Genomic DNA, 43758 nt, shown 5'->3' on the forward strand with positions numbered 1-43758 from the left:
ACTCAAGCGGCCGTCGGCTGAAAACAGAACGACCAAATGCAACAAACCCCGGAAAACCGGGGTTTGTCAGCAGTCTGAGCGATCCAATGGATCGCTCTTTTTACAGGCTACCGGCGTGCAACTCAGATCAATCGACGTTCAACGCTTGCTCTGACACGACGATGCCATTGTTGTCGGCGTAGATATAGTGACCGGGGTGGAAGGTCACGCCGCCAAAGGTCACCGGCACATTGAGATCGCCAATACCGCGTTTGTCGGTCTTGCGGGGGTGGGTGCCCAAAGCCTGAACGCCCAACTGGGTCTCACCGATCACATCGACATCACGGATACAGCCGTAGATCACCAGCCCGGCCCAGCCGTTGCTTGCAGCCTTCTCCGCCAGCATATCTCCCAGTAGCGCGTTGCGCTTGGAGCCACCACCGTCAACAACCATCACCCGGCCATTGCCAGGCAGACCGACCTGCTCCTTGACCACCGAGTTGTCTTCAAAGCATTTGACGGTAACGATTTCGCCACCAAAGGCGGAAACGCCACCAAAGTTCCGGAACCCAGGCTCGACGACCTGAATCTCCGGGTAATCATCACAAAGATCGGGTGTTACGATTGGCACCGTTTATCTCTCCTTCTAACTCTGCGTATAGACGATTCAAAGCCGCCCCAGCCATCGACATGATTGCCCGTCGACATGTGACCAGGGCGGCTCCTGAAGGTCGTTATATGCCGGGGTTCTGGTGCCCCGGTCAGTCAATCTTCTCATCAGCGAGGAAGAACCAGGTATCCAGCACCGAATCCGGGTTCAGGGAAACGGTATCGATGCCCTGATCCATCAGCCACTTGGCCAGGTCTGGATGATCCGAGGGACCCTGACCACAGATGCCCACGTACTTGCCAGCCTTGCGGCAGGCCTGAATGGCATTGGACAGCAGCGCCTTGACGGCGTCGTTGCGCTCATCAAACAGGTGCGCCACGATACCGGAATCCCGATCCAGCCCCAGTGTCAGCTGGGTCAGGTCGTTGGAACCGATGGAGAAACCATCGAAGTGCTCGAGGAACTGATCTGCCAGCAGCGCATTGGCGGGAAGCTCACACATCATGATCACCCGCAGCCCATTCTCGCCACGCTTGAGGCCATTTTGCGACAGCAGCTCAACCACCTGCTGGGCTTCGCCAACGGTGCGCACGAACGGCACCATGATCTCGACGTTGGTGAACCCCATTTCGTCACGGACTTTTTTCAGCGCCCGGCATTCCAGCTCAAAGCAGTCGCGGAAGTTCTCTGAGATGTAACGGGATGCGCCCCGGAAGCCCAGCATCGGGTTCTCTTCATCCGGCTCGTACAGCGTGCCGCCGATAAGGTTGGCGTACTCATTGGACTTGAAGTCTGACAGGCGCACGATCACCTTTTTCGGCGCAAAGGCTGCCGCCAGGGTGGAGATCCCCTCAACCAGTTTGTCGACGTAAAAATCCACCGGGGAGGTGTAACCGGAGATGCGCTTCTCGACCGTCTGGTGAATGTCCCGCGGCAGGCTGTCGAAGTTCAGCAGTGCCTTGGGATGTACCCCAATCATCCGGTTGATGATGAATTCCAGACGGGCAAGGCCAACACCCTCGTTTGGCAGCGCCTGGAAGTCGAAGGCACGATCCGGGTTACCCACGTTCATCATGATCTTGAACGGGATGTTCGGCATGGAATCGACAGTGTTCTCGCGCAGCTCAAAGTCCAGGCTGCCCTCGTAGATCATGCCGGTATCGCCCTCGGCGCAGGACACCGTGACTTCCTGATCTTCCTTCAACACTTCAGTGGCGTCGCCACAACCCACAACCGCCGGAATACCCAGCTCGCGGGCAATGATGGCGGCGTGACAGGTACGGCCACCACGATCCGTCACGATCGCGGATGCACGCTTCATCACCGGCTCCCAATCCGGGTCGGTCATGTCCGTCACCAGCACATCGCCAGCCTGAACCCGATCCATCTCGTTGATGCTGGTGATGACCTTGACCGGACCGCTGCCGATCTTGTGGCCGATGCTGCGCCCCTCAACCAGAACCTTGCCCTGCTCTTTCAGCAGGTAACGTTCCATAACGTTGGCCGCCGCACGACTCTTAACGGTCTCCGGACGGGCCTGAACAATATAGATGCGGCCATCGTCACCGTCTTTGGCCCACTCGATATCCATCGGACGCTGGTAGTGTCGTTCGATGATCATGGCCTGCTTGGCCAGCTCGGACACTTCCTCGTCGGTGATGCAGAACAGGCCTCGCTGTTCCTGCTCGACTTTCACGGTATCCACGAAATGGTCGGAATCCGGGCCGGCGTAGACCATCTTGATGGCTTTGCTGCCTAGATTACGACGCAGTACCGCAGGCCGGCCGGCCTCAAGGGTGGGCTTGTGGACATAGAATTCATCCGGGTTGACCGCACCCTGAACCACCGTTTCACCGAGACCGTAGGAGCCGGTCACAAACACCACGTCACGGAAACCGGATTCGGTGTCCAGGGTGAACATCACCCCCGCGGCGGCCGTTTCACTGCGAACCATCTTCTGGATGCCTGCCGACAGCGCAACAAGCTTGTGATCAAAGCCGTGATGTACCCGATAGGAGATCGCGCGGTCGTTGAACAGCGAGGCGAACACTTCCTTAACCGACGTTTTGACCTTGTCGAGGCCAACCACGTTGAGGAAGGTTTCCTGCTGACCGGCAAAGGAAGCGTCCGGCAGGTCTTCTGCCGTGGCCGAGGAACGCACCGCAACAGCCAGATTGTCGTTGCCGTTTCGCAGCTGGTCGTAGGCCGTTTCCAGGGCTTCTTCCAGTTGCGCCGGGAACGGCGTATCAATAACCCACTGTCGAATCTCGGCACCGACACGGGCGAGTTCATTCACGTCATTGATATCGAGGGCATCCAGCGCGTTATCGATACGGTCCTTGAGACCGTCTTTGGCCAGAAATTCACGATAGGCATGGGCCGTGGTGGCAAATCCACCCGGAACGGTAACACCAGCGTTGGCGAGATTACTGATCATTTCACCGAGGGATGCATTCTTGCCCCCGACCCGGTCAACATCGGACATTCCCAGGTTTTCAAACCAGATAATGTAATCTTCCAAAACGCGTCTCCCATGAGTCTGAAAAGCAAAGAGCGCTGTCAGTCAGAACCGGGTCGCTCGTGGACTGTTACCCTGTAAGGCTCATCCAAGCGCTCGAACTTGCGGTGTATCATACTGTAACCTGAAGCGTTTACCTAGGGAGCTTCTTAAAAACTCCGTGTGGCGTCCACGATGGGCTGAGCCGCGCAGAGGCGATACGGAGTGAATCAGAGGCTCACTGGAGCATCAGCCATCCGCTGCCCGACAGAAAGTGGCTGCAGCCGCCCGCCTCCCAGCAAGACAGCCTGGTCGGCCAGGTGCCGCACAACACGCTGATCATGCGTAAAAACGACGATCGCAACCTTCCCGAACCGCTTCAATTCATCCAACAGCATCAGGACCTGCTGGCATGATGCCATATCCAGCGCGGACGTGGGTTCATCGGCTACAAGGCAGCATGGATTACCGACAAGGGCCCGCGCAATCACCAGACGCTGGGCTTCGCCACCGGACAGTGCGGCGGTCTTGCGTTGCAGGAACGCTTTTGCCGTTGGCAACCCTACCCGATCAAGAAGAGAGATCATTCGCTCAATACCGACGCCGGCACTTTTTGCCCGCAGAGAACCGCGCTTGTTATTTTCCAGCTGGAACGCCTCTGCAAGGACATCGCAAACACTGAAATGAGGCGCCAACGCCCTGTGAGAGTGCTGAGAGATCAACACCGGACGCAAGCTGCTCCGGCCAGCACCTTCCGGATGCAAAGGACTGCGCCAGGTGACTTTCCCTCTCCGAACCGGCTCAAACCCCGCCAGCAAGCGGGCCAAGGTCGATTTTCCGGAGCCACTTTCCCCTGTGACGACAAGACATGTACCGATCGGGACAAACAGGGAGATATCCTCGAGCACCGGCTGACCGGCGTACTCGTGGGATAGACCCAGGATCTCCAGACCTTCAACAAGACGGCACGGTTCTTTTGATGAGTCAGGCCCTGGCGAGACACCGTCACGGACCAACTGACGGCAAGCCCGCCCCTTACCGGGCTCCGGAATAGCGGCCTGCGCACGTCCACCACACCAAGGGCCGGAATACGTTGCTTCATGCCGGATGCTCAGGAGCTTACGGGTATAGTCATGCTCGGGACAGCCGAACACGGTTGCAACCGGCCCGACCTCAACCAGCCGGCCATTCCGGAGCACGCCAATGCGATCAGCGATCCTCCGGGCCAGATCCAGGTCATGGGTTATCAGCAGTTGGCATCGTTCTTCGCGGCCTTTGCCGAACGACTCGATGACACGCTCGCGATTGCCGTGATCCAACGACGCCGTCGGCTCATCAAGGATGAGATAGCGCGGGTTGTTCGCCATTGCCAATGCGGCTAACAAGCGCTGAATTTCTCCGCCGCTCAGTCCTGACGGGTAGCGATGATGCAGGTCGACGGGAATATGGTGTGCGACACACAATCCATGTGCATCAGCGCACGTGCGACCACCGGCCTCCAGCAACTCCTGAACGTGCTGGATGACGGTAAGGTTCGGGTTCAGGGCATCTGACAGTGCCTGGGGGAGCCAGCCGAGTTCACGGACGCGGAACGCCTGTACCTGCCGGGGGCGGGCTCTCAGAATCTCAAAACCATCGAACCAGACCGTGCCTGACCAGCGGAAGCGGCCACGCGCCCTGACACAACCACGCGGCTGGCGGCACGGCTGACCGTGAAGCAGACCGGCCATCAGGCGTGCCAGACTGGTCTTGCCACCGCCGGACTCGCCCACCAAAGCCAGTGTTTCACCACGGTCAACCTGAAACGAGATATCCCTCAACACAAGGTTGTCGAACACCCGGAGGCAAAGACGCTCAACCCGAATCATGGGCCCACCGATGACCGCGCCATGGATTGCCGCTCTGCAATTTTGCCGAGGGACAGAACCAGATACAGAAACATGGCCAGACACACAGCCGGCGGAACAAGCAACCAACGCCATGCATCGCCGTAAAGATGATCCATCGCACCCTGCATCATGCCGCCCCAGGTCAGGAGGCGCGGGTCCGTCAGGCCCAGGAACGCCAGGCCCGCCGTTTTCATGACGGCATGGCGCGTTGCCTGAAGATACAGACTGACAAGCAATGGCCAAACAGCGGGAATCAGATGGTGGATGGCACAGTAGAGCCAGCTCCCACCCTGATGCCTGACATACTGGACATTCTCCCGCGTCGACTCGCGCAGCACAGCAGCCCGGATAACGCGCACATCGTCCTGCCACGCGCTCAACCCGATGATCAGCACAATTCCCAGCATGCCCGGCTGCACCCAGGCGGCCACAAGCAGAAGGAAGAGTATCGCCGGGATGGTCTGAAACATGTCGACCGTTCGCAGTATCCCTGCCCTCACCAGTGGTACTCCGACCGCGCTTGCCATTGCAAAGAACACGGCGATGGCCAAAGCCAGAAAAGCGGAGGTAAACGCAATGACAACCGTATTTGGCGCCGCCAAGAGCAACCCGGTCCACACATCCTGACCAACAGCATTGGTGCCAAGCCAATGCTGTGTGGACGGCGGCATCAACACATCGGTACTCGTCCGGTAAGGCTCGGAAGTGAACAGACCTGCGAACGTGACGGCCGACAGTAGTGCAATCAGCGCCGCCCACCATCTCCAATCGCCCTTCCGGTGACCGGCCTCCGACGCTCTAAAAGCCATGCATTACCCCCTGCGCGCGAGTACGCTGACGACGGCATCCAGCAACCAGTTCATCAGCAGCACGAAAGCGGCGAGCCACAGCACCGCTCCCTGTAGCAGGACATAGTCTCGATCCCCGATGGCGTCATAGATCAATCCACCGAGCCCGGGATAGGAAAACACGATTTCAACAAACACCACGGTACCAACCAGGCCAGTGACAGAGTCACTCAAACGCGCAAGCACAGCAGGCAGCAGGTTGCGACCGTAATAGTGGATGCGCTCGCGCAGGCCACCAAGACCGCGCGCCCGGGCATTGACGATAAACGGGCGCGACGACAGGCCAACGGCCTCACCGCGGCACAGAAAATAGAATCTGGCCACTTCATGCAACGCGAGGGACAGCATCGGCAAGACAGCATGCCAGGCAATGTCGATGGCTCGCTGCACCGCACCGTGTGGAGGCATGACAGACTGGGCGCCGGCCGGCGGCAATATCGGCCACATCACGCCGAATACCAGCACAAGCAGAATCGCCCAGGCAAAGGGAGGGACGCTCGACAGGCAGGTCATCAGGCCAGTTGCGATCAGGTCGAACGGACCGTGGGGACAGCGCCCGGCTTCGATGCCGGCGGTTACTCCGATGAGCAGGGCAATGGGCATCGCGCCCAGGATCAACAGCCCAGTCCACGGCAACGCATGTGCCAGCAACTGCGATACCGCCGCGCCATGTTGAATCGAATATCCCAGATTACCCTGCAGGACGGCCGCCATATAACCCGCAAACTGATCAAGCCAGCTCCCTTCCAGGCCCATTGAGCGATAGAGCTGCTGTTCTTCGGCTGCGGTGAGTTCTCTCATCAGGTCGGATGAATGCAACAGTTCCACCGGGTCACCCGGCAACAGCCGGGGCAATGCAAAGGTCAGCGCCAGCAACAGTAAGAAAACCGCCAGTCGCGTCGCAAACCCGCGCAGCAGTTCGGGTATCTGAGCATGCCCGCCTGCTTTTGGCACGGCGGTTAACAGACCAAACGACACGCTATTGTCCCGCGAGAGGAGGCGAAGCCAGAAAGACTGACTTGGGCAACGCCAGCGGTATGCCGATGGCGACGCCGTCTGGCAGGTAGTAAGGATGAACCCGATTGCTATAGGCGGTCGCCAGGTAGGGGTTGGTGAGCATGTAGGCGGGCAGTTCTTCTGCATAGAGCGTCTGAAATCTCGCCAGAATGGCTTTTCGTTCCACCGCATCCAACGCTCTCGCCTGGGCATCCAGAACGGCCCCGATGTCGCCCTGGTGGTCGGCATAACGGTCGCTTCGCCAATTGTCACCAAGAACCCGGTCCCGTAACCCGTTTGGATCACCCATGGCACTGCTGGAAGAGAGTCGCAGATCGTAATCACCGCTGGCGATTCGCTCTTGCAGCGCACCGCGCTCGAGAACGCGGAGAGCAATACCAATGCCAAGCCTTTCCAATTGGTCGGCGATGACCGTCGCCATCTGGGCATGTCGTTTGTCAGTGATCAGGCGCAACTGAACAGGACGTCCGCCCGCCTGCCAGACGCCGTCGTCGGATTGCCAGCCCGACGTTTCGAAAAGCACGGCTGCTTCCTCAGGGTCATAGGCGTAATTGCGAGGGTGGCTTTGCACCGAAAACCACGGCGAACCTCGCTGCAAGTACCCTGTTTCTGCGATCACCGCATCACCACGGTGTACGATCTTCACCAGTGCCTGCCGATCAATGCCATAGGCGATCCCCCGGCGCAGGTTTCTGTCACTTAACGAACCACCGCTGTTGAATACCAGGCGTACGGGGTGATTTCCCAGCGCCGTTACCACGTTCAACCCCTGCTTTTTGGCATACTCGACCCGGTCCATGGGCAAGTCTGAAACGATGTCCACCTCGTCGGCCCGCATTGCCTCAATCGCGCGATCCGGAGCCATGCGAACCAGAGCCAGTTGCTCATACCGAGGAGCGCCATCGTAGTAATCCCTGTTGCGCTGAAGCAGGTAACGGCCTTGCACCTTGTCATAACTGATCAGACTGTAAGGCCCGCTTCCGGTCGCGGCGTCTAATCCGGTGAAGCGCTCGGGCCTCGCCTGATCGGCGTAAACGTGTTCAGGCAGTATCGGTAAGGCCATCAGTGTATGGGACAGAAAGCTCGCGTCCCGCTGCTTCAGCGTCAGATGAATCTGCGTGTCAGAGATCACGGTAACCGATGCAATCCCCTCTACAGTCGCAAACGGGTATGGGTGGGATGACAGGTAGGAAAATGTGAAAGCCACATCGGCCGCCGTCACCGGCACGCCATCATGCCACTGTGCGTTCTGCCGCAGTCTGATGTCGTAGGCGAGGCCACCATCCAGTTCCTGCCAGGATTCAGCCAGTGCCGGAGCGACCTTGCCATGGGCATCTTGCCCCACCAGGCTGTCAAACACATAGCTGGTGTAGAGATAGCCGAGACCATTACGACGATGCGCAAAAGGCGCAAGCAACCCCTGATCGCCATCCGCTTGGGTGATCACGAGCACATGTTCCCCAGCAGAGGCCTGTGTTGCGTCAGGCTGATCAGCCAACATAACGACCATGGCAACAACAAGGCCTCCCAGACCACCAATACCAAGGAGCGCGTTCCGGCCCTTCGACATTACTGCTCAACCTCCTCGTTACAAAGACAGGTCGAGACACAGCCCCCTTCCCAGCCGATGCGCGCATCGTCAATACGATCGTCAGACGGTACATAGGGCTTGAGGTCCAGGAGCAATGTGCCGTCGAGGCAATCAAGCCCACTGACCCGCAAGCGGTTGCCATCCCGCTCCAGCAACCTGACGATACTGAGCGCCACCGGGTTGGGACGATTCGGCGAGCGACTTGCAAATACGCCCCGGCGCAGGGACTCGCCAGGCCTAACCGTACGCATCAGCGCAGTCCGGTCCGCCTGTTCGAACCAGTAAAGTACGATCAAGTGCGTTGCGAGCTGGATGTTTGTCAGGGCCTCTTCCAACTCTGGCCTTACTTCAATCAGGCTCTCATCACTGTTGAGTCGGCTTGAGGCCACACACTCACTGAGCGCATCGGCGTTCGTGCTGATTTTACCGATCGCAGTCAGTTTGATGACGGTATCTTGGCTGTTGGCAGACATAGCGGGTTCTCCTGGATGTGGTCATAAATACGTTTAATGGTCAGCAGATTGCCGGAATATCAGGGACAGGATTCGAAGTTACTCAGAGGCTCTCCTAGAACCTCAGCAGCGCAGTTAAACGGGCGCTGCGCCCCATTTCATAGAGATTGGTCGTGCCTCCGGGCACGTTATAGGGCGTTCCGTGTGCCACATAGGCTTCATCCAGCAGGTTCGTGACAGCAACGCTGAACTCCTGTCGCGCCTGCGGCCGCCAGAACAGGGAAACGTCATGAACGTGGTAACCAGACAATTTGTCTGCCGACGTGAAGCTTTCCGGCAGGTCGCGCTCGGCAAACACGAACACGCTGTTCCATTCCAGGTACAGGTCTGCAGGACGGAACTGATACCCCACGGCGACCGCGAGTTTATCGCCCTGCGGCGCGAACCCGTCGTACCAGTCATCCGGGCTGACCGGGCGCCCACCCAACGTCGTTTCGGTCTGCGTGTACGACGCCTGGGTAACCCAGTTGTGCCAGTGATAGCCAAGGTTTGCGGTTATCCCGGAGATTTCCGCTTTGCCGCCATTGCTGCGGGAAAACGGTGCGCCGCCACGGCCGCCAAAAAGAACGACATCCTCAATGTCGGTTTGAAATGCGGTGACGCCGGCTACAAACTCACGCCAGACATAGTCAACACCCAGTTCGAACGCTCTTGAGACTTCGCCCTCCAACGAGGTATCAGTGGCTCCAGCATCAATGCCCGCCATGAGATTCAGCCCCGGTGCGGGTTGAACACCACGAAACGCCTCCGCCCAAGATGCCGAGAACGTCAGTCCGCCAATGGGCGCGAACGTCAGACCGACGTTCGGGCTGACGTTCGCGCCGTCATAATCGTTTCCCGCGAGGTCTGTCAGGGCGCCGTTGTCGTAGCGCAAGCCAGCACTGAGTTGCCACTGCTCCGACAGACTGTAGTCCAACTGAAGGAAGGCGCCGATGTTCCTGGCCGTTTCCGATTCATCAACCGTCGCAGCAACCACTCCGCGGGACCGTTCTGACAAATAGTCAACGCCATAGACAACGTAAAACTGTCCGATCGTCGACCGGTTCTGGATGTTTGCCCCGCGGCTTCGCCATGACGCCGTCTGGTTACTGGCCCGCAATCGCCTCAATTCGGTTTCATTCTCCTGAATGGAGGCGACCAGATTCACATAGGGGCTGCTGGCTGGGGCGTACTCATAGGACACGGTACTGGTGCGCTGTATGTGCTCCTGATCTTCCGCTGTGGCGCGAGGGTGCGAGGGATCAACACCGAAATTCACCTGGGCGGCGCGCAGGCCATTGTCCTCTCGATAGATCGAACTCAAGTTGATGGCATGGGCTTCCGCGGGTTGATACTGCAGTTTGGCGAAGAGGTTAAGCGGTTCGTTATCGGTGTAGGTGACATCCTCGCCGTTACCGGCGCGGTAGTTATCGGCGTTGTCTTTGGAACCGTAGAACACAAACCCGATGCGGTCGTCGGGCATGCCATAGACCGCCGCGCCAGGAGACAGCCGCTCGCCATTGGTTTGGCCAGACAACCGCACAGCAGCACCAAACCGTTCATCGGGTAACAGGAAGTCCTCAACCGCCTTGGTTTCGTAGGCGATCAATCCGCCCAGCGCAGACGGACCGGACAGCGCAGAGCCAGGGCCCGCATCAACCGTCACGCGCTTGAGAATAAACGGATCAATGCCATTGTTGCCGTTATGCGGGGAGAGCGTTCCAGACGTCTTGGCCCCGTCAATGGTGACGTTGAGCCGAGTGTCTTCGAGACCACGCACGTAGACTTTTTGCGCGGTCGTGCGGTTCCCACCGCTCACCGAAACATCGCTGCTTCTAAAGAACAGCTCATTGAGCGTCGTCGGTTGCTGCAGCCTGATCTTCCCTTCGTCGATGACATTAGGCGAGGCATCCTCAAGCGGTGTGCCTTTAACAACGATGGGCTCAAGGTTGACCGTAACCGGTTGTTGCGCCTGAGCAATTCCAGGGGCAGCCAACACACCAACCCAGCACAGGACCGCCGTCGGCAACGGCTGGTCACGAGCGGCCTGTGAAGCACGTCCATGGCAGAGAACAGCAGAAATATCCAACATAGATTGTTACCAGCATGAATAATGGGAACGAGTTGCATTCGCTATTCTGTCTGATAGATTCCTTGCCCGAGTAACCGTATATGGACTAAAAATATTGAAAAGTGGCCAGCATGAACGACTCCAACAACGTCCATGACAATGAGTTCAGCGAATGGCTGGGTGGTCCGCCGCTGATCTCACGATGGTGGAAGGACAACTCGAGTGATTCGCAACGACCGGGTGAACGGTCATACAACTGGCACCGTCATCGACGGGGACAGATGTTCAGCGTCGAATCGGGCCTTATTCACGTCGAGACCCAAGAGGGCTCCTGGATACTGCCACCCCACCGTGCCGGATGGATTCCACCGGAAGCCATGCACGTCATCAGATTCAGCAGCGCACCCAATGGCTGGATGCTGATGCTGACGCCGGAGGTGTGCGAGGATTTGCCCGGCAAACCCTGTGTGATTGGCGTAAGCGAGTTGCTGGAGGCACTGGTAACCAGGACCATAGGCTGGAGCAAACTTGATCCATTGGTTGCGGACCAGGAGCGTATTCTCAGCGTTATCATCGACGAAATTGGCCGGACACCGCACGAATCCCTACATCTCCCGATCCCCAAAGAAGCCCGTCTGGCGTCGTTGACCCGGATGATCCTCGAAGACCCAGCGAAATACCGTACGATCGAGCAGTGGGCTGCCACTAGTGCAATGTCTGCACGTACCTTGCGCCGGCTCATCCGTGAGGAAACCGGCATGAGCTTCGGGCAATGGCGACAGCAAGCCCAGTTGATCCATGCGCTTGAAATGCTCGCCCGCGGGGCAACAGTTGCGGATGTAGCGCACGCTCTTGGCTATGCATCGCCAAGCAACTTCATCGTCATGTTTCGCCGTGCTCTGGGGGATTCCCCCGCCCACTACTTCGCCAATGCCCCTTTCGGTGAAGGCGCCTCTGATTGACTCTGGATCATCTTGGGCCTTCCAAGCGGTCCACACCCAAGGCGCGGCTTTGCAGGACGGCTCCAACGCAAAGGTTCCCTCCCCCCTTTTGATTCGGTAAGTTAGAGCTTTCGCGTCGATGGAAGCTCCGATAACGTTATGAAACGCACAGCCTTCTTTATCTCCGATGGCACAGGCCTCACCGCCGAAGGCCTGGGAAACAGCCTGCTGGCCCAGTTTGAAAAGATTGAGTTCGAGCGGGTCACGGTGCCCTACGTCGATGACACAGGCAAAGCCACCGAGCTGGTGGAGAGGATCAATCAGGCAGCGGAGCTGGACGGCAGCAAGCCCCTGGTGTTCGACACCATCGTCAACAACGACATCCGCGCCATCATCAGCCAGGCCAATGGCTTTATGGTGGATATCTTTGGCACCTTCCTGCAGCCGTTGGAAACCGAACTGCAGTCATCGTCGTCCTACACCGTGGGTAAATCCCACGCCATCAGCAACGAGAGCAACTACGAACGGCGCATTCACGCTGTCAACTTTGCCCTCGATAATGACGACGGTGCCCGCACCCGGCAGTACACTGAGGCCGACCTGATCCTGGTCGGGGCATCCCGCAGTGGCAAAACGCCTACCTGCCTCTACCTTGCACTGCAATATGGCGTCAAGGCAGCGAACTATCCCATCACCGAAGAAGATCTGATGGACGAGCAGCTGCCCGAGGCTCTCCGCCCCCACAAGGGCAAGATTTTTGGCCTGACCATCGAGCCGGAACGGCTGGCGGTCATCCGCAACGAGCGGCGGCCGAATTCAAGGTACTCATCGCTGAAGCAGTGCATGCACGAGATCGAAGAGATTGAACTGATGTACCGGCGGGAGCGGATTCCGTTCATGAACACCACCGCCTATTCGGTGGAAGAGATTTCTACCCGGATCATGGTCACCACCGGCCTGCGGCGAAACCGCTGAGGCGTAGACCGGGAAAAAGCAGAACCAGTCGGCAAGGGCGCACCGCTGGCGATGTGAGAGTACGCCCGCCTCCGGAGAGAGTGCCTCACCAGAGACGGGCGCTGACCGCGTTACAGCTCTTCGATGTTCAGTCCGAGTGCTTCCGCCTCGGCCCGGCGATCCGCACTGGTCACCACGGCAATGCTTGCCTTCTCAGGTGTCAGCCAGGTGCTGGCCACTCGCTTCAGATCGTCCATCGTCACCGCAAGAACCCGCTCGCGAAACCGCGCCTGCTGCTCGGGCGTGCGGCCAAACAGGCGGTTCTGGAAGGCATGACGCGCCTCGCCAGCCGGTGAGCGCGGCTTATCGAGCTGCCCGATCACACCGAGAATGGATTCTTCCAGCGCCTGGGGATCGTGATCCTCCGTCTGCAACCAGTCCAGAGCCTGATCGAAATCGGCCAGGGTTTCGCCCAGCCGGGGGTCGCGGTAGGAGAAGAAGCGGAAGGTGCCATTGATGCTGTCCTGACCAGCACCGCCACCGTAGGCGCCTCCCTTCTCACGGATCGCCCGGTGCAGGTAGCCGTTGCGCAGGAAACCGCCCAGCACAGTCAGGGCCGCCGCATCCGGGTGATCCACCGCTACGGTCGGGTATGCCTTGGCGCAGAAGCTCACCTGAGTGGAGGTAAGCCAGGCCTGACGGGTCTGGTAGTCCACCGGCGCCAGTGACCACTGGCTGCCGGTACCGCTGTCAGGCTGCGACCAGCGCTGACGCAAGTGATCCACCATCGGCGACAGCTGTTCATCTTCCCCAATCACCAGGAACTGCCGATCCTGCTGGCGCAGGCGCTCATGAAGGTCTGCCAGACGCTGGCACAACGCCTTCAGTTCATCCGCACTTTCCAGCGCCCGATCCAACGCCTTGATTTCACGAATGGCCGCCAGACCGCCAAGACGATAGGCCAGCCAGCCGCCCGAGCTGAGCCCCTGGGAAGCAGCGCCCATCGCCAGGGCGTGGCCGCTACCGGTCACGGATTGCTCGCGACGAGCCCGAACCTGGGCGATCAGTTCCCGGATGCGTTCCTGTTCGTCGAACCGGGCATGAACAGCGAGATCCGCCAGTAGATCACCGAGCGCTTCGCGATTGCGGGCCAGGGCCTTGCCGTTGAACACCAGATAACCGGACAGGTCCTGAACATCGTCAATCCGCCCACGGGCCGAGGTGAAGGCACCCACACCACCGGATTCGGCAGAAATGCGGTCCTGCATCTGCAGGTAATCCAGCTCGCCACAGCCCACCTCGGTCACACAGGTGGTGTACAGCGGCAACAACAACAGCTCGTCTTCACTCAGTTCCGGCAGCGGTACGATGATCTGCTGGTACACCAGGCCGTTGGTGCCACGGGCATACAGCGTTGCCGGGAAGCCTTCGACGGCCCGGGATTGCGGCTCCGGCGTCTGCAGCGGAACATCGCTCAGATCCACCTTGGGCAGGATGGTGTCGTCGTCCTTGCGGTGCTGACGGGCCTCCAGCGCCTCCGCCCTGTCGATGATCTGGCGTTTGTCGTCGTCGCTGAGTTCGGCCTTGCGTTGCGCCAACGCCTGCTGGATGGCGGCCTGACGACGGTGTTCCAGGGACTGGTCCGGGCGCAGGGTCAGCGTTACCCGATGGGGATTGTCCAGCAGCAGCCGCCGGACCAGGTTGGGCACGTAATCCGGCTCCCGGATCTTCTCCCGCAACTGGGCCAGAACGGGCTCCAGATCCAGCAGCGCCACCGGATCACCACCGTGCACCATCGGCGAGATGGCGCTCATAATCAGCTGCAGGCCGTAAGGGAACTGGTCTCCGGCAATCTCGCGCTGGTGCAGTTCAAGCTGATGCAGAATCGCCTCCAGCCGCTCCTGACTGACGCCCTGCTCGGCAACATCGCTGAGCACCTTTTCAATCAGTTGCTCCAATTCGCCATCGCGACCCGGCTCACTACCCTCGATTCCGCAGACAAAGGTCATCTCCCGGTTGGAGTCCTCCAGTCCGCACAGCGGTGACGGCGACTGGCCGATCTCCGACGTTTCCAGCGCCCGCATCAGCGGCGAAGCGCTGTTCTCAAGCAGTACGTTGGCCAGCAGGTGGGCCTCCAGGTTCTGCTGCAGATCAAAACTGTGCCCCAGCAGCCAGCCCATCACGATGTGGGTTTTGTTGTCGGCGGATTCGTCTTCGCCGATGGCGTAGCCCTGCTCCACATTCAGCGGCGCATACATCCGTTTCTCGTCGCGTACCGGCAACTCCACGTGCTGGTGATCGAAGCGGCTCAGCGCCAGCTCCTCAAAGCGTTCGTGGTGCTCGTGGGCGGGAATGTTGCCATAGGTGGCAAACAGCGCGTTACTGGGGTGGTAATGGTGACGGTAGAACCGAATCAGCTCGTCGTAGGACAGGTCCACGATGTGGTCCGGCTCGCCGCCGCTGTTGTAGTGGTAGGTGGTGGTCGGGAACAGATAGCTGGAGAGGTTCTGCCACAACTGGGATGTCGGCGCACTCATCGCCCCTTTCATCTCGTTGTAGACCACCCCACGGTAAACCAGCGGTGTCTCCGGATCATCCGGTGTCTCAAACTCCAGTCGGTGGCCTTCCTGGGAGAAGTCCATCTCGTCCAGTTTGGAGAAGAACACCGAATCCAGATACACCGACAGCAGGTTGTCGAAATCCTTGCGGTTCTTGCTGGCAAACGGATAGGCGGTCCAGTCACTGCTGGTGAACGCGTTCATGAACGTGTTCAGCGACCGACGGATCATCATGAAGAAAGGGTCACGAACCGGGTACTTCTCGCTGCCACACAGGGCGGTATGCTCCAGGATATGGGCGACGCCAGTGGAATCCATCGGAAAGGTCCGCAGCGCCACGAAGAACACATTCTCGTCGTTGTCCGCAGCCATATGCAGGTGACGGGCTCCCGTCTTGCGGTGGCGGTACTCCTCGACGGTCAGGTTGAGGGTGTCAATCCGGTGACTCCTGAGCTGTTCGAATGCCGGATGTACCGGGTGTTCACTGACTGCTGTCATGCAACTATCCTGTCTCTGGTATATTTTGGCCAGGTACCGGTGCCGATTGTCGGCACCAGGGCAGCCCCTGAAATTCGGGTCGGGCTGGTGGCGTTGTCTGCGGGCTCCCTGTAGGGTAACACGTCGCATCGCGTCGCTCCGTATCGACGGTAAGCCCCTGACACAGCATGTTGGTGACTGACACTGGAACAATCAACCACTATGAGCACAGAGAACACAGGCAGTTCCTCCCCAACGTCCGACTTTGACGACTCCGACGCGCCGCTGCCACCACAGCCGGCCCAGGCTCCGACGCCCCAGGCGACCGATGTAGCTGCCTACTGGGCGGAACGTCGGCTGTACCTTGAGCGCATCCGCAAGGTTCCGGAAATGCGTCAGCGCTATTGGCGGGCCATGGCCATATACCTGCTCCGGCGGGTGATGTGGTCATTTGGTTTTTTCCCGATTTTCCTCGCCTTCTGGCTGCCACTGGTACTCGCCAGCTTCAACCCGGTGGTGATGGTTGGCGACCTGCTGCCGTTATTGCACCAGTTTGTCGACTCCAACCCGGAAGTCCAGGCCAACACCCTGAGCACCCTGACCATCGCCTGGTTCTCGGTCGGCTTCTTCTTCCTGGTGTTTGATTTCGTGCTGACGCCCTTCAAATCACCCTACCAGTACGAAGCAGACGTCTACATGCGAGCGTGGGAACAGCTCAACCATGACCAGCTTCCGGACAAAGTGTGAATTGTCCAGCAATCTCACAAACTCCCGTCACCATTCGTTACATAAACTTACGTTGAACCGCTAGTATGGATTGACGTGGTTCAGCGCAGGCTCCGCCGCTCCCAACCAACACAGCAAAAGCAACTGCAGGAGAGCGGAACGGAGCCTGATCGCATCGCAGGAAAGCTGTAACTCAGGAGTAGAGGTTGTCATGGTCGATTTCAGGCCGCTTTTGTTTCTTAACGCACTCGCCATCATGTTGCTGGTGACCGCCGGTTTCGCCTCCATCCGGGATCAACAACTGATGACGGAGTCGACACCGGTGCAGGCATCCACGGAACCGGCGACACAAACAGCTAGCACAGCACCGGACGCTCAGGCGCCAGACACGCAGGCCCCAGCTTCCGTCACCGGGGAAGACACCGCCAGCAACAACGTCACCACCGGAGCCCCCGGGCAAGCTCAGCAACCCTCGACACCAGAGCCCGCCCCCAGCACCGAGGCCGCAGCCATCGCGGAAGTCACAGCCTCGACGGTGAATCCGGAGCCACAACCGGAGCTGACGGCGTCGCCGGACTTTGTAACCGCCGCCGAACTTGAGCCGACGCCAGAGACCCGCGCAGCCACCGCCTCGCCCGAACCCGAGCCGGAACCTACCCCGGTCGCCATCTCGGAACCGCCCCCCCGCCCAACGACCGGGCACCTGACCCTGCGCTCGAACGTTCACGGCGATGCGGTTGCCATCAATGGCGAGTTCTACGGCGCCACCCGACTGGATCTGACCCTGGACCCCGGCGAGTACGACATTGAAATCAGTAAGGACGGCTACCAGCCCTGGTCCCGTCGTGTTGACCTCGACGCCGGCGACCGCCTGACCCTGATCGGCAAACTGGAGAAGTACACCCGGGTGGAGTTCCGCGACGGCCAGTGGCAAGGCAACGTCCGCACCGGCGACGGCAGCTACCAGGATGCGTCCGGTCTGAGGTATGAGGGCCACTTTGTCGATGGTCTGTTCCATGGCAAGGGCACCGCCTGGTATCCCGATGGCAGCCGCTATGAAGGCGACTGGGCCCACGGCAAGCGTGAAGGTGAAGGCGAATACCGGGCCGCGGACGACAGCCGCTACACCGGCCAGTTCGCCAATGACCGTTTCCAGGGCCAGGGCACTCTGCACCGGGCCAACGGTGACATCCTGACCGGGCAATGGCAGGACAACCGTCTCAACGGCCATGGCTCCCTGACAACCGCGGACGGCATGCTGTATGTCGGCGGCTTCAAGAACGACCAGTTTCACGGTGAAGGCACCCTGACCTACCCGGATGGCCGCCACTACGAGGGCGGCTTTTCAAACGGCGACTTCCACGGCAGTGGTGACGAGGTCTTTGCCAATGGCAAGAAGTACCAGGGACAATACATTGACGGCAAGTTCCACGGTGAAGGGCTGCTGCTGAACCCCAATGGCAGCTCGATCGAAGCAACCTTCCGCCATGGCGAGCCCTACGGCAAGGTCACCCTGACCACCTCCGCCGGCGAGGTCTTCACCGCCCGCACTTCAGAGCCGGGGGTGTGCTACCGGGAGAAAAGCTATCGGGCCACCCAGTGCCCGGAACTTGAAGGCTGGTAAAATCAATAACAGGCAGGGAGGCCAGGTCCGCAAGGAGCGCATGGATACACCTGCACTAATGACGAATGCTGTAACAGGTTGAGGTTTAAACATGGCGATCAAGAATGCACTTCTGGTGGACGATTCCAAGGTCGCGCGCTTTGCGCTCAGTAAATTGCTGGAAAGCCGCGAAATGAAGGTCAACATGGCGGGGTCGGCCGAGGAAGCCCTGGACTACCTCAATCACAGTGAGCGCCCGGATGTGATCTTTATGGATCACCTGATGCCGGGCATGAACGGCGTCGAAGCCATTAAGGCCATCAAGGGCAACCCGGACACCGCGGGTATCCCGATTATCATGTGCACGTCCAAGAAATCCCAGTCGTTCATGGATGAGGCCCGTAATTTCGGGGTCTACAACATCCTCACCAAACCGCCCCAGGACGACGGCCTGGCGCTGGTGCTTGATCAACTGGACAGCGACGTTACCGCAGGCACGTTGCCCGAGCCGCCCCAGCCCACGCCAGAAGAGCCAGCACTGGACGAAGCGGCAGCCGAGGACAGCATTGAACTGCCGCAAGACGCCACTGTTGAACTGGCTCCGAAATCCGACACCACCGTCAACGGTCACGACTCCGAAGCCCAAGTGGTGCCGCTGACCAGCGAATTGATCGAACAGATCGCTCGCTCGGCGGTCAAGACCCACATCAACAACCGGCTGCATGAGCTGCTGAGCTCACTGTTCGACGAACAGTTTGATCACCTCAAACGGGCCCTGGACGAGGCCGACAAACGCCAGCAGGCAGCCCTGAACGAACGCCTCGACGCCCTTTCCCAGCGCGTTGAGGACCAGACCCGTAACCTGCGCGACGAGGTGGCAGCCGAGGTCAACCTCAACCTGGGCCGGGAACTCTCGGAGCTCAAGAAGGAACTGGCCAGCAGTGGCGGCTTCACCGGCGAGCACATGGCCGAGCTTAAGGACCACATCACCAGCGTCCAGACCATCGACACGGAGTTCTGGCAGACGCTGCAATCCGAAGCGATCCAGCAGGCCCATGAAATCTCACGGGAAACCGCAGAGGACATCGCCCAGCGCACCATTGACCTCTACGTCTCCCAACAGCGGGCGGCCAGCTCCAAGATCTACACCGTCGGGCTGGCGGTCAGCCTGAGCGTTTTTGCCCTGGGTATCGCCTGGCTGACCAACCTGATCGGCTGACAAACCACCAGCCTGGGAGCGCCAGTGTCCCGTCCGGGGCACTGGCAGGCCATCGGGGGCGCGACGTCGTGGGGATTTTTGCTAGAATTCGCAGGTCTCTCACGTACACCCCTCGATCGGACCCTGCTGATGAACCATCTTTTTGTAGACAACCTGACCGTTATCGATTTTGCGTATCTGGACCCGGTCCGGGGCCTGGTGGGCGAAAGCTGGATTGCGGATGTGGTGCTTGGCGGTGAGCTTGACGATCAGGGCATGCTGTTCGACTTCAGCAACGTCAAACGCACCATTAAACGGGTTATCGACGAGCGGGTAGATCACCGCCTGGTGGTTCCCCGGGACCATCCCGGCCTGGTGCCGGATGCGGATGATCCCCACGCCTTCAACTGGCGCCTGGACGACGGCAGCCACATCTACCATCGGGGCCCGGATGAGTCCGTGGTCTGGCTTGCCGGCGAACGGGTGGTTCCCTCGGCTGTAGCCGCCCTGCTCCGCCAGGAGTTGCGCTCCGTGCTGCCCGTAAACGTTCAGGACATCGAGATCTCCCTGCGCGAGGAAGTCATCGAAGGCCCCTTCTACCATTACGTGCACGGCCTCAAGAAGCATGTCGGGAACTGCCAGCGCATCGCCCACGGCCACCGCTCCCCCATTCGCATTGACCGCAACGGCCATCGGGATTCAGCCCTGGAGAAAGCCTGGGCAGATCGCTGGCGGGATATTTACATCGGCTCGGAAGAGGACATCAGCGACCGCTACGTCGATAGCCAGGGCCAACGCTACGTGCGATTTGACTACGAGGCCAACCAGGGCGAGTTCAGCCTGGCGCTGCCGGAATCCCGACTCTACCTGCTGGATACCGACACCACCGTGGAATTCATCGCCGCTCACATCGCCGACCAGTGCAAGCAGGCCTATCCGGACGATCGGGTACAGATCAAGGCCTATGAAGGGGTTGGCAAAGGCGCAATCGCGATACGATAGCCTTCGCTGCCCCCGAAAGTCGCCGAACATCGGAGCCGTCAAGTACGGCTCCGAATCGACAACCCTGAAAAACAGACACAAAAAAACCGCCCGAAGGCGGTTTCTTTGCTGGCTCACCGATAGTGCTATCGGCTTGCCAAATTGGCGTCCCCTAGGGGGTTCGAACCCCTGTTGCCGCCGTGAAAGGGCGGAGTCCTAGGCCACTAGACGAAGGGGACTAGTAAAATGGTGGAGCCAAGCGGGATCGAACCGCTGACCTCAACACTGCCAGTGTTGCGCTCTCCCAGCTGAGCTATGGCCCCGAAGAAGGCTGCGTATATTACTGAGCCGTCCTGGTTACGTCAATACTCTTTTCAGAAATTTCCGGAAAACCGGTCACTCCCGATGGTCGCTCAAGCGCAACCTTTGCCTTCCCTCAAGCAGCCAAGGCTGCTTGAAAAAGAAAAACCGCCCTCAGGCGGCTTTTCCGCTGGCTGACCGACCGTCGTTGATCAATCGACTACGTGAATCGACGCACGATCGGTTTGCCTAATTGGCGTCCCCTAGGGGGTTCGAACCCCTGTTGCCGCCGTGAAAGGGCGGAGTCCTAGGCCACTAGACGAAGGGGACTAGTAATTGGTGGAGCCAAGCGGGATCGAACCGCTGACCTCAACACTGCCAGTGTTGCGCTCTCCCAGCTGAGCTATGGCCCCTCAACGGCTGCGTATATTAAGGATCGCCCCCTAAGCCGTCAAGCCGTTTTTTTCACTTTTTTTAAGGGTATGGGCTTTCGCTCAATCGTTGAGCAGAAGCCACTCCCCGGGCGACTCACAAAGCCGCGAATTCCTTCTCGACCCGCTTGGTTTCCTTCTTGGAGAAACCGCCCAACAGATTCAAGGCATGGCGCAACCTGGCCCGGGTCATGTCAGGCCCCAGCAGCGCCATGGAGTCCATCACCGACCAGGAATTCGGTGTACCGGCAATGGCCACAAAGATCGGGAACATGAAGTCCCCCATTTTCAGATCCATCGCCTTGGCCAGCCCCTTAATGTCCGCGAAGATGGTCTCTTTGCTCCAATGGCGCTGGGCCTCCAGCTTCCACAGCGCGAACTGCAGCACCCGCTTCACCTGACCCTCTTCCAGCTTGTTGTGAGCGAACTGCTCAGGCGCCAGATCCAGCATGCCGGAGAACATGAAGGCAGCCATCGGTGCGACATCGCTGAACACCTCTGTACGGCCCTTCACATGCGGGAGCAAGTCACGCAAGGCGTCTTCACGAAACCACCAGTCCTTCAGCCGGGCAACGAATTCGTCGTCGGAAACGTCGTCCCGCAGCCATTGCCCGTTCAGCCAGCGAAGCTTCTCCACGTCGAAGATCGGGCCACCCAGGGACACCCGCTGAATATCGAAGTGCTCGATCATCTCCGCCACCGAGAATTTCTCGCGCTCATCCGGCATCGACCAGCCCATGCGGCCGAGATAGTTGATGACCGCTTCCGGCAGGAAACCCATGCGCTCGTAGAAGTTGATGCTGGTGGGGTTCTTCCGCTTTGACAGCTTACTCTTGTCGGGGTTGCGCAGTAGCGGCAGGTGGCAGAGCTCCGGCATATCCCAGCCGAAGTACGCGTAGAGCAGCTTGTGCTTGGGCGCCGAGTTGATCCACTCCTCGCCTCGCAGTACGTGGGTAATGCCCATCGCATGGTCATCCACCACATTGGCCAAGTGGTAGGTGGGCATACCGTCGGACTTCAGCAGAATCTGGCAATCCACCTGGGCCCAGTCAATCTCGATCTGGCCACGGAGCATATCCTGGATCACGCAGGTGCCCTCATCCGGAACCTTCATTCGGATAACATGGGGTTCACCCGCCGCCAGGCGACGCTGGACCTCTTCGGCCGGCAACTCCAGATCCCCCTTGATGCCGGGATTCAGGCCTTGGGCCTTACGCTCCTCACGGATCTGGTCGAGCTCTTCCGGCGTGCGGAAGCAGTAAAATGCGTGGCCTTTATCAACCAGATCATGCGCGTACTGGGCGTAGGAATCCTTGCGCTCGGACTGGCGATAGGGACCGTGGGGGCCGCCTACGTCCGGGCCCTCATCCCAATCCAGCCCCAGCCAGCGCAGGGCGCGGAGGATGTCCTGCTCGGATTCGTCGGTACTGCGGGTCTGGTCCGTGTCTTCGATGCGCAGGATGAACTGGCCGCCGTGCTGGCGGGCAAAACAAAGGTTGAACAGCGCCACATAGGCAGTGCCAACATGGGGGTCCCCGGTCGGAGACGGCGCAATACGGGTACGAACGGTCATGGGTGCATCCTGTCTGTCGACCAATCCTTACGCACAACCGGGCCTGGATGCCGGCACCAGCCCCCGAAAGGTGCTGACGCCACAAGCCGGCGGTGAATTGGCCGGTAAGTTGAAAAGCCCGCATTATACCGGCCCATCAACGATTTCGCATAAGCGGATACCGGCCACTTCTACGGCTGCGCTAAATGTAATATTATAACGTACCACATACACACGACATGCCGGACAGGTAAACACATCAAATGCTGCGCGCTCTCAAAGCCCTCACCTTGGGCGTCCTTGCCCTGACCTCCACGGCCATCCAGGCCGACACCGATCACCACATCGTGACCTCCATAAAACCACTGGGACTGTTAGTGCGGGCCATTGCTCCAGACAGCGTCAACGTAACCGCGCTCGTTCCCGCCGGTGCCAGCCCCCACACCTACCAGATGCGCCCATCGCAGCGGCGGGCACTGGAAGAAGCCGACCTGGTGGTATGGGTGGGCCCGGATATGGAAACCTTCCTCATACGAATGCTGTCTGGTGAAGATTTCGAAAACCGCACCCTAACACTGATGGCAGGCAGTGAGCCGGTCGAGCACGGCCATGACCATGCCAGCCACGATGATCACGATCATCACGACGACCACGCCCCTGACCACGAACCCTCGCATCACGAGCATGGCGAGGATCATGCAGAACATGAAAACCATGGTGGTCATGGCGGACACGATCTTCACGATCACAGCCATGGCGAAGATCCCCATATCTGGCTGGACCCGCAACTCGGCCTCGCCATGGCGGAACAACTGAGAGATCGACTGGCGACCCTGCCGGGTATCGACCGCGACCAACTGGATCGCAACCTGGCCCGCTTCCGAATCGCACTGACCGGCGCGGAACGGCGTATTCAGCAGCAACTCGTCCCGGCCCGGGAGATCAGCCTGTTCACCTATCACGATGCGTTCCGCCGCTTTGCGGAACACTACAATCTGGCCATTGCCGGTATCCTGACCCTCAACCCGGAACGCTCGCCCGGGGCCCGTCACATTGCCGACGTCCAGGAACGGCTGAGAGCCAGCACACAGCCTTGCCTGCTGACCGAGCCCCAGTTCAACCAGCAGTGGTGGCGCAGCATTACCGAGGGCATGGACCTGCGCTTCAGCACCTGGGACCCGCTGGCCTCGGAGATTCCTGACACGGCGGATGGCTACATCCAGTTCCAGCAGTCGATGGCGGACGCGGTACTGGCCTGCCTACCAGAGTAAGGCCAGCACCACCGGAATGGTGACCATGGCCAGCAGGGTCTGGCCACTGATGATCCCCGCCATCAGCGGGGCATCCCCGCCAAGCTGGCGGGCCAGGATGTAAGCGGAGGTGGCGGTGGGCAAGGCGGTCAGCAGGATGGCGACCTGAGCCAGGGTACCCTGAATACCCAGAGCCCAGAGAATGGCGGCGGTCATTAACGGAAATCCCGCCAGCTTGGCGACCGACGACAGCAGGAACGGGCCGGACGCTCCTCTCAGAGCCTTGAGCTGTAGCCCCGCCCCCACCGTCATCAGCCCCAGCGGCAATGCCATGTCACTCATCGGCTTGAGCACGCCGGCCAGCACCGGGTGGAAGCCAACCTGAAAGTAGCTCCACAGCACCCCCAACACCGAGCCGATGATCAGCGGGTTGGTGCCAATGGCCTTTAGAACAGGCATCAATCGCATCGGCCCCTGGCTGGCGACCAGGGAAAACATCAGAATACACAGCAGGTTAATCAGCGGGACTTTGATGGCAACCACGATCGCCATCAACGACAAGCCTTCGTCCCCCAACAGCATACCGGCAGACGCCAGGGCGACGTAGGAGTTGAACCTCAGGCCTCCCTGAAACACCGATGAATACACCGGCCCGGGCCAGGCGAACAGCCACTGCAGAAGCAACAACAGGGTCACCATGGCGGCAAGCATCGCCACCACCAGAATCGCAATCTCGCCATAGGCGGAGGGTTCGATCCGCGCCTGCCCCAGCTTGAACACCAGCATCGCCGGAAACAGAGCGTAATAGGTAAAGCGCTCAGCGTGATACCAGAAATCGGCCCCGGGGAAGTTCCAGCGACGAAACAGATAGCCCAGGACAATCAGGGTAAAGACGGGAACAAGGGCTTGCACCAACACCGGCATCGACAACTCCTGCAGTCGGGGAAACCGGCCTAGCCTAGCAGGATCACTGGTAAAACTGGATACGTAGCCCCCTAACAGGCTGGCGCCTGAAACGCCGCCTTCAGTTCGGCCATGACCTCGTCCACCGTCAGCACCGACTCCAGCGCCGCCACCGCCTCGCCCGCGTAGAGTGCGCAGCTGTCCGTCAGGGACGCCGGCAGACTGTCGTCCATCACCGCATTGGTAAACAGCGGGCGGTGAGCCCGCTGGCTCATCGCCGGTTCGGCCTTGAACGGTAGCAGGCGACGGGTAAAGCCGAACGCCCGATTAATGGCATCCAGCCACCCCGGTACGTCGCCCCGGGCATCGCACCAGCGCTCGGTGGCCGCATTGGGCACCACCCGATGGGGCGTCGCCCACCCCAAACCAAACAGGGTGGTCCGAATGGTCTCGGTGGCGTCCACCAGTCGCTGCTGGTAGGCCGGGTGGGCACCGCTCTCACGAGTCATCAGAAAGCGGGAACCGGTCGACACGCCATCTGCTCCCAGCGCAAGCGCTTTCGCCACTTCACCAGCGCCGTAGAGACCGCCCGCCGCGAAGCAGGGCACCTCGCCCGCGAGGTCACGAACTGCCGGCAACAGGTCGACCAGAGGCTCCTCACCCCGCACATGGCCGCCAGCCTCACAGCCCTGGACGATCAATCCGTTAACGCCTGCCTCCAGTGCCCTCTCAGCTTCACTCAGAGAGCCCACCTGCTGGAACACAAAGCAGCCGGCCGGCTGGAGCTGACGAAGGTAGGGTTTGGCGGCGCCCCAGAACAGCGTCACTATAGGACAGTGCTGCCGCAATACCGCTTCGACGTGACCCTTGCGGGTGTAGGGCAACAACAGGTTGGCATTGAACGGGTGACCCACCGCCTGCTGTCGCAGCAGGCTGAGGCTTTGCTCCCAGGTGGAAAGGTCCTGCAGGCCCAGGGTGCCAATACCGCCGGCCCGGGCCACCGCCGCCGCCAGGCGCACATTGCCGGCGCCGGGCATACCGGCCTGCATGATGGGGTAACGCACACCCAGGTCTGAGAGTGCGTGAAGTCGTTCGTCCATGATGGGCCTCCGGGGATCGATTTACAGAACCTGATTCTGTCGTAACCCTAACGATCCCGCAGCCGCCGTGCGCCAGAGCGTGACTCAGATCGCCCTGTCAGTGTCTGTCAGATCACACCATCGCTCTCGATAGAGTCGGAACAACCGCACCCGATGGCCGCTGAAATCGGCCTCCCGGCCCGGACCAAAGCCGGCTTTCTCGATCACCCGGATCGAGGCCACATGGTCTGGCTCGACAATGGCAATCACCGAGTCATACCGACGTTGCTCAAACGCCTCCGACAGCACCGCGCGGACTGACTCTGTCGCCAACCCCCGACCCCAGTAACGTCTCGCCAATCGATAGCCAAGGTTGATTTCCTCACGGTCAGCGACGGTGTCAGGGCCCACGCCGCAGAAACCGACAAAGTCGCCGGTATCCGCAAGCTCCAGCGCCCAGGGGCCAACGCCGACATCGCGGTAGCAGTCCCGGCACCAGTCGAGGAACTGCTGCGTACCCGCCCGATCACGGACCCCACCTACGGAAAACCGCATCACCTCCGGGTCCGCCAACATGTCGGCCAAAGGGTCTATATCCTCGGGCACAAGCTCACGTAGCCGCAGACGGGAGGTACGGATATCGATCATGGCTGGGAGGCCTCACGGAAGCGCCGAATACGGTCTTCGCTGGGCGGGTGCGTCGAAAGGTAGTCCAGCAAATGAGCCTTCTCTGTTGCCTCATCGTCCTTGGCAACCTCACGGTCGTTAGGCGCCGTTTCGTCGGAGACATCACCGTCCTGCTCCTCAGCCACATTTGCCAGCTTGGCCATCATGCTGGCAAAGGCACCCGGGTCCAGGCCAGCCTCCTGCATCCGCTCCACGGCATAGCCATCCGCTTCCCACTCATGGTCGCGGGAGAACTGGGCCTGCAGCAGCAGTGGCGGAATGGCCACGACAAATTCCTGCACGAACTCGGCATCGCCGGTCATCAGCGTGAACATCACCGCCACGCCGGTACTCTCCAACACCCCCCGCAGCGAGTGGCGGTGTTCGACGTGACCAATCTCATGGAGCAATACCGACAGCACCTCCTCTTCCGAATCGGCCAGCTCAATCAACTGGTCAGTCAGAATCAGGGAGCCGTTCGGCAGCGCGAAGGCATTAGGACCAATCAGCCCACCGTCCCGGAAATGCAGGGTGTAAGTGAAGTCGCTGTCGGCCGGAACGTATTCATTCAGCAACTGCTCATAACGCTGACGCTCCGACTTGCTGGTGGTGGTCGGGTTGAGATAGTACTCATCCAGTCGATCGAGCACCGATTCTCCCAGTTCCTCGGACCACTCGGCGGAGAGCTGATGAGCCACTACCTCCGCCCCCCAGGGAATTGCCCGGGTCACCATCAGGTACACCACCAGTGCAGTAACCGCCAGCAATGGCAGGATGACCCAGAGGTTACGCTCCAGCTTATGCAGGATGTGATCCCGCCCCCTAGTGCCAAAGCGAGTCACCCAGCCATCCAGGGTGGCGTGATCGGTGGTCTCAAACACGCCACCGCCAGGCCAGCCGACACAACGGGGGGTATTGCCGACCCGGGATGGCACATCCAGCTCGCCGAAATGTACCAGGTCCCGATCCACACCCTCCAGCCGGGCAAAGCCCTCCTCGTTGACTTCCAGGCTGGTGGGGTAAGGCCGGGAACTCTGGCCGTCGTAGTAGGTACCAGTGATCGATGGCATCGGCTCAGAACGCCACGTCGATATCGAACACGTCTGCCATTTCTTCCGCCAGCGCAGACTGTTTCTCTTCCTGAGCCGCCAGGAACTGGTCCATCGGCGCATTGACGTCAAGAGACATGCTGTCGAGGATCACCCTTGCGGTGCGCACCTTGGCCCAGGCCGTCATCAGGCCAAACGTGAAGGTCACCGCCAGGGTATTGGTAATCAGCACGAACGCCAGCCGCAGGAACGGCACGTCCGCCTTGAGCTGGAACTTGCCATTGTCGATCGAACATTTACCAAACAGCAGGTTGTAGCGGCGACTCTTGAGGTACGCCTTGGTCAGCGGAAAGTACAGGATCGTGGCGATCACCAACGCGATGAAGCCAGCGTTGCCAGCCCCCCAGGCGGCATTGGCAATCCAGGCCGTCACTAACAACGCCGACGCCAACAGCCAGAGCCAGTAGATGCGGTAATAGTCCCGGGCCTGGCCGGTATAGGTCACCTCCGCCACTCCAAAGCGGATGTTCCGTGCCAGGAATCGCTGGTTGATAAAATCAAAGTACGGCAACCCCAGTAGCAGGAGCAGCATGAATATAGCGGCAGGAATAAACTGGTACGGCGTCAGGTTTTCGAACGCCTGCTCACCTACACCCGCTTCGCCAGCGCACTTCGTCGGAACCTTATTCGGGTGGTATTCATCGCAACTCATGCCGGGCTCGGACTTCAGTTGGCCGTCCTTGTTCTTGGGCAGATCCGGACCCACCCAGTCCGATTCCTGAGCCACTCCAACTGGTGCAGTGTCACCAGAAAACGCGGCGGCAATCTCATCCTGGAAGAACGGCGCCATGACGCTGCCGCCAACCAACAGCATCAGCAACAGCGGCGGCAGGTAAACCCGATACGCCCCGCGGTAGTCTTTGTTGAACCGGAACGGAATGCCCCGCCACGCCGAATAGCGTAGCTGGAACGACATCACCAGTACCGTCAGCACCGGCGCCAGTACCAGGTAGGTAACCACAAAGCCGAGATAGAGGTAGAGCGCCCAGGTTGCCGGGCTGTTCTCGGCAAAGAGGAAAATCACCAGCAGACCGAAGGCGATGATGCGGCTCTTGAGAATCTGCAACGGCTTGGCAGTAAACGCAAACCGCCCGCCGGCCACTTCGGTGTTGCCGTAAAAATACTGCAGAGTCCGCACTTTGGCCCAGGCCGAGTATATACCCAGGGTCATCCAGGTCAGGATGTTGTTAACGAACCAGATGCCGAAGAACTCACCGGCCTGCCCGGAAAACAGCACCGGCTCATTGCGGGGAATCTCTTCCCGCGGGATCGCAGTGGATTGCGCTGCCGCAGGCGGAGGAGTGGAGGAAGAGGGTTGAGGAGAATCGGTAGTCATGCTCACAGTACCTGTGCTGGATTGGCTTCATCCCTGAAAAGAACAAGGCCGCCAGTTCCCTTGTGGAACAGCGGCCTCATCCATCGAATCAGTGCTTCAAGTCCATTCGGTCAGCTTGTTGCCTTGCTTGTCGGTAAACGCGCCACACATCAGCATGATCCAGTCGATCAGGGCCCAGATGCCCAACCCACCGAGCGTCACAATCTGCAGAATGCCAGTGCCAATTTTCCCGACATAGAATCGGTGAATCCCAAACATACCGAGGAAAAAGCACATGAGAAACGCGGGCAGAATCTTCTTATCGGAAACTTGCTCAGCTGTCATAGAGATGTCCCTATAGTTCAGTTTTGATTACGCTTTTCTTGTCCCTGGACAGCCCTGCCCGGGGAGACTGCGAAGATTAAACTCTGTCCATCTTTGGAACAAGTTGATTTTCAGAACAAAGTGTTAAGTTTTTGCGACAATTGCAGGTGAAATGACGCCACTTGGAGGCCTTTGGCCCTGCAGCCGCTGAGCGCAGGGCCCGGTATTGAAGGCTTTCCGGGATGGCGCGGGAAAATTACCGGGACACAAATATAATCGATTATCATTACTATTAGATGTGTAGCTTTTTGTTACTTTGGCGACTTCGTCTCTACTCCGCCGACAGGAACTGCAAAATCACTCCACGCCGGGGGTGAGACTTCAGCCAGTTGCGCACCTCTTCAGCCCGGGCGGCATCGCCCTCACCTACCTGGTCCTGCAAACGCTCCATGCGGGCGGCCTCACGCTTCTCGGTGCGAACCTTGCGCTGCCACTGCTCGGTGAACACCTTGGGAAGCCGGTTAGCCAGTTCCAGGGTCTTGAGAACGCCCCATTCGCCATGATCGAGCCAGGCCTCATCGCAGGACCCGCACAGGTCGATGCGATTGCGCAACGATCCGGTGATGGCAAACTTGGTCATCAAACGGCTGCATTTGGGACAGGCCATGGCGGTACGGGTATCACTGTCCTCCACCACATCGCTGTCTGGGGCGGCATCAGTTGCTACGGGCTGATTCCTCTCGGCCCATTCGCGGTAATACAGAATCGACAGCGCCGCGCCCTCACACTGGGGGCAGCCCATGGCGGGCAGGCCGTCCTCAAGTTTGGCCGGGCTCAGGTCAACCGTTCGACACTTGGGGCACTTCATGGCAACTCCTTGGTGTAATTCAATAAATCGTGATTTCAGGGATGACGGGACAGGCCGGCCAGACAACAAAGCCCGGCAACGGACTGCGGCCCAGGGCCACCGACACCGCTTCGCGGGCATGAATGACGGTCGTATCGTACAGCGGCGTGGCAACGTCCTGTGGGCGCAGCAACAAGCCAATTTCGGTACAGCCAAGCACCATGGCCTCGGCCCCCTCAGCAACCAGCGCGGCCACCTGATCGCAGTAGCGCTCACGGGAACTGACCAGGATCTGCCCCTGGCAGAGTTCCTGATAGATGATGCGGTGCACCTGGTCGCGCCCGGCGTCGTCCGGGGTCAGGACCTCAATGCCCTGAGCCACCAGCCGGTCGCGATAGAAACTCTGTTCCATGGTGAATCGGGTGCCCAGAAGCCCCACCCGCTGGATGCCGTCCTGCTTCAGTGCCAGGGCGGTGGCGTCAGCCAGGTGAAGTATGGGGATGGAGAGCTGCGCCTGAGTCTGTGACGCGACCTTGTGCATGGTGTTGGTGCAGATCAGCAGAAAGTCAGCGCCGGCCGCCTGAACCGATTGCGCGGCCGCCGAAAGAATCTCCTCCGTGGCCGCCCAGTCTCCCAGATGCTGGAGACGCTCGATTTCAGCAAAGTCAACACTGAACAGGGCAAGGCGGGCGGAATGCAGACCACCCAAGGCGTCGCGAACGCCCTCATTGAGCAGCCGATAGTAGCTCTGAGTGGACTCCCAACTCATGCCACCGAGCAAACCAATGGTTTTCATTTTGCCACCTTCCCTGTGCCTATGCTGTCAACGCCGTGTCGCCTGATGTCATCCGGCTCACCGGAATGCAGGCAATTCTGGCAGGACTATGCCAAGGCCCCCTTCGCCCGTCTACCCTGTTTGGCGAGCTTTTTTTGAGCCAGTCGACGTTTCACTGGCGGCAGGTGGTCAATAAACAGACGCCCTTGAAGATGGTCAAGCTCATGCTGGATCACTGTGGCCAGAAATCCGGATTCCACCCACTCCCGGCGCTGGCCTTCCAGATCATACGCGGCGAGCCCTATGGTCTCGTAACGGGTGACCTCGGCGGTGTAGTCCGGAACCGACAGGCAACCTTCCTGGTCGACCCGCTGCCCCTGCGTGTGGGTGATCTCAGGGTTGAGCAGCACCAGTGGCTGATCGCGGTTGGCCGATATATCGATCACCACAACCGCCTCCGGTCGGCCCACTTGGGTCGCGGCCAGCCCAATGCCGTTGGTTGTGGCGTAGAGGGTGTCAAGCATATCGCGGACCAGAGCGCCGGCATCCGAAAACGAAGTCACTGGCCGGGCCGGACGACGTAGCCGGCTATCCGGCAGGGTGAGAATGGGCAGCACAGCCATAATCAACCCTCCCGATGCTGTTCGTCAAAACGCAACGTCAGCACCTCGTGGCCGATGTCGGTCACCAGGATGGTGTGCTCCCACTGGGCGGACAGTGAGCGGTCCCGGGTCACCACGGTCCAGCCATCCTTGAGGGTTTTCACCTGGGGGCCACCGCGGTTGATCATCGGCTCAATGGTGAAGATCATCCCGGGTTTCAGTTCCAGCCCCGTCCCCGGTCTGCCGTAGTGAAGGACCTGGGGTGCCTCGTGCATATCGCGGCCAATCCCGTGGCCACAGTAGTCTTTCACGATGCTGTAGCCGGCAGTCTCGGCGCAGGCCTGAATGGCAGCCCCGACATCCCCCAACCGAGCACCGGGACGTACCGCCCCGATCCCCTGCCACATGGCCTCATAGGTGGTTTTGACCAGCTTCCTGGCGGCAACCGGTGCCTCAGGCATGACATACATCTTACTGGAATCCGAGATAAACCCGTTCTTCTCCAGGGTGATATCAAGGTTGATGATGTCTGTCTTCTTCAGGCGGTAACGCACGCTGGGCATGCCATGGCACACCACATCGTTGACGGAGACATTCAGCACATAACGATAGCCATACTGCCCCTTGCTGGCGGGCCTGGCCTTCAGCTCGTCTACGATGAAACGTTCCACGGCATCGTTGATCGCCATGGTGGTGATGCCGGGTTTGACGATGCCGTCCAGCATGTCGAAAACCTGGGTCAACAACTGCCCGGCCTGGCGCATCAATGCCTGCTCTTCCGCCGACTTGATGATCACCTTACTCATCCAGCAGCCCCTCGACAGCGACATTCTCTTTCTTCAGCTGCTGGCGGATGATGTCATTGAACGACAGGGTGGGATTGAGCTCCGCGAGCATCCCCACCTTGATCCAGAACTCCGCCTGGGCATTGATGGAACGGGACATTACCGAGCTGGCCTTGCGCAGTTCCTCGTGAAGCTGGTCTGAGATCTTGATAATACCCAAAGCATACACTCCGCATATAAAATATATACAGATCGTATATCCTCAGTATTCAATCCGCAATGTCGACCATTGCGAGCCGGGTCAATGGTTAGCCAGTCAACAGGCACACCAGACCAGCCAGCACCAGCGCCACCTTCATCTAGACTCACTCGGGGCCATTGTGTCGGCCGGTGGTTCTGGAACCCGGCCAAGCCATTGGCTCAATCGCGCCTTCACGCCGTCGGCGTAGAGGTCATCGCCACCAAACCAGATTTTCAGCAACAGCCACCACGCGGCCATGCCCTCGTGCGCCGGCTTTACTTCATTGGTCGGCATCAGGCTGTGATCGGCGCCGTCGATAATGGCGATCTCGAAGAACGGCGCCTGCGAGCGCGCCAGGGCCTGACGGTAGGCCTCAGAACTGGCCACCGGATCAACGTAGGCATCGTGGGAACCGAACAGCGCCAGCATGGGCACCCGGAGCCGGTGCAGGTCATCACGCACATCGGCACTCCAGTTACGCTGGGCAAACCCCCAGAAGGCTTCGCTCATGGGCTCCTGGTCAGGCTCCCCAGCAACCAGCGCCAGGTACTCCGAGTATGGGGCTCCGCTTTGGATCAGAGTGTCAACGCGGGCAGACGCGGCTTCCTCAATCGCGATCTGTGCCGCATTCAGGCCTTCGGCGAGGCGACGCTGGCGGCCGGAGTAGCGTGACTGCGCCATCCAGTTGACGGCACCGGACACCGAAATCACAAAGGCAACGTCATCCCGCTGATTGGCGACCTTGGGCAGCACCCATCCCGCCTGACTGAACCCGATCAAACCCACCGGTCCTTTCCCGAGACCGCGGCTTTCCCGCAGGAAATCAATTGCAGCGGACACTTCCGCAGCCCGATCAGCCATGGACTGGTGTCGCCAGTCGCCGGATGAATCACCGACCCCCGGCTTGTCCCAGGCCAGCGAACACCAGCCTTGCCGGGCAAACAGCCGCCACAGCGGCGCATAGTAGCCATAGGCATCACGGGGGACGTCTCCCGAACCGTGGACAAACACCATGCAGGCTCTGGGCGCGGTATCGCCTCTTGGCATCACCAGCACGCCCTGCAGCTGATTGCCGTCGTGTTCAAAACGGATGTCCTGGCGCACAAAGCTCTCCTCACCGGCAAGCAGTATGACCATGGCCAGCCCCAGCAGAATCAGGGCCAGGGCCGATACCAGCCGCCACTTGCAACGGACAGTCATGGGTTCGTGGGTGGTGACGATGCGGGTCGACATGGCAACTCCGGTTGGTTGTGGGACATGGCAGCGGCGCGCCGGCAGGTCCTGGGCTATGGCGATCAGCACCGGCACCAGGAACAGCATCAACAGCGTCGAGAACAGTTCACCAAAGGCCAGGGACGCAGCCGCGGGTTTGAGATACTGGGCCTGCTCGGAGGTTTCCGACAGCAGCGGCACCAGCCCGATCACCGTGGTCGCCGTGGTCAGGAAAATGGCGCGGAAACGGCTGGTGGCTGCCTGTTGAATCGCCTCGGCGGGTGCGATGCCATCTGCCACCAGGTCGTTGTAGCGACTCAGCAGCACCAGGCTGTCGTTGACCACCACACCGGCCAGGGCCAGCATGCCGAACAGGGACAGCAGCGACAGCGCCAGCCCAAGATGGAGGTGGCCGAGAATGGCGCCCACAAACCCGAACGGAATGATGGCGAGAATAATGAACGGCTGGCCATAGGACTTCAGGGGCACCGCCATCAACACATAGATCAGCACCACCGCCAGCCAGAGCGCCTTCTTCAGGCCACCTTGGAGTTCACCCATCTCCTCCAGCCCACCGGCCAGGGTGACCTCAAGGTCCGGATGGGCCTGGCGCAGCTCGGGCACCAGCTGGGTCATGACGCTCTGGGCGACTTCCTCCGGCGCCACCACGTTACGATCAATGGTCGCGTATACCCGATTGACCTGCTTGCGGTTCTCCCGCGCCAGCCGGGTGGGCTGCAACACCGACTCGATCTCGGCAATCGCCGACAGCATGACCCACTGGCCATCGTGACTGCGGATGTAGCTGCTCATCAGGTCGTCAATGCTGTTGCGCTGCCCGGAACGACGCACCACCACCACATTCAGCTCGGTGTCACCACGCTGGAGCTTCTGCACCTCCGCGCCGCCAAAGGCGTAACCGAGCTGCACCGCCAGGCTCTGCTGGTCAAACCCCAGACTTCGGGCCGCGGGACGAAGCCGCACTCTCAGCTCTCGTTGCCCCTCCACCATCGAGTCCCGGGGGTTGTGGACGCCATCCAGGCTCTCCAGATGGCGCCTGAGAGCCTTGCTGGCCGAGGCCAGCGCCACCGGATCATGGCTGGCCAGTTTGATCTGGAAGCCGCCACCCACCTCTTCGGCACCACTGAAGGAGAGCTCGGTACGCCCTTCCAAGGTGCCAAGCTGTTGTCGCCACTGCTGGATGATGCGCTGCGGGTCAACCCCCGGGCGCTCGGACACCGGCGTCAGCTCGGCGTAGAGCTGGGCCGATTCGGGACCGATAATGGCTTCAAACACGGTGCGTATTGGCGCAACGGCCAGCCCATACTGCTTCTGGAGACGCCCATTCACCACCTCACCGGCCTGGCGGATCTGCTCGACATTGTTCCTGGTCAGCTCAAACGGGGCCCTGGGGTCCATTTCCAGGTTGATGCTGATGACCTGACCGGGCACCTCGGGAAAGAAGACCGTCCGCACCTGTCCCTTCATGGTCAGCCCCAACACCAACACCGCAACCGCCACAAACAGCACCAGGGCGGCGTAGCGGTGACGCACCGCCAATGCCAGCAACGGCACATAGAGGTGATCCCGTACCGCCACCAGGCCACCCTGGGCAAGCCGCTGCAGGGCGCCCCAGACACGGGCCACTCGCCCGGATGGCGCGCGGTCAAGATCGATGCCAGCCAGATGAACCGGCAGAATCAACTTGCTTTCCACCAGCGAAAACAGCAACGCCAGGATTACCACGCCCGAAAACCCCGCCAGCACCTTGCCCAGCGGATTGTCGAGAATCAGCATCGGAAAGAACGCGGCCACCGTGGTGAGTACGCCGAACACCGTGGCCACCGCCACCCGCGCCACGCCGGCTTCGGTGGCGATCAACGGATGCCGCCGATCCAGCCGCCGCTGCTCGAACACGCTCTCCCCCACCACCACCGCGTCATCCACCAGGATGCCGAGGGCGATGATGAAACCAAAGGTGGTGATGTCATTGAGGGAATAATCGACCCAGTCGGTGCCGGCCACGGCAATCGCCCCCAACACCGATACCGGAATCCCCATCGCCACCCAGAACGCCAGCTTGACGTTCAGGAACAGAGCCAGGATCAGCAACACCAGCAACAGGCCCTGAAGACCATTGTCGGTCAACAGGGCCAGCCGGTCGGCGATGTAATCGGCGCTGTTGCCCCAGATGCTGACTTCGATGCCCGCTGGCAGCTGGCGACGATACGCCTCAACAACCCGATGGGTGACTTCGGAGATCCGCAACAGGTTCTCCCGGTGGCCAACCAGCACTTCCATGCCCACCGTGGGCTGGCCATTGAAGCGGAACAGGTCGTCGCCCTCGACAAAACCGTCCCGCACCACGCCGACATCCGCCAGCGATACCAAATCGCCGTTGTCCCCGGAGACGATGGCAATGGCGCCATAATCCGGCGCATAAGTCGCCTGGTCCGCCGCCTTGATGTAGATCTGCCCGCCCCGGGTACGCAGTGAGCCGGCCTGGAATTCCAGTGAACTGGCACGGATACGCTCCATCACATCCGCAATGGACAGATCGAGGCGCTGGAGCTTCTGGTAATCCACCTCGATGCGCAGTTCGCGCTCCTGCAACCCCCACACGGTGAGCCGGGACAGCTCGGGCTCCGCCAACAGCGCCTGCTTCAGCCGTTTGGACAATTCGTGGAGGGTCCCCTGGTCAGTATTGCCATAGAGGTTGATGTACAGCGCCGGATAGTCGAACCCGCTGGCATCAATCTTCGGCCGCTTTGTCCTGGCCGGCAGCTCAATCCCCCCGTCCATGCGCAGCCGAACCCGGTCCAGCAACTTGTCCAGGTCCTGCCCACCGGCCCGCCGAACGGTGATGGTGGACAGCCCCGCCTCTGACACCGACGACAGGCTGCGCACGCCCTCCAGCCCCTCCAGGGCGGTTTCGATCTTCTGGCTGACCAGGGCGTCGACCTGCTCCGGCGGCGCCCCCGGAAATTCGGTGGTGATCACGATGCTGTCCGGTTCGATACGGGGAAAGCCCTCGATCCGCATGGTCCCCAGGGTCACCAGCCCCATGAACAGAATGAACGCCATCAACAGATTGGCGGCGACCGGGTTACGCAGGAACCAGCCTGTCAGTGCGTGCATTACCGTACCTCCCTGACACGGGGCCGGACCCGCTGGCCCGGCAAGTAAGAGGCCATCGGCAAGGCCACCACCTGCCATTGCGCCCTCGCCTCTGGCGCCTGCACCAGCACCCGGTCCTCCAGACGGGCGACCACACTGGCCGGGCTCTTGGCCAGGATGTCATCCCCCTCAACCCACCAGAATGCCCCTTCCGCCGTTAACGCCGTGGCTGGAATGCTGAGGGAGTTGCTCACCACGCGACCATCAAAACGAACGGTCACCAGATCGCCCACCAGTACCCGGGATTCGTCCTGCTCAAGCACCAGATCAGACAGATGTACAACATACTGCCGGGTTGTCTCATCCAGGTAGCCACCGGCCTGTCGCACCACGGCCTTGCCCAGCCGCTCGCCCTGGTCATCCAGAATCGCCACCGACTGCCCCGCCAGGGGCTGGGCCAGCAACTGCCACTGGGCCCGGCTCAGACGCACTTCGATGTCCTGGTGGCGATCACCAATCAGATTGGCCACCGGATCACCGGTCATCACCATCTGGCCCGGACTGACGTAGCGACGGATCACATAGCCGCTGTAGGGCGCCCGTATCACGGTCTGGCGCAATTGGCGCCGGGCCAGGTTGAGGCGGGCCTGGGCAGCGTCGACCGCCGCCTTGGCGATGTCCAGCTGGGGTAACTGCAGCGCCAGGTCGTTGGGCGGCTGCTCACCGGCGCGGCTGAACTGCCTGCGGGCGACCCGGCTGGCGTACTCCGCCTGTTCCGCGGCCAATTGAGCCTCACGGAAGAGCTGCTCGGCCTCCGCAAGCTCGGCCTGGTAACGGGTGTCTTCGATCACTGCCAGCGGGTCTCCCTGCTGAACGCGATTGCCCGCCAGGGCGCGGTCGTCGACCTTGACCACCAGGCCACCCACTTCGGCTTTCAGGTCAGCATTCCAGCGCGGCTTTACCTCCGCAAGTACCTCAACCCGTGCCTGGTGGTCACCCACGGATAGCGGCTCTACGGTCACCACCGGGGGAGTCGACACCGCCTCGGCCTGCGTCACATCGGCGGTATCCTCCACCGCGCCAAGCAGCATAATCACGGCGATGAGCACCGCCATAGCCGCCATCAGCGTCAACCAGCGGGCACCACGTCGGCTGCTAGAACTCATACACATACCCGGCGCTGACGGCCCAGGTGGTGTTGCGGTCCACAATCGGGCTGTCCTCAATTTCGTCGGAGAAGCGGCGATGGCTCAGGTCGAACAGAACCCGGTGGGAGCGGCCAAACAGGCGGCTGACGTTGATACCGGCCCGGTAGTGGTAGGCCTGATCCGGGCGATACTCGGGGCGTCCGGCCCTGGCTTCGTCGGCCTCAACCCCCAGGTAGTACCTGGCTGCCTGACTGCCGGCATAGGTGACTGACAGGTGGGGCTCTATCGTCCATCGCTGTGCCTCCAGCGGCAGGCTGTAGCGCAATATCGTCGACCCGCCCCGATGGTTATCGGAGATGTCCTGCCAATAACTCAGGTTCAGGTAGCCCAACGAGCCGAACAGGCCGGCACTGAACACCGCGCTGTAGACCGGGTCCAGTTCCTCCATGTCTTTCAGCTGCGGGCTGTCGCCGCGGTTCACATCGCCGAAAACGTCATAGCCCAGCGCTGCGGACAGGTACCAGCTGTCACCTCCCGCCAGGTAGCTGCCCAAGGTGTAGTCGCGAAAAAACCAGTTGTCCGATTCCCACGCCAGGTATGGCAGCAGGTTGTCGCTTCGCTCACCACCGGTGTAAATGGACGGCTCACTGAAACCAATAATGCCAACCGCCAGCTCGCCGCTGTCCTCCTGCGAGTCGGCAAGGCTGGCGATGGAATGGGTAGTCAGGAGGGAGAACGCAAGAGTCGAGGCAGAAAGAGTCTTCAATTTGGTTGCTCCAGATTCAGTCGATGTCTCTGGAGCTATTGTCAGACAGTGGCTATTAAGAGGGCCTTAAGGCATATGCTCTGCCCAGCACAGGGTGGCCTTGGCCTGGGCGTCCTGTTGAACGAATGAGAACTGCCAGCCGAGCTTGTCGGCGATACGCTCCACCAGCTGCAACCCCAGCCCAAAGCAGGCATCCGCGGGCACGCTGTCACGCTCCACCGGGTTTACGATGGTCACAGACGTGGTGGTGACCGACAGGGTGATGGTGCCAGCCGCCGCGTGTTGAAAGGCATTGCGGATCAGATTTGCCAGCACGATCCGGAACAGGTCCGTTTCAATGTTAATGACATCGGCCTGATTCTGGAGCTCTACCTCAATCGGCTTATGCTCGATCAGGTAGCGCATGTCTGCCATCAGCCCCTCACACAGGGCTGCCGGATTCACCGGCGACCGGGTGGCCGGTCTGGATGACTGCCGGGCCAGCCACAACAGCGCCTCGGACAGCAGCAGCATATTGGCGCTGGCGCGACGGGCCCGTTCCAGGGCAGGATAGCCCGGATCATCCGTGGCGGTGCGAACCGCCAGGGTATCCAGCGAGGCCTGGATGATTGCCAGCGGCGTTCTCAGTTCATGGCTGGCGTGCCGCAGGAACTGCTGCTCCCGCTCGTTGTTGGCCTGCAACTGCGCCAGGGTCGACAACAGATGCTGGGCAATCTCGTTGAGTTCGCTGATGGCGAAACGGGCGTCCGCCCCGGCGTCCGGGTCCTGCTTGATTCGGGCCGACCACTCCACGAGCAGGTTGAGTGGCTTCAGGGCGTTGCTGAACAGCCAGGAGATCACCACAAACAGGCCCAGCATGAACAATCCGGCAATCAGCCCTGCATCGATCAGGGTCTGGCGAAACAGGTCGGCGATCAGTGCGTCAATCTTGTCCGCAGGCTCAAACTCGATCAGATAGATGCCGCCGGTTTGCCGCTCGTTCGAGTACACAAGGGCGCCATACTCACGAACGCCCTCGCTGTTGCGGCGCAGGATTTCCATCGGCTCCGACGGCTGAATCCGATTCGGCGAGAACAGCCCGCGAATCTCCGGCGGAATGCTTTCCCAGGTTCGATAGGCACTGAATGAGGGGGTTCGGGGTAAGGTGTAATCGGGGTTTTCTTCCAGGGCCCGCTCCAGAACCAGTGCCTCGGAGCGCATATAACTCTTGCTGGCCTGGCCCACCTGATAGAAGCTGAAGGTGACCGCCAGCGCGATCAGGATGATGAAAATCACCAAAGCCAGGTAGATCAACTGGCGGCGGGACTGGGCGGCCAGGCTTCGGACCGCCGGCACTGGCCGCTCGGAGCCAGTCATGGTGCTTCCGCCGTCAGCGCCAGGCCGACACCGACGTGGGTCTGGATCAAGGGACGCTCAAACGGTTTGTCGACGATCTTGCGAAGCTGGTGCAGGTGCACATTGAGCGTGCCCTCTTCCACCTCATCATCCGGCCAGACATGCTGGGCGATCTCGGCCTTTGACACCACCGCCGGCGATCGACGGGCCAGCAACAACAGGATGCGCCAACTGGTCGGCGCCAGCTTGAGGGGCTGGCCACAACGGCTGGCGCGATGCTCCCGGGGGTAGATGGTCAAATCTGCAATCTGGAGACAGTCCCGCTCCGGATGCTGGCGCCGATACAGAGCCTTCAATCGTGCCAGCAACAACGGCATGGCGCAGGGCTTGGTCACGTAATCGTCGAGACCGGCACCGAAGCCCTCCAACTGGTCGGCATCGGTATCGCAGGCGGTCAACATCAGAATGGGCGTATCCACCCCTTCAGCCCGCAACTGCCGGCACACTTCAATTCCGGTAACCCGGGGCAGCATGTTGTCGAGAATCAGGCTGTCATACCCTCCCTGCAAAGCCAGATTGATCGCACTGGTGCCGTTGTAGGCAAAATCACATTCAATACGATGTAACTCCAGATACTCGGACATGGCCAACGCCAGGTCTCGGTCGTCCTCGACAATCAGTATTCTCATGGCAACCAGTGATGGGTGAACGGAGGGTTAGCTTAAACCGTTGGACCTTAACAGGGAATTAAGGAGGCTTACGGAGCTTCCTCAAATGAACAGAAGGGGAATCGCAAAAGACAGCGCGGCAATCACCATCAGCCCAGTTACTTTCAGCGCAAACTGGCCTTGTGGGGAACGTCTGCGGTGGGTGTGCATATGCACCTCCAGAATGTCGCCATGCGCCTGTGTGACTGCACAACGCCACCCCGTGTGGACAGCAGACTCAGAGAAGAACGGTTTAAGACTCCTTGAATAAAGCATAACAACGATTCGCCATTGCACAGACTGCAATCGCAACCATTCTTGATGCAAATCAAGCCTCGAGGCGGGAGCCAACGGCTCCGCAGGGTCAGCCGCTAGCATCTGCAGAACGCCTACTCCGGCAAGGCGTCAAAACCCCGCACCGCCTCGAGTTGCTGACACCACTCCGGGCGCCGGGACACAAACAATCGGGCGGTTGGTGCAATCGGGACCGCACCATCAAGACAGCCCGCAGGCACCACCACAAAACCCAGCTCCTCGGCAACCGTGGGCACGGCTGATCCGCAGTTCTGACAAAAACTCCGGGAATGGCGGGTGTTGGCATGCCGGTAGGTCCTGACGCTGCCCCGGCCAGAAACCCAGGTCAACACCGATGCGGCGGCGAACAGGTTGGCGGCATGGGCGGAACCGGTATCCTTCTGGCACCACTGACAGTAGCAGAGATAGAACGATTGGAAGTCGCCTTCCAGTTCAAACCGGACATCCCCGCAAAGACAAGCCCCCTGATGTTTTGTGGTCACTTCACTCTCCCTGATTTTTGTTTGTGATAACCAACATATCCGATTGAATGGCCACCATCACAGGCTACGGGCCAGAAAAGATAAAATCTTATTGACGATCTGTGTGTGAGTGCGAGCACGAACCTCTGGAGACACGCCACACAGAGCAGCATCGCCTTCCTCCTCAAGCAAGATGTGAGGTCCTCTGTCGGTGCAAACGGCAAACCCATCCGAGCGGGTCGCCTTGTCGATCAGGTCATTCTCAACAAGCGGCAGGTTGCTCGTCTTGCGTTCTTCGCTGCCCAGAGAGATCAACAGCGTTGGAATTAACGGTGGTCCGCTGCCTTGCGAAAACGCCTCCAGATACTCGGGGTCAATCGATACCGCAGATGCAAAGCGATCGTCGTGCCCAGGCTTATCAAAGCCGTCCTGATCAAGCTGGTTCAACGCGACGTTATGGGAAGCGTACCATGTACAATCCGCCCCTACCGGGCCGGCATCAGCACAGGATTGATAATAGCTTCCTGCGTCTAATTCAGCGCCCGCAACCGACAAGGCCGCTGTTCCGCCAAGGGCAAAACCAACAACGAAAACCTTTTTCTGATCAACATGCTCCGCCCAGACTGGACTATCCAGAATCACACTGAGGGCTCGACTTACATCGCGCGGACGCTGCCATATCTCGTTCACGGCGACTACCGGGGTTTCCCGTCGTGGCGAATTGACCTCAATAGCGATGAAGCCCGCCTTCGCCAAAGCAGCACCAAGCCACGCGCCGGAATCATTGGTAGACCGCAAACCACCATGAGAGATCACGATGAGAGGGTGTCTCCCAACCAGCGGGCCATCAAGCGCGGCGTACTCTCCTCGAAATACGGCATTTCCTCCAACAACATCAAGCTGATCGGCTTCAGATGGATACCATATCGACAGCATAAGAGGGCGAGCGTCATCAGAGGCATCCAGTAAAGACGAAAAACCTACCGAACAGAACGCAATGCCTGGCATACAAAACGAGGCTGCGATCAGCAAAAGCCACTTTTTCATAGTCACCATTCGCATACGCTTGCTTGGCTACCAGCTCGAACTTCGTCTGAAGCTAAAAACGCCTGAGCTTATAGCCGATGTAGAAATACGTTTCTGAAAACAACATATTGCCTCTTGAGCTATAGGACTGATACCGGCTTGTCTCCGTGGGTGACGGCAAGGCATTGAGGCCAAGATCATCAGCCATTGTCATTGCGCGCTTCATGTGAAGAGGGTCGCTCACAATCAAAACCACAGAAAGGCCATTGGCGGCCAGTAACGGCGATGAGAATGCCAGGTTTTCCTGTGTGATCGTTGATCTATCCTCAAGCAGGATATCTCGAGCAGGCACCCCTTGGCTTACGGCATACTCTTTCGCCGCTTGAGCTTCAGACTTTTTTTCGCCAACGCCAACCCCGCCAGTAAACACCACTTTCTTGACCTGCCCGGATTTGTATAGCTTTATTGCATGATTAATTCTTTCCTGAAATACCGGGGATGGTTTTCCATTCCAGACGGCAGCACCGAGAACAATGGCAGCATCAGCACTCATGCCGGACGATTTCGATGAGTAAAGGTAGATTGAAAATGCAACATAAAGCAGTAACGCCAAAACCAATGAACTAAAAATCAACAACCACCTTGTTATTCTCATAATTCACCAACTGAAGCGAAACCTTGTATTCGTTCCGTGTTTTCTTATACCAGGCCAACCAATGACCCGCTCAAGGCTCTACAATCCTCGGGGCTGGCCGCTCTTTGGGGTAATCCAGAATATCACCTGCCGGGGAAACCGGGGGAACGTCATCGAAAATGTAGGTTGTTCCGACAATAACGCTTCCCGACCTCTCCATAGCCCAGAGCGTGCTGGAGCCGCTAAACAGGTCCACCACACCACTGTCGCCCATAAATTCATTGTCCACGTTTCGATACAATCGCAATATCGCAGGATCATGCGCCTCAGTGGTCAGCCTTTGGTAAATACTAGCCCGGATTTCTCACGGGGGATAAAAGAAAGCGGCTGAAAGTGCTATGGTTTCAAGAGCCTAACCAATCCACCA

General features: G+C 59.8%; 36 protein-coding genes and 4 tRNA genes. 7 read left to right on the forward strand and 33 right to left on the reverse strand.

Annotated features, from left to right (window positions below):
* Positions 1-127 precede the first annotated feature (127 nt).
* From rraA to MLD24_RS20235, 8 genes are all read right to left on the reverse strand, one after another.
* Positions 128-610 carry a ribonuclease E activity regulator RraA gene (gene rraA / locus MLD24_RS20200; RefSeq protein WP_248168964.1) on the reverse strand — a complete coding sequence of 161 codons (483 nt, stop codon included), beginning with the start codon at positions 608-610 and terminating at the stop codon, positions 128-130.
* Positions 611-740: 130 nt separating this feature from the next.
* Positions 741-3074 (reverse strand): phosphoenolpyruvate synthase, encoded by a 2334-nt coding sequence (gene ppsA, locus MLD24_RS20205; RefSeq protein WP_394373280.1) that lies wholly within the window; start codon positions 3072-3074, stop codon positions 741-743.
* A gap of 242 nt (positions 3075-3316) precedes the next feature.
* On the reverse strand, positions 3317-4954 hold the full coding sequence (locus MLD24_RS20210) for an ABC transporter ATP-binding protein (protein WP_248168966.1): 1638 nt from the start codon (positions 4952-4954) through the stop codon (positions 3317-3319).
* Entirely contained in the window at positions 4951-5784 is an 834-nt protein-coding gene (locus tag MLD24_RS20215) for an ABC transporter permease (protein WP_248168968.1), read from the reverse strand. Before MLD24_RS20215 ends, MLD24_RS20210 begins: the two co-directional genes overlap by 4 nt.
* Before the next feature lie 3 nt (positions 5785-5787).
* On the reverse strand, positions 5788-6801 hold the full coding sequence (locus tag MLD24_RS21710; protein ID WP_248168970.1) for an ABC transporter permease: 1014 nt from the start codon (positions 6799-6801) through the stop codon (positions 5788-5790).
* Between the two features lies 1 nt (position 6802).
* Positions 6803-8410, reverse strand: a complete 1608-nt coding sequence (locus MLD24_RS20225) for an ABC transporter substrate-binding protein (RefSeq protein WP_248168972.1) — start codon at positions 8408-8410, stop codon at positions 6803-6805.
* Complete coding sequence (gene tsaA, locus MLD24_RS20230; RefSeq protein WP_248168974.1) at positions 8410-8904, reverse strand: tRNA (N6-threonylcarbamoyladenosine(37)-N6)-methyltransferase TrmO; 495 nt, start codon at positions 8902-8904, stop codon at positions 8410-8412. Before tsaA ends, MLD24_RS20225 begins: the two co-directional genes overlap by 1 nt.
* A 94-nt stretch (positions 8905-8998) precedes the next feature.
* The gene (locus MLD24_RS20235) at positions 8999-11014 is read right to left on the reverse strand and encodes a TonB-dependent receptor domain-containing protein (RefSeq protein ID WP_248168976.1); all 2016 of its coding nucleotides are present in this window, start codon (positions 11012-11014) and stop codon (positions 8999-9001) included.
* A gap of 110 nt (positions 11015-11124) precedes the next feature.
* On the opposite strand from MLD24_RS20235, the gene MLD24_RS20240 reads away from it, so the two are divergent.
* Both MLD24_RS20240 and ppsR read left to right on the forward strand, forming a co-directional pair.
* Entirely contained in the window at positions 11125-11955 is an 831-nt protein-coding gene (locus tag MLD24_RS20240) for an AraC family transcriptional regulator (protein WP_227175557.1), read from the forward strand.
* A gap of 138 nt (positions 11956-12093) precedes the next feature.
* Positions 12094-12909: a posphoenolpyruvate synthetase regulatory kinase/phosphorylase PpsR gene (ppsR, locus tag MLD24_RS20245; protein ID WP_248168978.1), complete on the forward strand. Its 816-nt coding sequence runs from the start codon at positions 12094-12096 to the stop codon at positions 12907-12909.
* Positions 12910-13019: 110 nt separating this feature from the next.
* Here ppsR and MLD24_RS20250 read toward each other — a convergent pair whose 3' ends face one another.
* Positions 13020-15944 (reverse strand): insulinase family protein, encoded by a 2925-nt coding sequence (locus MLD24_RS20250; protein ID WP_248168980.1) that lies wholly within the window; start codon positions 15942-15944, stop codon positions 13020-13022.
* 201 nt (positions 15945-16145) lie between these two features.
* On the opposite strand from MLD24_RS20250, the gene MLD24_RS20255 reads away from it, so the two are divergent.
* From MLD24_RS20255 to MLD24_RS20270, 4 genes are all read left to right on the forward strand, one after another.
* Positions 16146-16670, forward strand: a complete 525-nt coding sequence (locus MLD24_RS20255; RefSeq protein ID WP_227175554.1) for a hypothetical protein — start codon at positions 16146-16148, stop codon at positions 16668-16670.
* 190 nt (positions 16671-16860) lie between these two features.
* The gene (locus MLD24_RS20260) at positions 16861-18273 is read left to right on the forward strand and encodes a PEGA domain-containing protein (RefSeq protein ID WP_248168982.1); all 1413 of its coding nucleotides are present in this window, start codon (positions 16861-16863) and stop codon (positions 18271-18273) included.
* A 91-nt stretch (positions 18274-18364) separates the two neighbouring features.
* Positions 18365-19471: a response regulator gene (locus MLD24_RS20265; RefSeq protein ID WP_248168984.1), complete on the forward strand. Its 1107-nt coding sequence runs from the start codon at positions 18365-18367 to the stop codon at positions 19469-19471.
* A 129-nt stretch (positions 19472-19600) separates the two neighbouring features.
* Entirely contained in the window at positions 19601-20452 is an 852-nt protein-coding gene (locus MLD24_RS20270) for a 6-carboxytetrahydropterin synthase (protein ID WP_248168986.1), read from the forward strand.
* A 142-nt stretch (positions 20453-20594) separates the two neighbouring features.
* On the opposite strand, the gene MLD24_RS20275 is transcribed toward MLD24_RS20270, so the two are convergent.
* From MLD24_RS20275 to gltX, 5 genes are all read right to left on the reverse strand, one after another.
* Positions 20595-20670, reverse strand: a tRNA-Glu gene (locus MLD24_RS20275).
* A gap of 8 nt (positions 20671-20678) precedes the next feature.
* A tRNA-Ala gene (locus MLD24_RS20280) sits at positions 20679-20754 on the reverse strand.
* Positions 20755-20985: 231 nt separating this feature from the next.
* Positions 20986-21061 (reverse strand) — tRNA-Glu (locus MLD24_RS20285).
* A gap of 7 nt (positions 21062-21068) precedes the next feature.
* A tRNA-Ala gene (locus MLD24_RS20290) sits at positions 21069-21144 on the reverse strand.
* Between the two features lie 115 nt (positions 21145-21259).
* Positions 21260-22735 (reverse strand): glutamate--tRNA ligase, encoded by a 1476-nt coding sequence (gene gltX / locus MLD24_RS20295; RefSeq protein ID WP_248168988.1) that lies wholly within the window; start codon positions 22733-22735, stop codon positions 21260-21262.
* A 242-nt stretch (positions 22736-22977) separates the two neighbouring features.
* Here gltX and MLD24_RS20300 point away from each other — a divergent pair, with 242 nt between their 5' ends.
* The gene (locus tag MLD24_RS20300) at positions 22978-23985 is read left to right on the forward strand and encodes a zinc ABC transporter substrate-binding protein (protein ID WP_248168990.1); all 1008 of its coding nucleotides are present in this window, start codon (positions 22978-22980) and stop codon (positions 23983-23985) included.
* On the opposite strand, the gene MLD24_RS20305 is transcribed toward MLD24_RS20300, so the two are convergent.
* The 19 genes from MLD24_RS20305 to MLD24_RS20395 form a co-directional block, all read right to left on the reverse strand.
* Positions 23974-24888: an AEC family transporter gene (locus tag MLD24_RS20305; RefSeq protein ID WP_227175548.1), complete on the reverse strand. Its 915-nt coding sequence runs from the start codon at positions 24886-24888 to the stop codon at positions 23974-23976. The two genes, MLD24_RS20300 and MLD24_RS20305, sit on opposite strands and share 12 nt — an antisense overlap.
* A 71-nt stretch (positions 24889-24959) precedes the next feature.
* Complete coding sequence (locus MLD24_RS20310; RefSeq protein WP_248168992.1) at positions 24960-25967, reverse strand: NAD(P)H-dependent flavin oxidoreductase; 1008 nt, start codon at positions 25965-25967, stop codon at positions 24960-24962.
* Between the two features lie 84 nt (positions 25968-26051).
* Positions 26052-26594 (reverse strand): GNAT family N-acetyltransferase, encoded by a 543-nt coding sequence (locus MLD24_RS20315; RefSeq protein ID WP_248168994.1) that lies wholly within the window; start codon positions 26592-26594, stop codon positions 26052-26054.
* Complete coding sequence (locus tag MLD24_RS20320; RefSeq protein ID WP_248168996.1) at positions 26591-27682, reverse strand: M48 family metallopeptidase; 1092 nt, start codon at positions 27680-27682, stop codon at positions 26591-26593. Before MLD24_RS20320 ends, MLD24_RS20315 begins: the two co-directional genes overlap by 4 nt.
* A 4-nt stretch (positions 27683-27686) precedes the next feature.
* On the reverse strand, positions 27687-29057 hold the full coding sequence (locus MLD24_RS20325; protein WP_248168998.1) for a YjgN family protein: 1371 nt from the start codon (positions 29055-29057) through the stop codon (positions 27687-27689).
* 96 nt (positions 29058-29153) lie between these two features.
* A complete protein-coding gene (locus MLD24_RS20330) occupies positions 29154-29381 on the reverse strand; it encodes a TM2 domain-containing protein (protein WP_227175543.1) in 228 nt (75 codons plus the stop codon).
* A gap of 310 nt (positions 29382-29691) precedes the next feature.
* Positions 29692-30228 carry a TFIIB-type zinc ribbon-containing protein gene (locus MLD24_RS20335; protein WP_248169000.1) on the reverse strand — a complete coding sequence of 179 codons (537 nt, stop codon included), beginning with the start codon at positions 30226-30228 and terminating at the stop codon, positions 29692-29694.
* 19 nt (positions 30229-30247) lie between these two features.
* Positions 30248-31003: an aspartate/glutamate racemase family protein gene (locus MLD24_RS20340; protein WP_248169002.1), complete on the reverse strand. Its 756-nt coding sequence runs from the start codon at positions 31001-31003 to the stop codon at positions 30248-30250.
* 86 nt (positions 31004-31089) lie between these two features.
* The gene (def, locus tag MLD24_RS20345) at positions 31090-31605 is read right to left on the reverse strand and encodes a peptide deformylase (protein WP_248169004.1); all 516 of its coding nucleotides are present in this window, start codon (positions 31603-31605) and stop codon (positions 31090-31092) included.
* Between the two features lie 2 nt (positions 31606-31607).
* Positions 31608-32390, reverse strand: coding sequence for a type I methionyl aminopeptidase (map, locus tag MLD24_RS20350; protein WP_248169006.1), 783 nt, complete (start codon positions 32388-32390; stop codon positions 31608-31610).
* Positions 32383-32589, reverse strand: coding sequence for a ParD-like family protein (locus tag MLD24_RS20355; protein WP_227175538.1), 207 nt, complete (start codon positions 32587-32589; stop codon positions 32383-32385). The genes map and MLD24_RS20355 overlap by 8 nt, the downstream gene beginning before the upstream one ends.
* Positions 32590-32724: 135 nt before the next feature.
* On the reverse strand, positions 32725-36960 hold the full coding sequence (locus MLD24_RS20360) for an efflux RND transporter permease subunit (protein ID WP_248169008.1): 4236 nt from the start codon (positions 36958-36960) through the stop codon (positions 32725-32727).
* Positions 36960-38105, reverse strand: a complete 1146-nt coding sequence (locus MLD24_RS20365; RefSeq protein WP_248169010.1) for an efflux RND transporter periplasmic adaptor subunit — start codon at positions 38103-38105, stop codon at positions 36960-36962. The genes MLD24_RS20360 and MLD24_RS20365 overlap by 1 nt, the downstream gene beginning before the upstream one ends.
* Entirely contained in the window at positions 38095-38853 is a 759-nt protein-coding gene (locus MLD24_RS20370) for a MipA/OmpV family protein (protein WP_248169012.1), read from the reverse strand. Before MLD24_RS20370 ends, MLD24_RS20365 begins: the two co-directional genes overlap by 11 nt.
* A gap of 66 nt (positions 38854-38919) precedes the next feature.
* Positions 38920-40209 (reverse strand): sensor histidine kinase, encoded by a 1290-nt coding sequence (locus MLD24_RS20375; RefSeq protein ID WP_248169014.1) that lies wholly within the window; start codon positions 40207-40209, stop codon positions 38920-38922.
* Complete coding sequence (locus MLD24_RS20380) at positions 40206-40877, reverse strand: response regulator transcription factor (RefSeq protein WP_248169016.1); 672 nt, start codon at positions 40875-40877, stop codon at positions 40206-40208. Before MLD24_RS20380 ends, MLD24_RS20375 begins: the two co-directional genes overlap by 4 nt.
* Before the next feature lie 407 nt (positions 40878-41284).
* Positions 41285-41692: a GFA family protein gene (locus MLD24_RS20385; RefSeq protein WP_248169018.1), complete on the reverse strand. Its 408-nt coding sequence runs from the start codon at positions 41690-41692 to the stop codon at positions 41285-41287.
* A gap of 57 nt (positions 41693-41749) precedes the next feature.
* Complete coding sequence (locus MLD24_RS20390) at positions 41750-42718, reverse strand: alpha/beta hydrolase family protein (protein WP_248169025.1); 969 nt, start codon at positions 42716-42718, stop codon at positions 41750-41752.
* 52 nt (positions 42719-42770) lie between these two features.
* Positions 42771-43331: a YdcF family protein gene (locus MLD24_RS20395; RefSeq protein WP_248169027.1), complete on the reverse strand. Its 561-nt coding sequence runs from the start codon at positions 43329-43331 to the stop codon at positions 42771-42773.
* Positions 43332-43758: the final 427 nt, after the last annotated feature.

The sequence above is a fragment of the Marinobacter xestospongiae genome, from assembly GCF_023156385.1.
In the GTDB taxonomy this organism is placed as follows: Bacteria; Pseudomonadota; Gammaproteobacteria; order Pseudomonadales; family Oleiphilaceae; genus Marinobacter; species Marinobacter xestospongiae.

Coding starts and splice junctions, on each gene's coding strand:
- ppsA (WP_394373280.1), bottom strand. CDS start 3,074: ATGTCCGATGTTGACCGGGTCGGGGGCAAGAATGCATCCCTCGGTGAA.
- MLD24_RS20210 (WP_248168966.1), bottom strand. CDS start 4,954: ATGATTCGGGTTGAGCGTCTTTGCCTCCGGGTGTTCGACAACCTTGTG.
- MLD24_RS20215 (WP_248168968.1), bottom strand. CDS start 5,784: ATGGCTTTTAGAGCGTCGGAGGCCGGTCACCGGAAGGGCGATTGGAGA.
- MLD24_RS20225 (WP_248168972.1), bottom strand. CDS start 8,410: ATGTCGAAGGGCCGGAACGCGCTCCTTGGTATTGGTGGTCTGGGAGGC.
- tsaA (WP_248168974.1), bottom strand. CDS start 8,904: ATGTCTGCCAACAGCCAAGATACCGTCATCAAACTGACTGCGATCGGT.
- MLD24_RS20235 (WP_248168976.1), bottom strand. CDS start 11,014: ATGTTGGATATTTCTGCTGTTCTCTGCCATGGACGTGCTTCACAGGCC.
- MLD24_RS20240 (WP_227175557.1), top strand. CDS start 11,125: ATGAACGACTCCAACAACGTCCATGACAATGAGTTCAGCGAATGGCTG.
- ppsR (WP_248168978.1), top strand. CDS start 12,094: ATGAAACGCACAGCCTTCTTTATCTCCGATGGCACAGGCCTCACCGCC.
- MLD24_RS20250 (WP_248168980.1), bottom strand. CDS start 15,944: ATGACAGCAGTCAGTGAACACCCGGTACATCCGGCATTCGAACAGCTC.
- MLD24_RS20255 (WP_227175554.1), top strand. CDS start 16,146: ATGAGCACAGAGAACACAGGCAGTTCCTCCCCAACGTCCGACTTTGAC.
- MLD24_RS20260 (WP_248168982.1), top strand. CDS start 16,861: ATGGTCGATTTCAGGCCGCTTTTGTTTCTTAACGCACTCGCCATCATG.
- MLD24_RS20265 (WP_248168984.1), top strand. CDS start 18,365: ATGGCGATCAAGAATGCACTTCTGGTGGACGATTCCAAGGTCGCGCGC.
- MLD24_RS20270 (WP_248168986.1), top strand. CDS start 19,601: ATGAACCATCTTTTTGTAGACAACCTGACCGTTATCGATTTTGCGTAT.
- gltX (WP_248168988.1), bottom strand. CDS start 22,735: ATGACCGTTCGTACCCGTATTGCGCCGTCTCCGACCGGGGACCCCCAT.
- MLD24_RS20300 (WP_248168990.1), top strand. CDS start 22,978: ATGCTGCGCGCTCTCAAAGCCCTCACCTTGGGCGTCCTTGCCCTGACC.
- MLD24_RS20305 (WP_227175548.1), bottom strand. CDS start 24,888: ATGCCGGTGTTGGTGCAAGCCCTTGTTCCCGTCTTTACCCTGATTGTC.
- MLD24_RS20310 (WP_248168992.1), bottom strand. CDS start 25,967: ATGGACGAACGACTTCACGCACTCTCAGACCTGGGTGTGCGTTACCCC.
- MLD24_RS20315 (WP_248168994.1), bottom strand. CDS start 26,594: ATGATCGATATCCGTACCTCCCGTCTGCGGCTACGTGAGCTTGTGCCC.
- MLD24_RS20320 (WP_248168996.1), bottom strand. CDS start 27,682: ATGCCATCGATCACTGGTACCTACTACGACGGCCAGAGTTCCCGGCCT.
- MLD24_RS20325 (WP_248168998.1), bottom strand. CDS start 29,057: ATGACTACCGATTCTCCTCAACCCTCTTCCTCCACTCCTCCGCCTGCG.
- MLD24_RS20330 (WP_227175543.1), bottom strand. CDS start 29,381: ATGACAGCTGAGCAAGTTTCCGATAAGAAGATTCTGCCCGCGTTTCTC.
- MLD24_RS20335 (WP_248169000.1), bottom strand. CDS start 30,228: ATGAAGTGCCCCAAGTGTCGAACGGTTGACCTGAGCCCGGCCAAACTT.
- MLD24_RS20340 (WP_248169002.1), bottom strand. CDS start 31,003: ATGAAAACCATTGGTTTGCTCGGTGGCATGAGTTGGGAGTCCACTCAG.
- def (WP_248169004.1), bottom strand. CDS start 31,605: ATGGCTGTGCTGCCCATTCTCACCCTGCCGGATAGCCGGCTACGTCGT.
- map (WP_248169006.1), bottom strand. CDS start 32,390: ATGAGTAAGGTGATCATCAAGTCGGCGGAAGAGCAGGCATTGATGCGC.
- MLD24_RS20360 (WP_248169008.1), bottom strand. CDS start 36,960: ATGCACGCACTGACAGGCTGGTTCCTGCGTAACCCGGTCGCCGCCAAT.
- MLD24_RS20365 (WP_248169010.1), bottom strand. CDS start 38,105: ATGAGTTCTAGCAGCCGACGTGGTGCCCGCTGGTTGACGCTGATGGCG.
- MLD24_RS20375 (WP_248169014.1), bottom strand. CDS start 40,209: ATGACTGGCTCCGAGCGGCCAGTGCCGGCGGTCCGAAGCCTGGCCGCC.
- MLD24_RS20380 (WP_248169016.1), bottom strand. CDS start 40,877: ATGAGAATACTGATTGTCGAGGACGACCGAGACCTGGCGTTGGCCATG.
- MLD24_RS20390 (WP_248169025.1), bottom strand. CDS start 42,718: ATGAAAAAGTGGCTTTTGCTGATCGCAGCCTCGTTTTGTATGCCAGGC.